Source organism: Rhodococcus sp. Q1, from assembly GCF_004153645.1.
In the GTDB taxonomy this organism is placed as follows: Bacteria; Actinomycetota; Actinomycetes; order Mycobacteriales; family Mycobacteriaceae; genus Rhodococcus; species Rhodococcus gordoniae.
In genome coordinates this window covers 458,689-515,888 of sequence record NZ_SDMJ01000003.1, presented here as the reverse complement: position 1 = coordinate 515,888, position 57,200 = coordinate 458,689, and the positions used below count along the sequence as shown (strand labels likewise).

The 57,200-nt window shown below is 68.4% G+C and carries 53 protein-coding genes, 1 tRNA gene and 1 riboswitch (1 of these 55 running past the window's edge); of the genes, 27 read left to right on the top strand and 27 right to left on the bottom strand.

Going from position 1 to position 57,200, the window contains the following annotated elements; translation table 11 throughout:
- Positions 1–358 precede the first annotated feature (358 nt).
- A tRNA-Leu gene (locus EQ874_RS10940) sits at positions 359–444 on the top strand.
- A gap of 65 nt (positions 445–509) precedes the next feature.
- Here EQ874_RS10940 and EQ874_RS10935 read toward each other — a convergent pair.
- A complete protein-coding gene (locus EQ874_RS10935; protein WP_064064859.1) occupies positions 510–743 on the bottom strand; it encodes a PLDc N-terminal domain-containing protein in 234 nt (77 codons plus the stop codon).
- A gap of 87 nt (positions 744–830) precedes the next feature.
- Between EQ874_RS10935 and EQ874_RS10930 the strand changes: the two genes are divergently transcribed.
- The 7 genes from EQ874_RS10930 (at position 831) to EQ874_RS10900 (ending at position 7,115) form a co-directional block, all read left to right on the top strand.
- Positions 831–2,300, top strand: coding sequence for an SDR family NAD(P)-dependent oxidoreductase (locus EQ874_RS10930; protein ID WP_129976745.1), 1,470 nt, complete (start codon positions 831–833; stop codon positions 2,298–2,300).
- A gap of 124 nt (positions 2,301–2,424) precedes the next feature.
- Entirely contained in the window at positions 2,425–2,793 is a 369-nt protein-coding gene (locus EQ874_RS10925; protein WP_064064861.1) for a universal stress protein, read from the top strand.
- 66 nt (positions 2,794–2,859) lie between these two features.
- On the top strand, positions 2,860–3,240 hold the full coding sequence (locus tag EQ874_RS10920; protein WP_129976744.1) for a DUF2784 domain-containing protein: 381 nt from the start codon (positions 2,860–2,862) through the stop codon (positions 3,238–3,240).
- Positions 3,241–3,253: 13 nt separating this feature from the next.
- Positions 3,254–4,489 carry a saccharopine dehydrogenase NADP-binding domain-containing protein gene (locus EQ874_RS10915; RefSeq protein ID WP_129976743.1) on the top strand — a complete coding sequence of 412 codons (1,236 nt, stop codon included), beginning with the start codon at positions 3,254–3,256 and terminating at the stop codon, positions 4,487–4,489.
- A gap of 291 nt (positions 4,490–4,780) precedes the next feature.
- Positions 4,781–5,818, top strand: coding sequence for a sulfite exporter TauE/SafE family protein (locus EQ874_RS10910; protein ID WP_129976742.1), 1,038 nt, complete (start codon positions 4,781–4,783; stop codon positions 5,816–5,818).
- Between the two features lie 19 nt (positions 5,819–5,837).
- On the top strand, positions 5,838–6,416 hold the full coding sequence (locus EQ874_RS10905) for a hypothetical protein (RefSeq protein WP_129976741.1): 579 nt from the start codon (positions 5,838–5,840) through the stop codon (positions 6,414–6,416).
- Positions 6,417–6,485: 69 nt separating this feature from the next.
- The gene (locus tag EQ874_RS10900) at positions 6,486–7,115 is read left to right on the top strand and encodes a hypothetical protein (RefSeq protein ID WP_129976740.1); all 630 of its coding nucleotides are present in this window, start codon (positions 6,486–6,488) and stop codon (positions 7,113–7,115) included.
- 149 nt (positions 7,116–7,264) lie between these two features.
- On the opposite strand, the gene meaB is transcribed toward EQ874_RS10900, so the two are convergent.
- The 3 genes from meaB to EQ874_RS10880 are packed head-to-tail and all read right to left on the bottom strand — an operon-like array spanning position 7,265 to position 12,434.
- Positions 7,265–8,314, bottom strand: coding sequence for a methylmalonyl Co-A mutase-associated GTPase MeaB (gene meaB, locus EQ874_RS10890; protein ID WP_016934943.1), 1,050 nt, complete (start codon positions 8,312–8,314; stop codon positions 7,265–7,267).
- 7 nt (positions 8,315–8,321) lie between these two features.
- On the bottom strand, positions 8,322–10,568 hold the full coding sequence (gene scpA / locus EQ874_RS10885) for a methylmalonyl-CoA mutase (RefSeq protein ID WP_129976739.1): 2,247 nt from the start codon (positions 10,566–10,568) through the stop codon (positions 8,322–8,324).
- Positions 10,569–12,434 carry a methylmalonyl-CoA mutase family protein gene (locus tag EQ874_RS10880; RefSeq protein ID WP_129976738.1) on the bottom strand — a complete coding sequence of 622 codons (1,866 nt, stop codon included), beginning with the start codon at positions 12,432–12,434 and terminating at the stop codon, positions 10,569–10,571. It abuts the gene before it with no gap.
- 275 nt (positions 12,435–12,709) lie between these two features.
- On the opposite strand from EQ874_RS10880, the gene EQ874_RS10875 reads away from it, so the two are divergent.
- From EQ874_RS10875 to EQ874_RS10865, 3 genes are read left to right on the top strand one after another with little or no spacing between them, the layout of a single operon-like run.
- Positions 12,710–13,390 carry a TVP38/TMEM64 family protein gene (locus tag EQ874_RS10875; protein WP_129976925.1) on the top strand — a complete coding sequence of 227 codons (681 nt, stop codon included), beginning with the start codon at positions 12,710–12,712 and terminating at the stop codon, positions 13,388–13,390.
- Positions 13,391–13,421: 31 nt separating this feature from the next.
- Positions 13,422–14,003: a helix-turn-helix domain-containing protein gene (locus tag EQ874_RS10870; protein ID WP_064064870.1), complete on the top strand. Its 582-nt coding sequence runs from the start codon at positions 13,422–13,424 to the stop codon at positions 14,001–14,003.
- Positions 14,000–14,515 (top strand): hypothetical protein, encoded by a 516-nt coding sequence (locus EQ874_RS10865; RefSeq protein WP_129976737.1) that lies wholly within the window; start codon positions 14,000–14,002, stop codon positions 14,513–14,515. The genes EQ874_RS10870 and EQ874_RS10865 overlap by 4 nt, the downstream gene beginning before the upstream one ends.
- Before the next feature lie 16 nt (positions 14,516–14,531).
- Here EQ874_RS10865 and EQ874_RS10860 read toward each other — a convergent pair whose 3' ends face one another.
- On the bottom strand, positions 14,532–14,741 hold the full coding sequence (locus EQ874_RS10860; RefSeq protein WP_064064872.1) for a DUF2945 domain-containing protein: 210 nt from the start codon (positions 14,739–14,741) through the stop codon (positions 14,532–14,534).
- A 76-nt stretch (positions 14,742–14,817) separates the two neighbouring features.
- Entirely contained in the window at positions 14,818–16,143 is a 1,326-nt protein-coding gene (locus tag EQ874_RS10855; RefSeq protein WP_242496710.1) for a DUF2254 domain-containing protein, read from the bottom strand.
- A gap of 111 nt (positions 16,144–16,254) precedes the next feature.
- A riboswitch (glycine riboswitch) is annotated at positions 16,255–16,344 on the top strand.
- A 143-nt stretch (positions 16,345–16,487) separates the two neighbouring features.
- On the opposite strand from EQ874_RS10855, the gene EQ874_RS10850 reads away from it, so the two are divergent.
- A complete protein-coding gene (locus EQ874_RS10850; RefSeq protein WP_129976736.1) occupies positions 16,488–17,498 on the top strand; it encodes a DMT family transporter in 1,011 nt (336 codons plus the stop codon).
- A gap of 51 nt (positions 17,499–17,549) precedes the next feature.
- Here the strand turns inward: EQ874_RS10850 and EQ874_RS10845 are convergent, their stop codons facing one another.
- The 3 genes from EQ874_RS10845 to EQ874_RS10835 form a co-directional block, all read right to left on the bottom strand.
- Positions 17,550–18,791 carry an SPFH domain-containing protein gene (locus tag EQ874_RS10845; RefSeq protein WP_064064874.1) on the bottom strand — a complete coding sequence of 414 codons (1,242 nt, stop codon included), beginning with the start codon at positions 18,789–18,791 and terminating at the stop codon, positions 17,550–17,552.
- Positions 18,792–18,793: 2 nt separating this feature from the next.
- Positions 18,794–19,234, bottom strand: coding sequence for an NfeD family protein (locus EQ874_RS10840; RefSeq protein WP_129976735.1), 441 nt, complete (start codon positions 19,232–19,234; stop codon positions 18,794–18,796).
- 192 nt (positions 19,235–19,426) lie between these two features.
- On the bottom strand, positions 19,427–20,260 hold the full coding sequence (locus EQ874_RS10835) for a DUF3097 domain-containing protein (protein ID WP_129976734.1): 834 nt from the start codon (positions 20,258–20,260) through the stop codon (positions 19,427–19,429).
- Between the two features lie 80 nt (positions 20,261–20,340).
- Here EQ874_RS10835 and EQ874_RS10830 point away from each other — a divergent pair, with 80 nt between their 5' ends.
- The 7 genes from EQ874_RS10830 to EQ874_RS10800 all read left to right on the top strand — a co-directional run bounded on the left by EQ874_RS10830 (position 20,341) and on the right by EQ874_RS10800 (position 28,239).
- Positions 20,341–21,150, top strand: coding sequence for a hypothetical protein (locus tag EQ874_RS10830; RefSeq protein WP_064064877.1), 810 nt, complete (start codon positions 20,341–20,343; stop codon positions 21,148–21,150).
- A gap of 170 nt (positions 21,151–21,320) precedes the next feature.
- Entirely contained in the window at positions 21,321–22,175 is an 855-nt protein-coding gene (locus EQ874_RS10825; RefSeq protein WP_064064878.1) for a MurR/RpiR family transcriptional regulator, read from the top strand.
- Positions 22,176–22,290: 115 nt separating this feature from the next.
- On the top strand, positions 22,291–23,784 hold the full coding sequence (locus EQ874_RS10820) for a tyrosine-protein phosphatase (protein ID WP_129976733.1): 1,494 nt from the start codon (positions 22,291–22,293) through the stop codon (positions 23,782–23,784).
- Between the two features lie 40 nt (positions 23,785–23,824).
- Positions 23,825–24,856 (top strand): ABC transporter substrate-binding protein, encoded by a 1,032-nt coding sequence (locus EQ874_RS10815; RefSeq protein ID WP_129976732.1) that lies wholly within the window; start codon positions 23,825–23,827, stop codon positions 24,854–24,856.
- 25 nt (positions 24,857–24,881) lie between these two features.
- On the top strand, positions 24,882–26,507 hold the full coding sequence (locus tag EQ874_RS10810) for an iron ABC transporter permease (protein ID WP_129976923.1): 1,626 nt from the start codon (positions 24,882–24,884) through the stop codon (positions 26,505–26,507).
- Positions 26,508–26,533: 26 nt separating this feature from the next.
- Positions 26,534–27,631 carry an ABC transporter ATP-binding protein gene (locus EQ874_RS10805; protein ID WP_129976731.1) on the top strand — a complete coding sequence of 366 codons (1,098 nt, stop codon included), beginning with the start codon at positions 26,534–26,536 and terminating at the stop codon, positions 27,629–27,631.
- Entirely contained in the window at positions 27,628–28,239 is a 612-nt protein-coding gene (locus tag EQ874_RS10800) for a histidine phosphatase family protein (protein ID WP_129976730.1), read from the top strand. Before EQ874_RS10805 ends, EQ874_RS10800 begins: the two co-directional genes overlap by 4 nt.
- On the opposite strand, the gene EQ874_RS10795 is transcribed toward EQ874_RS10800, so the two are convergent.
- Complete coding sequence (locus tag EQ874_RS10795) at positions 28,220–29,050, bottom strand: class I SAM-dependent methyltransferase (protein ID WP_129976729.1); 831 nt, start codon at positions 29,048–29,050, stop codon at positions 28,220–28,222. The two genes, EQ874_RS10800 and EQ874_RS10795, sit on opposite strands and share 20 nt — an antisense overlap.
- A 169-nt stretch (positions 29,051–29,219) precedes the next feature.
- Here EQ874_RS10795 and EQ874_RS10790 point away from each other — a divergent pair, with 169 nt between their 5' ends.
- Positions 29,220–29,900 carry a helix-turn-helix domain-containing protein gene (locus EQ874_RS10790; RefSeq protein WP_064064991.1) on the top strand — a complete coding sequence of 227 codons (681 nt, stop codon included), beginning with the start codon at positions 29,220–29,222 and terminating at the stop codon, positions 29,898–29,900.
- A 24-nt stretch (positions 29,901–29,924) separates the two neighbouring features.
- Here the strand turns inward: EQ874_RS10790 and EQ874_RS10785 are convergent, their stop codons facing one another.
- From EQ874_RS10785 to EQ874_RS10750, 8 genes are all read right to left on the bottom strand, one after another.
- Positions 29,925–30,995 (bottom strand): ferrochelatase, encoded by a 1,071-nt coding sequence (locus tag EQ874_RS10785; protein ID WP_129976728.1) that lies wholly within the window; start codon positions 30,993–30,995, stop codon positions 29,925–29,927.
- 22 nt (positions 30,996–31,017) lie between these two features.
- Positions 31,018–31,824 (bottom strand): NADH-dependent enoyl-ACP reductase InhA, encoded by an 807-nt coding sequence (gene inhA, locus EQ874_RS10780; RefSeq protein WP_016935267.1) that lies wholly within the window; start codon positions 31,822–31,824, stop codon positions 31,018–31,020.
- Positions 31,825–31,891: 67 nt separating this feature from the next.
- Positions 31,892–32,641, bottom strand: coding sequence for a 3-oxoacyl-ACP reductase FabG1 (gene fabG1, locus EQ874_RS10775; RefSeq protein WP_064064883.1), 750 nt, complete (start codon positions 32,639–32,641; stop codon positions 31,892–31,894).
- 65 nt (positions 32,642–32,706) lie between these two features.
- The gene (locus EQ874_RS10770; RefSeq protein ID WP_064064884.1) at positions 32,707–33,687 is read right to left on the bottom strand and encodes a VWA domain-containing protein; all 981 of its coding nucleotides are present in this window, start codon (positions 33,685–33,687) and stop codon (positions 32,707–32,709) included.
- Positions 33,684–34,643 (bottom strand): DUF58 domain-containing protein, encoded by a 960-nt coding sequence (locus EQ874_RS10765; RefSeq protein WP_016934892.1) that lies wholly within the window; start codon positions 34,641–34,643, stop codon positions 33,684–33,686. The genes EQ874_RS10770 and EQ874_RS10765 overlap by 4 nt, the downstream gene beginning before the upstream one ends.
- Positions 34,640–35,920 carry a MoxR family ATPase gene (locus EQ874_RS10760; RefSeq protein WP_129976727.1) on the bottom strand — a complete coding sequence of 427 codons (1,281 nt, stop codon included), beginning with the start codon at positions 35,918–35,920 and terminating at the stop codon, positions 34,640–34,642. Before EQ874_RS10760 ends, EQ874_RS10765 begins: the two co-directional genes overlap by 4 nt.
- Before the next feature lie 171 nt (positions 35,921–36,091).
- Positions 36,092–37,990, bottom strand: coding sequence for an NlpC/P60 family protein (locus EQ874_RS10755; RefSeq protein ID WP_129976726.1), 1,899 nt, complete (start codon positions 37,988–37,990; stop codon positions 36,092–36,094).
- Between the two features lie 332 nt (positions 37,991–38,322).
- Positions 38,323–38,871 carry a DUF6676 family protein gene (locus EQ874_RS10750; protein WP_242496709.1) on the bottom strand — a complete coding sequence of 183 codons (549 nt, stop codon included), beginning with the start codon at positions 38,869–38,871 and terminating at the stop codon, positions 38,323–38,325.
- Between the two features lie 342 nt (positions 38,872–39,213).
- Between EQ874_RS10750 and acnA the strand changes: the two genes are divergently transcribed.
- Positions 39,214–42,018 carry an aconitate hydratase AcnA gene (gene acnA / locus EQ874_RS10745; RefSeq protein WP_129976725.1) on the top strand — a complete coding sequence of 935 codons (2,805 nt, stop codon included), beginning with the start codon at positions 39,214–39,216 and terminating at the stop codon, positions 42,016–42,018.
- 105 nt (positions 42,019–42,123) lie between these two features.
- Positions 42,124–42,690: a TetR/AcrR family transcriptional regulator gene (locus EQ874_RS10740; protein WP_016934200.1), complete on the top strand. Its 567-nt coding sequence runs from the start codon at positions 42,124–42,126 to the stop codon at positions 42,688–42,690.
- A gap of 17 nt (positions 42,691–42,707) precedes the next feature.
- On the opposite strand, the gene EQ874_RS23140 is transcribed toward EQ874_RS10740, so the two are convergent.
- Positions 42,708–42,959 (bottom strand): helix-turn-helix domain-containing protein, encoded by a 252-nt coding sequence (locus tag EQ874_RS23140; RefSeq protein WP_026003301.1) that lies wholly within the window; start codon positions 42,957–42,959, stop codon positions 42,708–42,710.
- A gap of 90 nt (positions 42,960–43,049) precedes the next feature.
- Positions 43,050–44,681, bottom strand: a complete 1,632-nt coding sequence (locus tag EQ874_RS10730) for an ABC-F family ATP-binding cassette domain-containing protein (RefSeq protein WP_064064887.1) — start codon at positions 44,679–44,681, stop codon at positions 43,050–43,052.
- Between the two features lie 167 nt (positions 44,682–44,848).
- On the opposite strand from EQ874_RS10730, the gene EQ874_RS10725 reads away from it, so the two are divergent.
- Both EQ874_RS10725 and EQ874_RS10720 read left to right on the top strand, forming a co-directional pair.
- Positions 44,849–45,964 carry a lycopene cyclase family protein gene (locus EQ874_RS10725; protein ID WP_129976724.1) on the top strand — a complete coding sequence of 372 codons (1,116 nt, stop codon included), beginning with the start codon at positions 44,849–44,851 and terminating at the stop codon, positions 45,962–45,964.
- A gap of 98 nt (positions 45,965–46,062) precedes the next feature.
- Entirely contained in the window at positions 46,063–47,082 is a 1,020-nt protein-coding gene (locus tag EQ874_RS10720) for a Ku protein (protein ID WP_064064889.1), read from the top strand.
- A 56-nt stretch (positions 47,083–47,138) separates the two neighbouring features.
- Here the strand turns inward: EQ874_RS10720 and EQ874_RS10715 are convergent, their stop codons facing one another.
- The 7 genes from EQ874_RS10715 to EQ874_RS10685 all read right to left on the bottom strand — a co-directional run bounded on the left by EQ874_RS10715 (position 47,139) and on the right by EQ874_RS10685 (position 53,749).
- Complete coding sequence (locus EQ874_RS10715; protein ID WP_064064890.1) at positions 47,139–47,558, bottom strand: metal-sulfur cluster assembly factor; 420 nt, start codon at positions 47,556–47,558, stop codon at positions 47,139–47,141.
- Positions 47,555–48,049 carry a Fe-S cluster assembly sulfur transfer protein SufU gene (gene sufU / locus EQ874_RS10710; RefSeq protein WP_064064891.1) on the bottom strand — a complete coding sequence of 165 codons (495 nt, stop codon included), beginning with the start codon at positions 48,047–48,049 and terminating at the stop codon, positions 47,555–47,557. Before sufU ends, EQ874_RS10715 begins: the two co-directional genes overlap by 4 nt.
- A gap of 4 nt (positions 48,050–48,053) precedes the next feature.
- Positions 48,054–49,307, bottom strand: coding sequence for a cysteine desulfurase (locus EQ874_RS10705; RefSeq protein ID WP_129976723.1), 1,254 nt, complete (start codon positions 49,305–49,307; stop codon positions 48,054–48,056).
- Between the two features lie 4 nt (positions 49,308–49,311).
- On the bottom strand, positions 49,312–50,100 hold the full coding sequence (sufC, locus tag EQ874_RS10700) for a Fe-S cluster assembly ATPase SufC (protein ID WP_016934996.1): 789 nt from the start codon (positions 50,098–50,100) through the stop codon (positions 49,312–49,314).
- A gap of 51 nt (positions 50,101–50,151) precedes the next feature.
- Positions 50,152–51,381, bottom strand: a complete 1,230-nt coding sequence (gene sufD / locus EQ874_RS10695) for a Fe-S cluster assembly protein SufD (protein WP_129976722.1) — start codon at positions 51,379–51,381, stop codon at positions 50,152–50,154.
- Positions 51,382–52,827 (bottom strand): Fe-S cluster assembly protein SufB, encoded by a 1,446-nt coding sequence (sufB, locus tag EQ874_RS10690; RefSeq protein WP_016935404.1) that lies wholly within the window; start codon positions 52,825–52,827, stop codon positions 51,382–51,384.
- A 97-nt stretch (positions 52,828–52,924) separates the two neighbouring features.
- On the bottom strand, positions 52,925–53,749 hold the full coding sequence (locus EQ874_RS10685; RefSeq protein WP_129976721.1) for a helix-turn-helix domain-containing protein: 825 nt from the start codon (positions 53,747–53,749) through the stop codon (positions 52,925–52,927).
- Positions 53,750–53,898: 149 nt separating this feature from the next.
- Between EQ874_RS10685 and mptB the strand changes: the two genes are divergently transcribed.
- The 3 genes in view from mptB to EQ874_RS10670 are tightly spaced (at most 11 nt apart) and all read left to right on the top strand, a layout consistent with a single transcriptional unit that may run on beyond the window.
- The gene (gene mptB / locus EQ874_RS10680; RefSeq protein WP_165369241.1) at positions 53,899–55,551 is read left to right on the top strand and encodes a polyprenol phosphomannose-dependent alpha 1,6 mannosyltransferase MptB; all 1,653 of its coding nucleotides are present in this window, start codon (positions 53,899–53,901) and stop codon (positions 55,549–55,551) included.
- Positions 55,552–55,562: 11 nt separating this feature from the next.
- Positions 55,563–56,507, top strand: coding sequence for an ABC transporter ATP-binding protein (locus EQ874_RS10675; RefSeq protein ID WP_064064896.1), 945 nt, complete (start codon positions 55,563–55,565; stop codon positions 56,505–56,507).
- Positions 56,504–57,200: the 5' portion of an ABC transporter permease gene (locus EQ874_RS10670; RefSeq protein ID WP_064064897.1), read on the top strand. 101 nt of this gene lie beyond the right edge of the window; 697 of the gene's 798 nt are visible here — the first part of the coding sequence; the start codon lies at positions 56,504–56,506; its stop codon lies beyond the right edge, outside the window. The genes EQ874_RS10675 and EQ874_RS10670 overlap by 4 nt, the downstream gene beginning before the upstream one ends.

Sequence of the window (57,200 nt, the reverse complement as noted above, 5' to 3'; positions counted from 1 at the left end):
GAATGGCAGACGCGCTAGCTTGAGGTGCTAGTGTCCTATTAACGGACGTGGGGGTTCAAGTCCCCCCTCGGACACTCTGAGTCGAGACAGACGACGAAGGCCCCGAACATCATGTTCGGGGCCTTCGTCGTTGTCGGAGACACGATCGAACCGGCGGCAACCGCTACCACTTTCGTTATCCGCCGCAGCAATTGCCGGGGCGGATGACGAACAAGCGAGCGGATACCTGTGAGGCCCGGCCCGTCGAGTACCGCGAGAGCGTCTGAAGTGCCGTTTTGGGGATCGGACGCCCCATGCGCTACTGTTTCCTCAGCGCCCGCGGGAGCGGGTTCTACCGACATGCCCCGCGTGGGCGTCGGTCCGAGTGGCGGAATGGCAGACGCGCTAGCTTGAGGTGCTAGTGTCCTATTAACGGACGTGGGGGTTCAAGTCCCCCCTCGGACACTCCGAAACCCGAAGGCCCCGAACCGAAATCGGTTCGGGGCCTTCGGCTCGTCCGGGCAGACCGCTCAGTCCCGGCGGCCTTTGCGGAAGTAGCGGATCGGTCCGAAGAAGTTCACCGCGATCGTCAGCGCCCAACGCAGCTTGCTGCCGTTGACCTTCTCGGCCGGCCGAGTCGCCAGATCGGCCCAGGCCGCCACGGCGAGCGACAACTGCACCGCCGCGAGCAGGAGCACGAGCACCTGCTGGAAGCGGCCGAGTTCCGCGAACTTCTTCTTGGACAGGAGCGAGTTCGGACTCATCTTTCCTCCGGTACCTCCGTAGGGAATGCGGACACGATCATCCTGCCCGATACGATCGGGCCCACAGCAGCACACGGAAAAAGGCAGATGAACCTCCACAGCGACACCACGGCCGAACCAGAGACAGACGGCTTCGCCCGCATCGACCCCGACGACCTGGCCACCTGCCTGCGGGTGCTCGATCAAGCGGCCGCTCTTGCCGCCGAGCATCCCGATGCGATCACCGTGCAGCGGGCCGTGGGACACATGTTCAAGAAGTTCAAGCGGCGGCGCCGCAACGAGGTCCGTAAACAGCGCGCCGACGCCGACCGTCAGGTGCTGTCCGCAACCGCCACGGCCTCTCCCACCCGCATCGACGACGAGACCGCCGGCCTGCCGCTGGCCTCGGCGAGCCGCGGCACGAGCGCGGGCACGCTGCTGCGACCGCGGCCCTGCTACGTCTGCAAGGACAAGTACACCCGGGTGGACTCCTTCTACCACCAACTGTGCCCGACCTGCGCGGAGGAGAACCACGCGAAGCGGGACGCCCGCACCGATCTGCGGGGCCGGCGCGCCCTGCTCACCGGCGGACGGGCCAAGATCGGCATGTACATCGCGCTGCGGTTGCTCCGCGACGGCGCACACACCACCGTCACCACGAGGTTCCCCAACGACGCCATCCGCCGCTTCAGCGCGATGGAGGGCAGCGGCGACTGGCTGCACCGGCTACGCATCGTCGGCATCGACCTGCGTGATCCCGCCCAGGTGGTCGCCCTCGCCGACGACCTCGCCGCGCAGGGCCCGCTGGACATCCTCATCAACAACGCGGCGCAGACGGTGCGCCGCTCCCCCGGCGCCTATTCGGCACTGGCCCAGGCGGAGGCCGATCCGTTGCCCGCCGGCCCACGCCCCGAGGTCCTGACCTTCGGCAAGCCGTCGGATGCCCACCCGGCCGCACTGGCCGGATCGCTGCCCGTCGACCTGTCGGCGCACTCGCTGACCTCGCTGGCGTTGGTGGCCGGTTCGGCGACACCCGAGCGAGTCGCGGCCGGAGTCGCCGTCGACGCCGGCGGGTTGCTGCCGGATCTCGTGCACACCAACAGCTGGGTGCAGACCGTCGGCGAGGTCGAGCCGCTCGAACTGCTCGAGGTCCAGCTGTGCAACTCGGTGGCGCCGTTCATCCTGGTCAACCGTTTGCGTCCTGCGCTTGCCGCGTCGTCGGCCCGCCGTAAGTACATCGTGAACGTCTCCGCGATGGAAGGGCAGTTCGGCGGTCGCCGTTACAAGGGCGCCGGGCATCCGCACACCAACATGGCCAAGGCGGCGCTGAACATGCTCACCCGTACCAGCGCCGAGGAGATGCTCACCGACGGCATCCTCATGACCGCCGTCGACACCGGGTGGATCACCGACGAGCGGCCGCACCACACCAAGATGCGCCTCGCCGAGGAGGGCTTCCACGCCCCGCTCGACCTCGTGGACGGCGCGGCGCGCGTGTACGACCCGATCGTGCAGGGCGAGGCCGGTACGGATCTGTACGGATGTTTCCTCAAGGACTTCCGCCCGGCGCCCTGGTGATCCGGGGAGATCGGCGCGACACGACCGGGGCGGTGGAGACCGGTTCCACACCGACCCTCGTCGCCCGGATGCCGCGTCGCGGCGATAATGGAGGACGTCGCCCGGTGCCCGCACGAGGAGAGTCATGACTGTCGCCGTCGTTCACGCCGATACCCCCGAAGGCCGGATCGCTCTCGAGGCCGCGGTGCGGGAGGCCGCCGACCGGCAGCAGTCGCTGGTGGTGCTCCATCCGCTCGACGAACCCGACGAGGTGGAGGACGTGCGGGCACAGGTGAGCGAGGTGGCGGGAGCCGACGGCTGGGAACTGCTCTCGGCCGTCCACGACGGTGATCCCGTCGGCACGACCGTCGAGTTGCTCGCGCGCAGCGGCGCGGAGCGGGTGGTCATCGGCAGCCGCGGGCGCACCGCGACCGGCAAGTTCCTCGTCGAGCGGGCGGTGCAGCGTCTGATCACCGAGTCGTCGGTGCCGGTGCTCGTCATCAAGGCGGGCTGACGCCCATCCGACTCACCGCACTGCGGGCTCTGTCCGTTCCACGGCCGAGCGTTCTACTCTGGACACATGGCGTTCCGGGTGGTCGCCGACCTCACGGCCTTCGTGCATCTGATGTTCGTGCTCTACGTCGTGTTCGGTGGTTTCCTCGCGTGGCGGTGGCGCCGCACCATCGTCGCGCATGTCGTCGCCGTGGCATGGGGAGCCGCCTCGGTGGCCGTAGGGTTCGACTGTCCGTTGACGGCAATGGAGAACTGGGCGCGCCGCAACGCCGGCCGGGAGGGTCTGCCGCCGAGCGGATTCATCGATCACTACCTGACCGGCGTGATCTACCCGGAATCCGCACTCGGGGCCGTCCGTGCCCTCGCCGCGGCCGCTGTGGTGGTGTCGTGGGTGGTGCTGTGGCACCGGATTCGTGTGACGAAGGTCGCCCCCGTGACTTACTCCTGAGTAGGGTGGGGGCATGACTGTCTCCCGGGATCTCGACATCGTCGTCTACGGCGCCACCGGCTTCGTCGGGCGCCTCACCGCCGCCTATCTCGCCGAGAATCTCCCCACCGGCGTCGCCGTCGGACTCGCAGGGCGCTCACGCACCAAACTCGAGAAGCTCGCCGCCGACCTCGGAACAGACTGGCGCCTGATCGAGGCGAACGCCGACGACCCTGCCTCACTGACGGCGCTCGCCGAATCCACGCGCGTGGTGATCACCACCGTCGGCCCCTATGCCGCGTACGGACTGCCGCTCGTGCAGGCGTGCGCCGAGGCGGGCACCGACTATGTCGACCTCACCGGCGAGGTCCTCTTCCACCGCGAGAGCATCGACCGGTTCGACGACGTGGCCCGGCGCACCGGTGCCCGCATCGTCCACTCGTGCGGTTTCGACTCCGTGCCGTCCGATCTCGGCGTCCATGCTCTCTACCGCGCCGCGGAGGCCGACGGCAACCTGCCCCTCACCGACACCACCTTCGTGCTCGGCTCCTTGCGCGGCGGGGTGAGCGGTGGAACCATCGATTCGCTCCGCAGGCAGCTCGATGCGGTCCGCAAGGATTCCACCGCCCGGAAGATCGCCGCGCGACCGTATTCTCTGTCCCCCGACCTGTCGAAGGAGCCCGATCTCGGTCGCCAGAACGATTTTGCATTCGTCGACGGCAGATCCGTCGCCCCCGGCGTCTCGGGCCGGCTGGCCCCGTTCTTCATGGCCTCCTACAACACCCGAATCGTGCGCCGCAGCAACGCGCTGCGCGACTGGGCCTACGGACGCCGGTTCCGGTACCGGGAGACCATGAGCGTCGGCTCCTCGCCGCTGTCCCCCGTCCTCGCCGGGCTCGTCGGACTCGGTACAGGCGCTCTCGCCGCCGGCCTGTCGTTCGCACCCACGCGGTTCGTCCTCGACAAGATCCTGCCCGCCCCCGGGGAGGGGCCGTCGGAGAAGACACGGGAGAACGGCTACTTCACCGTCGATCTGTATGCCTCGACCGAGTCGGGCGCCCGATACACCGCCCGCTTCGCAGCGCAGGGCGACCCGGGTTACAAGGCCACGGCCGTGATGCTCGCCGAGTCCGCTCTGTCGCTCGCGCTCGGCGGTGAGGCACTGCACGCCGGAGGCGGCGTCCTGACTCCTGCGGTGGCGTTCGGTGACGTACTGACCGAACGCCTTCGCGCGGCCGGCTTCGAGATCACCGCCCGTCGCCTCGGCTGACATCGCGCCGCGGGCCCGGACCGGACGCGCCGGGCCCGCCGAGTGCGATTCCGTCGCGAGTACGGGCTATGCTCGACCGCACCGAACGATCCGCGCGCAACGAGACCTGAGGACGAGAACATGGAAGCGACGAGTACCGAGGTGGCTCCGGCCGCTCGTCTCGCGCTCATGTCGTTCTGGCCCACCCGCCGCGGCGCCTGCTTCGATTGTCTGTGTTGCACCCCGGAGTGTCGCTGAGCGCTCTGCCGCTCGTCCATCTTCTCGGGTTCTTCCAGCTTTCGGAGCAGACATATGTTCAATTTGCTCATTTTCACGCTCGTCGGTGTGGGCGCACAGCTCGTCGACGGCGCTCTCGGCATGGCCTTCGGCGTCACCGCGACGACCCTGCTGCTGTTCAGCGGTGTCGGTCCGGCACACGCGAGCGCCGCAGTGCACCTCGCCGAGGTGGGCACCACGCTCGTATCGGGCGCATCGCACTGGCGTTTCCGCAACATCGACTGGAAGGTCGTGTTGCGGCTCGGCGTTCCCGGAGCCATCGGGGCCTTCCTCGGCGCGACGGTCCTGTCGGGACTGTCGACCGAGGCCGCCGAACCGGTGACCGCCGGCATTCTGCTGGCCATCGGTGTGTACGTCGCGCTGCGCTTCTCGGTGCGGCCCCCGGCGGTCGCGCATGCCCGTACCTCTCCGCACACCGCGAAGTTCTTGTCGCCGCTGGGTTTCTTCGGCGGGTTCATCGACGCGAGCGGCGGTGGCGGATGGGGACCGATCACCACCAGCACCCTGCTCTCCCGCGGCAAGACGGCACCGCGCACCGTGATCGGATCGGTGAGCGCGTCGGAGTTCCTCGTCGCGGTCGCGGCGAGCCTGGGTTTCCTGTTCGGGCTCGGCCACGACTCGCTCGGCAATCTCGTGATCGTCGCCGGCCTCGCTCTCGGCGGTGCCCTCGCGGCGCCGATCGCGGCCTGGCTGGTCAGTCGTGTCCCCGCAACTCTGCTCGGTACCGGCGTCGGCGGGGTCATCGTGCTGACCAACGCGCACAAGCTCGCCGGGACGTTCGGGCTCTCCGGCGCGGCACTGGCCGCGCTCTACCTCTTCATCGTCGCCACGTGGCTCACGCTGCTGATCGTGTCGTGGAAGCGTTCGCGCCTCACTCCCGCGGAGAAGAGCGGATCGCTCGAACCGTTGACGCAACCGACCCCGGTGACCTTGCTCGAAGACACCGACCGGGCCCCCTTCGCGGGCGGTCGTCCGGAGCTTCGAAACATACCCGGGCACAACGACACTCGCTTGAATTCCACCCCGTCACCATGGTCTCCCGACGAGGCATGACAACCGCTATCATGCCCGCGTGCGACAAAAGCGAATACATAAGAGTGCCTTCGTCTTCTTCACTGCCGGTGTGGCTCTGACGGCCTGCTCCTCCGAGGATTCCACGGTCGACATCCGCAATGCAGCCGATATCGGTTCTCCGACGTCCGCCGCCGCCGAATCGCCGTATCTGGTGAAGATCACACAGAACTACCCGAGTTGCGAGGCCATCGGCGCACCCCTCGAGCGCTACATCGACGGGCTGACCCCCGCCCCCGGCGGCATCGTGAGCACCCGACGGGTGAACTGTGTATGGGAGGCCGAAGCCGGTGAACCGCCCTCCGGGCTCCGTTCCGTCGCGGTCGTCGTCGAACCCGAGACCGTCACCCCCGCCACCGCCGCGAAGACCGGCCTCGTGGTGCTTCCCGACACTGCCATCGAGGCGGCCGGGGGATTCGCGCACAGCATGCCGATCAACCTGGCCGGCACCGCCTTCACCGCGACCGGCGTCGAACTTCCGCAGGCGTCGGTGTCGATCACCGTCGGCGGCCGCGACGCCGCGTCGGTCCTCGATCCGGCGGGCGGCGTGGCGGTCGCCAAACAGCTTCTCGGGCTGTAGCACCCGGTGTCGCGGCCGTCGATCGCCCCTGTGGAACCAAGATCACATACAGCTCGTACGGACGCTACGATGCGCCGTGTGAATCCCACCCGTTACGCGGTCGCATCCGCGACCCTCGCCGGCGCCCTGCTCCTCGGCGCCTGCTCCTCCGGAGACGACGCCTCGTCCGACACCGCATCGGACACCACAGCCTCGGATACTGCAACCACCGACACCGCGCCCTTCGACGCCGACACCGTCGGCGAACCGACCGGACTCCGCAGCGACATCCTCGCCCGCTTCGGTTCGTGCGACGATGTCGCGCCCGCCGTGGCCACGTACATCGAAGGTCTGACCCTGCGTTCGTCGAGCGGTGTGGACGAGTACAGCGTCTACTGCTCGTGGGAGACCCCGGACAGCGCGACGAGCCTCGACGAGATCCGGTCGGTGGAGATCGTCCTGGCTCCGGGCTCGGGCACCGTCCCGTCGGCGAGCGACCTCGAAACCGGCGGTCTCGAACTGATTCCCGACGCCGACATCGAGGCCGCCGGGGGCATCGCCTACACCATGGGACAGGCCGTCTCCGTCGCCGCCGTCTCGGTCACGCAGATCCAGCTCCCCGAGGTGGAGGTGTCGATCACGGGCGGTCAGTGGGGCGACCATCCATCGCTCGACGCCCCGACATCCGTGACCGTCGCCAAGGAACTGCTCGACCTGTAGGCCCGTCCGCGCCGATCGTGCGCAATGAGCACACCGCGCACGATCAGGACCTGGACCGCGATGTACGTGAGCCGGGAGACGAGATGAGCCGCCGCGACGATCGCGAACGCACCGAGGACGGCGACGCGATCACGCGGCGGCTCATGCGGTCAGGAGCCCTCGCCCGAAGTTCCGGGGTCGTCCACCCCGTCGAACGCATCGAGCAACCGCCGGGCGGCGAGCGCGGCGGTGAGCGATCCGTCGCGCACCCCGGACTCGACATCCTTGCGGATCGCCCGCACGCGCGGCGACGTCTCGAGGCGACGCAACAGCTGGTCGTGCACCATCGTCCACGTCCAGTCCACCTGCTGCCGACGACGGTTCTCGTCGAACATGCCCGCCTCGGTGAGCACCTTCTTGTGGTCGAGCACCGTGTTCCAGAAGGTGTCCAGACCGTTGCCGGTCATGCCGCTCATGGTGATCACCGGCGGCTTCCAGATCGCGTCGTGCGGATGCACCATCCGCATCGCGCCGGCGAGTTCGCGGGCGGCGACCCGCGCGTCGCGTTCGAACTCTCCGTCGGCCTTGTTGACGGCGACGAGATCGGCGAGTTCGAGCACGCCCTTCTTGATGCCCTGCAGCTGGTCGCCGGTACGGGCCAAGGTCAGGAAGCAGAACGTGTCGACCATGTTCGCCACGGTGACCTCGGATTGCCCGACACCGACGGTCTCGACGAGGATCACGTCGAATCCGGCGGCCTCGAGCAGCACCATCGTCTCGCGGGTGGCCTTCGCGACCCCACCGAGGGTGCCGGCCGACGGCGACGGCCGGATGTAGGCGTCCCGCTGCACCGCGAGACGCGCCATTCGCGTCTTGTCGCCGAGAATCGATCCGCCCGTGCGAGTCGACGACGGGTCGACGGCCAGCACCGCGACGCGATGGCCCTGCTCGAGCAGATACATGCCCAGCGCGTCGATGAAGGTCGACTTGCCGACCCCGGGCACACCCGTGATCCCGACACGAATTGCGTTGCCCGCCTGCGGGAGCAGGCGCAACAGCAGCTGCTGCGCCTGCTCCCGATGGTCGTCGCGGTTCGATTCGATCAACGTGATCGCCCGGGCGAGGCCGGCCCGCTCGTTGGCGAGCACGGCCCCGGCCAGGGCGTCGACGTCGACCTGACGTCGGCGGGTCTGCGCGGCGCCGACCGAGGTGTCGCTCATGCCGACGTCAGCCTCCGAGGTGGTGGCCGAGCTGCGCGGCGAGCTTGGTCAGCAGACCGCTCGCCGCATCGGCGATCACCGTGCCGGGCGGGAAGATCGCCGCCGCACCCGCCGCGTAGAGCTCGTCGAAGTCACCCGGCGGGATGACACCACCGACGACGACCATGATGTCCTCGCGGCCCACCTCGGCCAGTGCCTGCTTGAGAGCAGGGACCAGCGTGAGGTGACCCGCGGCCAACGACGACACGCCGATGACGTGCACGTCGTTGTCGGCCGCCTGCTGGGCGACCTCTTCGGGGGTCTGGAACAGCGGTCCCACGTCGACGTCGAATCCGAGGTCGGCGAAGGCCGTGGCGATCACCTTCTGGCCGCGGTCGTGACCGTCCTGGCCCATCTTCGCGACGAGGATGCGCGGGCGGCGGCCCTCCTCCTCGGCGAACTTCTCGACCAGCTCGGTCGCGGCGGTGATGTTGGTGGCCTTGCCGGCCTCGTCGCGGTACACGCCGCTGATCGTACGGATCTCGGCCTGGTGGCGGCCGAAGACCTTCTCCAGGGCATCGGAGATCTCACCGACCGTGGCCTTCGCGCGCGCCGCGTCGATGGCCAGCGCGAGCAGGTTGTTCTCGAGACCCTGGCTGTGCGCACCGGCGGCGCGGGTGAGCGCCTCGAGTGCGGCGCGGGTGGCGTCCTCGTCGCGATCGGCGCGCAGCTGCTCGAGCTTGGCGAGCTGCTCCGCCCGTACACGCGAGTTCTCGACCTTGAGGACCTCGATCTCGTGATCTTCGGTCACCTGGTACTTGTTGACGCCGATCACCGGCTGGCGACCCGAGTCGATGCGCGCCTGGGTGCGGGCGGCCGCCTCCTCGATGCGCAGCTTCGGGATACCCTCCGAAATCGCCTGTGCCATACCGCCGGCGGCCTCGACCTCAGCGATATGAGCACGCGCCTTGTTGGCGAGTTCGTGGGTGAGCCATTCGACGTAGTGCGAGCCACCCCACGGATCGATCGGCCGCGTGGTGCCCGACTCCTGCTGCAGCAGCAGCTGGGTGTTACGGGCGATCCGTGCCGAGAAGTCGGTGGGCAGTGCCAGCGCCTCGTCGAGGGCGTTGGTATGCAGCGACTGGGTGTGGCCCTGGGTCGCAGCCATCGCCTCGACGCACGTGCGCGCGACGTTGTTGAAGACGTCCTGCGCGGTGAGCGACCAGCCGGAGGTCTGCGAGTGGGTACGCAGCGACTTCGACTTCGGGTTCTTCGCACCGAACTTCTCGACGAGCTCGCTCCACAGCAGCCGGCCCGCACGCAGCTTCGCGACCTCCATGAAGAAGTTCATGCCGATCGCCCAGAAGAACGACAGGCGCGGCGCGAACTTGTCGACATCCATACCCGCGTCGAGTCCGGCGCGGATGTACTCCATGCCGTCCGCGAGGGTGTAGGCGAGCTCGAGGTCGGCCGTCGCCCCGGCTTCCTGGATGTGGTAGCCGGAGATCGAGATCGAGTTGAAGCGCGGCATCTTCGTCGATGTGTACGCGAAGATGTCGGAGATGATCCGCATCGACGGCTTCGGCGGATAGATGTACGTGTTGCGGACCATGAACTCCTTCAGAATGTCGTTCTGAATGGTTCCGGCCAACTGCTCGGGCTTGACGCCCTGTTCCTCGGCCGCCACGACGTACAGCGCCAGGATCGGCAGCACCGCGCCGTTCATGGTCATCGACACCGACACCTGCGACAGATCGATGCCGTCGAACAGCTGACGCATGTCGAGGATCGAGTCGATCGCGACACCGGCCATACCGACGTCACCCTGCACACGCGGGTGATCGGAGTCGTAGCCGCGGTGCGTGGCCAGGTCGAAGGCCACCGACAGACCCTTCTGACCGGCGGCGAGGTTGCGCCGGTAGAAGGCGTTGGACTCGGCGGCGGTGGAGAAGCCGGCGTACTGACGGATGGTCCACGGCTGGTTCACATACATCGTCGGGTACGGCCCACGCACGAACGGCGCCAGACCCGGGTAGCTGCCGAGCGGGTACCCCTCGGCGACGACTGCGTCGCGGTCGGCCTTGGTGTAGACCGGCTTGACGTCGATGCCCTCGGGCGTCGACCACACGACGTCCTCGGTGCTGTAGTTGTTCGCCTCGGCGACGGACTCGACGAGCGCGGCGGCCTGCTCCGCGGTGGGAGCGGCGGGTGCCGGCGCGACCGGGTCCGTCAACGGGACGTCGGCGAAGCTGCCGATTTCGTGTTCGATGCTCACTTACGCTCCCAGAGTGTTCAGCAGGTCGGTGAGGGCGGCGACCGCGTCGATGCGCGCGGTGAGGAAGCCGTCCGGACGATCGTCGCCCTGTGCATCCCCCACGGCCTTCTCCGGTCCGGCCAACAGCACGGTCGTGATACCCGCCGCACGCAGCGCGGCGGTGGCCGTGCCGGCCTGCTCGCCGTAGCGGGCGTCGGTGCCGCACAGCACGGCGACGGACGTTCCGGCATCGCTCACCAGCGACGACAGATCGGCATCGAGATCCAGTGGACCGGGATTGACCGCTTCGACGCCACCGGCGGCGAGCAGGTTCGCCGCGAAGGTCGCCCGCACGTTGTGTTCGGCGATCGGTCCGAGCGGGGCGAGCAGCACCCGCGGCCGGACCCCGTGCGAAGCCAGGTAGGTGTCGGAGCGGTCGCGCAGCGCCTCGAACGGCGCGGCGTAACGCGCAGCGGACGCGCCGGCCTCGGCGACACCGACCGGCAGCGGCTTCTCGGCCAGGTTCGGGAACTCGTTGACACCGGTCACCGAGAACGTGCGGTGCGCGATGTCGGACTCGCGGCGGGCACGCGTCTGCGCGATACGCTCGGCGATCAGACCAGCATCGAGAGCGGCGCGGTATCCACCGGCCGCCTCGATCTCCTGGAAGAAGCCCCATGCCTTCTCCGCGATCTGCGCGGTCAGTTCCTCGACGTACCAGGAACCGGCGGCGGGATCGAGAACGCGACCGAGGTTGGATTCCTCGAGCAGCAGCAGCTGGGTGTTGCGGGCGATCCGGGCGGAGAACGCCTCGGACACCTCGAGCACACCGGCCGGCAGTGCGGAGTCGAACGGCAGGACCGTGACGGCGTCGGCGCCACCGACACCCGCGCCGAAGGCGGCGAGGGTGGTGCGCAGCATGTTCACCCACGGATCGCGCTGGGCCATCATCGCCGCGGAGGTCACGGCGTGCTGCGGGGCGTTGCCGGCCTCGGGGGCACCGGCGACCTGGGCGACGCGCGCCCACACCTGACGACCCGCGCGGAACTTGGCGATGGTCTGGAACTGGTCGTCGGTCGCGGCGAGGCGGAACTCGAGCTGTCCGAGCGCGGTGGCGACCGGGATCCCGGCACCGACGAGCTCGCGCACGTAGTCGAGTCCGGCGGCGATCGCGGCACCGATTTCCTCGGAGTCGGACGAACCGGCGTTGTGGAAGGCCGTGCCGTCCACGGTGAGGGCGCGCACCGACTCGGTACGATCGGCGGCGGCCCGGGCCAGCTCGATGGCCTCGGCCAGGGTGACATCGGGACGCTCGGAGAACGCGCTGGTGAGCGGCGCCGCACCGAGGGAGACGCGCACGGCGGCGCGATCCTCGATGTCGGTGCGGTTGTCGAGCACGCCGTAGACGGCCGTGCTCGCCGCGACCGCGTCGGCTCCCGCATCGAGACGGAGCGGCGCGAGATCGAGAAGTACACCGTTCAGTGCGGTGTCGAGTGCGTCGACGGGGACGGCGCCGGCGCCGACTCCGAGCCACACCGAGCTGACCCCGTTGTTCAGGGCGTCGAGAATGCGCTCGTTGACCGAGGCCGCATCGGCGCCGGTGAACCGGACATCGACAAGCCATCCGCTGTTGACGTCGCGGGTGGACGAGCCGCCGCGGACGAACGGGAACTCGCCGGGCAGGGGTGCTTCGTCGCGTTCGTCGCGGACGCCGTACAGGGGCGCGACGGTGATGTCGTCGTAGGTCGTGGTCGCGAGCAGACGCTGCGGCTCGGGGCCGAGTTCGGCCGGGTCGACGCGTCGGGACTTGGCCAACACCCCCGCCACCGCGTCCTGCCACTGCGCATATGCGCGCGCGGCATCCTCGGCTTCTGCAGCTAATGACACGGGCGATTCCTCCTACTGCGGGTTTGCAGGCTTTGTACGGACGGCGTTGTCGGCCGGAGGTGGGCAACCTCGAAAAGGGTAGGTTGCCGTCGGTGTGATGCTATCCCTACACACCGTGCGGTCGTTGTGGGGATCACCACAGTTTTCCTAGCGCTCGATAATGACGTCCTCGAATGAAACGGTATCGTGCGCACTTCCCGGCTCTGCTCCGGGGGAAGCGGACGCGGCGCCCGGTAGTGTGGGCGTCCGTGACGAGGCTTGCCGCAGACCGCAGAGTGCTCGGTATCCTGGGCCTGGTGGCGGCACTCGTCGTTGCAGCTCTCGTGGTGCCACATCCGTCGATCGCCCAGATCCGGCAGTGGTCCGAATCGGTGCACGGCCCCGCCCTGGTCCTGACGTTCTTCGCTGTCCACGCGCTCGTGACGATCGCCCCGGTGCCGCGCACGGTGTTCACCCTCAGTGCCGGCGTGCTGTTCGGCAGCACTGTCGGCATCGGCGTGACGGTCGCCGCCTCCACGGTCAGCGCCGTCCTCGCGTTCGTGCTCGTGCGGGCACTCGGGCGGAAGGCCGTGGAATCGCGTCTCACGCACCCGGCGGCGAAAGCGATCGACCTGCGGCTGGCACGCCGCGGATGGCTTGCGGTCGGCTCGCTACGGCTGATCGCCGCCGCCCCGTTCTTCGTCGTGAACTGTTGTTGCGCCGTCTCGGCGGTCCGCCTCGTGCCCTACACGCTCGCCACGGTCGTGGGCATCCTGCCGGGCACTGTAGCGGTCGTGCTCCTCGGCGACGCTCTCACCGGGCAGACCGATCCGCGGCTGATGGTGATCACGGGCGTATGCATCGCGCTCGGTGTGGCGGGATTGCTCCTCGAAGCGCGCCTACCCGTACCGGCGGGCTCCGCGCTCGATGCCGCCGGTACGGCAGCACCCACCACGAGGTCAAGCATGGAGGCTTGATTTTCAGAGGTCAAGGCTCCACGATTGACCAATGTTCGTGCTCACCGTCGATCAGCGCGGAAGCCGGCGAGACGTGGATCGGGTCGAGGACCTGCTCATGGCCCTCGACGACCTGCCGTTGGTCCGCCGGTTCGATCGCACCGCAGGCGACGAGGTCCAGGCCGTCGCCGATGATCCCGCCCTCGTCGTCGATCTCGTCCTCGAGCTGCTCCGCCGGGAACACTGGAGCATCGGGGTGGGGATCGGCGCGGTGGAGACCCCCCTGCCCGAACAGACCCGAGCGGGTCGCGGGCGCGCGTTCGAACACGCCCGCACCGCGGTCGAACGGGCCAAGAACGCCCCTGGGCAGGTCGCGGCCGAGGGCGACGACACCGCGGCCACCGCAGATGTCGATGCCGCGCTCACCCTGCTCGCCACCGTCGTCCTGCGCCGGTCCGAACAGGGGCATCAGGCGATCGTCCTGGCCCGAGAGGGCCTGTCGCAGGCACGGATAGCCGAACACCTCGGCATCAGCAAGCAAGCGGTATCCCAGCGCCTCGCCACCGCCGGATGGCAGGCCGAACTGGCCGGGCGCGAACTCGTGCGCCGACTCCTGGAAAGGGCCGACCGTTGACCGTCCTCTCACTGATGTGCCTGGCCGTCGCCGCCCTCGCACCCGCGCTCGCCCTGCGGCCGAGCCTGCCGGTGTGGCCGACCGCGTCGCTGAGCATTGCGGGTCTCGCCGGTTCCGCACTCGCCGCCACCGCGACCACACCGGTTCAGGGCGTCGCACTCGCGGCAACACTCGTTCTCACGGCGACGGCTGCGATCACCGGAGGTGGGCCCGCCGTCCTCGTCGCGTTCCGGATCGCTCGCCGGCAACCCGACGCCGGTCCCGCTCCCACTCCTCCCCCGGGTCCGCTGCGCGGCGGCCGCGTCATCGGAGTTCTCGAACGTGGGGCCGTCACCGCCTCGATCCTCGCCGGGTGGCCGGAGGGGATCGCCGTCGTCATGGCCGTCAAAGGCCTCGCCCGCTATCCCGAACTGCGCGAGCCGAACGCTTCGGAACAGTTCATCATCGGCACGTCCACGTCGGTGCTGTGGGCGGTCGCGGTGTGCGGCGTCGGTCAGGCACTGATCACCTGACCGTCGACTCTTCGCGTCAGATCTTCTGCAGCGCACTTCCCTTGTGCATCGCGACGTGATCCGTCTTGTCGCTCCGGATCTCGTACTGCGGCTCGTCTTCACTGCACCGCCGCATGCGTCCTTTGAATTCCACGTCTTTCGTGTGCTTGTCGATGATCACACCTTCGACATATCCGGCTTCCGAATTCCATCGGACGTGGTCACCGACGGAGAAGTGGGTCGTCATGTCTTCGTCCTCCCGATCGGCCGGTTCCTGTGACCGATGGATAGCCGCCGCCCACCGGTCCTACACGGCAGTCCGGTCAGACCGGACGGTGTTCTGCGGGATCCGTCGCTCCCTCTGCGACGGCGCGGAACCGTTCCAGGTCGTCCGGATGGAATTCCGGCCGGGCGACGACCGCGTCGACGAGCATGCGCAACTGGTGTTGCAATGCCGGCACGTACTCGGTGCGTCCCTGCTCCGAGACGGAGTCGACGAGCATGCGCAGCACCCGGGCGAGCGCTGTGGCGACGTGCAACTGCGCCGAACCGGCTTGTCGGATCTGCTCGAAGGCATGCTCGATGTACTCCTCGGGAGACAGGATCCACGGACGTAACAGAATCCGACCCTCCGCACCCGCGATCGCCGGCGCCGGATTGTCGGTGACCAGTAATGTGCGCAGGAGACTTCCGAGCCGCAGCACCACTTCGGTCGCGGTCGTCGGATCGTTGATCGCCTGGCTCAGCGCGCGCAGCGCGATGTCGACGAGTTGCCGCAGCGCGAAGTCCACGTCCTGCTGCATGGTACGTACATTCGAAATCTCCACGGCCGCCTCGAGTCGCCGTAGCGTCACAGCCCGCTCCGGCGTCGGATGGATCCGGAGAAGAGGTTCCCCTCGGTGGATGTACGCGCCGGGTCGTGTCTCCATTCGTACAACGGCCCTCGGTGGGACCACGGCGAGAACGAGCTCGGCCGGCGCCTGGGTCACCCAGCCCTCACGCGGGGCGTACACCGTCGCGCCTTCCGAGAAATCCGATTCCGGCACCCGCTCCGCGTGGAGCTCACGGTTCGCGCTGCGACCCGTGTGCGAGATGACATTCTCGGCTTCCGACGCGATGCTGCGCACGACCTCACCGACCTGCAGACCGTGAGCCAGCCGATTCAGATAGGCGATGATGAGAACCACGGTCGACACTGCGAGGGCCACCGCGAGAGTGGTCGACAGTGTCGGGGCCGGCGCCGCCTCGTCCGCGCCGATGTGGCGCAGCGTCAGTACGCAGTAGACGAACGTCGCGACCAGCATTCCGATGACCGTCTGGCTGACGCGGTCCCGGATGAAGGAGCGCATCACCCGCGGCGAGAACTGACTGCTGGCCAGCTGCAGGCTCACGACGGTCAACGAGAAGACGACACCGGCGGTGGTGATCGTGGCGCCCGCCACGGTGCTCAGCAGCCAGATCGCCGCATTGCTGTTCATCTTCATGCCCCAGGGGAAGGGGTCGACGCTCCGATCGATGTAGCCGCTCACCTCCGCCAGCACGGCTCCGGCGACGACGATGAGGGCGGGCAGAGCGAACAGACTCTCCCGAAATCGATACACCCCCGCAGCGATCCGTAGCTGCATCCACGATCTCGGCAGAGTGCTCATGCCCACCAAGCCAACCACCGAGTGCCGGTACTGCGGGTACTCGCATCGAACGTCCCTGCGGATCGGTCGTTGCCGATCCATGAGATACTCGACGGACAACTGAACAGCCACCGAACCGCGGCGGGAGAGTCCCGCACACAGCGGGCGCCGAAGGAGCAACCTCCCCGGGAATCTCTCAGGCCCCCAGACCGCCACGGCGAGGCTCCTCTGGAAAGCAACTCTTCCGGGTTCACCGAAGGTGTAAGCGGATCACGTCCGCGAAAGCTCTCAGGTCCGATGACAGAGCGGGGAACGACATCACCCGCTGGTGCTCTCTTCGAGCACCCTGGACCCGAGGAAGACGTGTGACCGTTTCCCTGGGCGCGCCGCCGCGCGCCGGTACTTCGCTGTCCGCGCCGCCGCGCGCTGTCGATTCGCTGTCCGAGCCGAGTGGCCCTGTTCTCCCTCCCTCCCCCACTCCGACGTCGCCGCCGCGTGCGAACCGGCGGCTCGGAATCGCCGCGATCGTGTTGTCCGCGACGGCGATGGGTGCCGCCGGCCTGTTCGGCCGCAAGGCCACACCCGACGGCGCGGTTCTCGGCGAGGCACTCACCCTCGGACGGATGGCGGTGGGGGCGATCGGCATGCTCGTCCTGATCGCGTTGTCCCGACGACTCGGGCAGGTGCGCCGAACCCGTTTGTCCTGGCCGGTCGTGGGAGGAGGCGTCTTCCTCGGACTGTCCCTCGCGACCTATCTGTCCGCCACGGTGTTGACCGACCTGTCCCGGGCCGTGGTGCTCCACTATCTCGGTCCCGTCGTCGCGACAATCCTCGCGCGGGTGTTCCTGAAGGAAGGGATCGGTCGCCTCGACGCGCTGTCGATCGGGACCGCGTTCGCCGGGATGCTCCTTGCCGCCGGTCTGGTGGGCGGTGATCCTTCCGGGGGCGAGCACGAGACGCTGGGCACGGTGCTGGGCGTGGCCTCGGGTCTCTTCTACGGTGCGGCTCTGCTGTGCTACCGCTGTCGCACCGACATGCCGTCCGACGTCCGGTCCCTGTGGAACTTCGTATTCGGTGCCGTCGCAACGGGCGCGATGGTCGTGGTGACCCGACCCGACATGTCGGGGATGACCGTGACGCAGTGGCTCTGGGCCGCCGGGTTCTTCGTCGTCTGCGGTCTGTTCGCCCTCGGCCTGCTCGTGGTCGCGGGGAAGCATCTTCGTGCTGCGGAGCTGTCCGGACTGTCCTACCTCGAAGTCGTGGTCGCACTGATGATCGGCATGGCGGCGTTCGGAGAGTCCGTGACGGTGCTCGCCGCGGGAGGCGCCGGGCTGATCCTGGTGGCCATGGCGCTACCGATGCTCGGACGCCGATAACGAGTGGGAGGGTGCGCCACTCGGCGCACCCTCCCACTCGGATCCGTTGGGCTACTGCTGTTGTCGCGGCGGTTCGGCCGCCTCTTCGGCCGCGTCGTTCGCCATCCAGCGTTGCGCCGGTGGCGGGGTGGGCAGAGCCGATCGGCCTCCGCCTGCGCCCTGCGCATCCTCTGTTGCGAGACCTGTCCGGACCGCAGGATCGACCGGCTTGCGCGCGACCGCCTCGGCTTCGGCGACAGCCTGGGCCACCTCCGGGTCGCGCTTGGTCGCGAACCAGTCCTCGACCTCGGCACTGTCGTCCTCGGGCCGCTGCAGCGCCTCTTCGACGGGACTCGGCTCGAACCGGAAGACACCGTCCTCACCGGGCGCGCCGAGGGTTCGCGCGAACCCTTCGAGCGCCTTACCGAAGTCGCTCGGCACCACCCACATCTTGTTGGCGTCGCCCTGCGCCATCTGCGGCAGCGTCTGCAGGTACTGGTAGGCGAGCAGTTCCGGAGTGGGCTTGCCGGCCTTGATCGCTGCGAACACCTTCTCGATGGACTTCGCCTCGCCCTGGGCCTCGAGATAGCGGGCCGCGCGATCACCCTGGGCGCGCAGAATCCGCGATTGCCGGTCGGCCTCGGCTTCGAGGATCGCGGCCTGTTTGGCGCCTTCGGCGGAGAGGATGCGCGATTGTTTGTCGCCCTCGGCGGTCTTGATCGCCGATTCGCGGTTGCCCTCGGCCGTGAGGATCATGGCACGCTTCTCACGATCGGCCTTCATCTGCTTCTCCATCGATTCCTGGATCGACGGCGGCGGATCGATGCTCTTGAGTTCGACTCGGGCCACCCTCAGTCCCCACCGTCCGGTGGCCTCGTCGAGCACACCCCGCAGCTGGCCGTTGATCGAATCGCGGGAGGTGAGGGTCTCTTCGAGGGTCATTCCGCCGACGACGTTGCGCAAGGTGGTGACGGTGAGCTGCTCGACGGCGGCGATGTAGTTGCTGATCTCGTAGACGGCGGCCTGCGGGTTCGTGACCTGGAAGTACACGACCGTATCGATGCTCAGCGTGAGGTTGTCCTGGGTGATGACCGGCTGCGGCGGGAACGAGACGACACGTTCGCGCAGATCGACCTTCGCCCGGATGCGATCGACGAAGGGCACCAGGAAGGTGAGCTGACCCGATGCCGTCCTGTAGTACCGGCCGAGACGCTCGATGACCGCGGCCTCCGCTTGAGGTACCAGCGATACCGATTTCGCCACGACCACCACGACCAGTGCCACCACCACGGCGAGCACGATCAATGCTTCCATCCTCAGACACCCCTCCATACGACGGCTGTCGCGCCGTTTATCTGCATCACTGTCACTGTCGTACCCGGCTCGTACACCTCGGTGGCATCCAGTGGTCGGGCGGTCCACACGTCGCCGTCGATCTTCACGCGCCCGGAATGCTCCCCTACCTGCTCCAGGACGAGGGCATGCTTTCCGGGGAGAGCGTCGATACCGGTCGGCAGAGCGGGCGGCAGGGAGTACCTCCGCCTCAGCATCGGCCGGACGCCGAGCAGCAGCACCACCGATGTCACCGCGAAGATCATCGCGTCGATCCAGACCGGAAGATCAGTCGCCGCGGAGACACCTCCGGTGACGAGCGCAGCGGCGCCGAGCATCAGCAGCGCGAAATCGCCCGTGAGCGCTTCGCCGGCCGCCAACGCCGCTCCGGCGATCAACCAAATCAATGCGGCCACGGTCACCATCGAACCACAAATCGGACATCCCGGCAGATGCCCTGGTGGAACAGCTGCCGCACGCGTCGTTCCTCCATGCTCCGTGACGCACGAGCGATTCCGGGGGTGGAATTCTTTATTTCTTCGACTTCCGTCCTGTCCGGATTACATCACCGAGTCATCACGTAACCGCTCGTGTACCGGTCCGAGGTGCGCCGGTCCTCAGCCCTCGTCGGGTTCGGTGACGAAGTCCACGAGACGCTCCACCGCGCCGATGAGATGTGATTCGAGGTCCCGGAACGAGTTCACGGCGCCGTACACTCGTTTCCACCCCTCCTGCGGTGTGCCCCAGCCGAGTTCACGGCACACCCCGGTCTTCCAATCCTCGCCGCGCGGGATGGTGGGCCAGGCGTCGATGCCCACGGCCTTCGGCTGCACCGCCTGCCACACGTCGATGTAGGGATGGCCGGTGACCATGACGTGCGGACCGAGGTTCGCGGTGAGGCGCTCCTCCTTGGACCCGGTGACCAGGTGGTCGGCGAGGACACCGACACGCCGGCCCGGTCCGGGCTCGAACTCGGCGAGGCGGGCACCGAGATTGTCGAGGCCCTCGAGCTGCTCGACGACCACTCCCTCGACCCGCAGATCGTGTCCCCACACCCGTTCGACGAGGGCGGCGTCGTGCACGCCCTCCACCCAGATCCGGCTGCCCCGCGCCACGCGTGCCCGCGCACCGTCGACACGGGTCGATCCCGAGGCCGACCGGGTCGACCGCGCCGCGGGACGGGCCTTCGGCCGGACGAGGGTGACGGGCGTTCCGTCGACGAGGAACGCCGCGGGCCGCATCGCGAACAGCCGGGTACGTCCCTGCGCGTCCTCGAGTCGCACGAAATTGCCGTCGTAGGTCTTCTCGATGCCTACGATCGCACCGCACCAACCGGATGCGGCGTCCTCGACGACGACACCGCGATCCGCTGCGAGTTCGGGAACGGCCTTCTTCTTCGTGCGGGCGTGACCGGCGTAGATGTCGCCGCCGTATATGTCGCGTGGGCTCACGCCGGTCGACCCTAGGACATCGCGCGGGGTGGCTCGCGCCGCCACGCCGACCACCGCCCGGGCCGCCGTATGCTTTCGGGGTGAGTTCTCCGAGCCTGACGCTGACCGTGTGGGCGGGGTCGTGGCTGTCCGGTCACACCTCCCCCGACGACGTGATCGACGCATTGCACGAATGGGCGCCGATGCATCTCGTGGGTGCCCACGATGCGGCGGCGGCCTCCGCAGCCGGCCTCCCCGACCGGGGGGTCGCCGACGGTGCCGCCCTGCTCCTCACCCTGATCCGCCGCGTCGACACCGCTGCCGGCGCGGGACTGCGTCTCGTCCTTCCCGCCCCGGGCGCCGTACACGCCCTGCCCGCCGGCACCGCGTTCGCATCGGCGGCACTCGCGGCAGGCGAAGGCGTCGTCGTGGGAGCGCCCGGTACCCCGGGACTGGGTCTGGTGCCCGTGATCGAGGGTCCGGACGTCCTGCGGTGGAATGTCTTCACCCTGCCCGCCGTCCTCGAGATCGCACTCGACGGTGGTCTGGGTGCGGCCGAGTACGCGATGAGGGAGGCGGTACGCGATGCCGCCTCCGCGCTGAGCGGTATCCCGACGGTCGGCACCGACGGTCGCCGTACCGACCCGCGAGCGGAGATCGCCGAGGAGGTCGCCGAACTCGCCCGGCACCGGTATCCCCCCTCACTGCCCGCACGTGCCGTGCGCATCCTCGACACCGCCGACCAGGTGGCGGCGATCCTCACCGTGGCGGGCCGCGGTGGGGGTCTGCGTGCCGGTTCGGTCTCGGGCACCGCCGGTCGCGAAGGCGCGCTGCAGCCGCTGTGGGCCGCGGTGCGCGAGGCCCGTGTCGGCGCGGTCGCGGCTGCTCTGCGGGCCGAGCATCATCGTTGACCGTTCCCGGGCCGCGCGGTGACCGATCGGTGAACGGCGCCCTCCCCCGTCGGTGACGCCGGGATGAACGGTGAGCACCCGCAGCCCGATCGGCCCGGAGCGTCGTTAACCTGACGATCCTGAGCTCGCCGGAGTCCGCCGGCGTGGGGACGAACAGGACAGTTCTCGATATGTCGCATCCTTCCGACCGATCCTGGCGTTCGAGCGCCACCCTCGCCCGTCTGCGCTCCGGACTCGCAACGCTCGGACCCGGCGAACAGCGCGTCGTGCGCACCGTGTTGACCGAGCCCGCCGCGGTGGTGGAGTTGTCCACCGCCGAGCTGGCGGCAGCATCGGGCACCTCCCCGGCGACCGTCGTACGCGCCTGCCAGAGTCTCGGTTTCCGCGGTTTCCACCATCTTCGTCTCGAACTGGCCCGGGCGGCACCGGATCCCGAGCACCCTCCTGCTACTCCTCTGGATTCGGCGTTCTCAGCCGCGACGGAAGCACTCACCGCGACCCGCGCAACCGTCGACGAGGCCGGTTTTGCACAGGTCGTCGACCTCGTCGTGAGAGCCCGTCGAATCCTGTTGGTAGGAAACGGTTTCTCGTCGCCGCCGATCCAGGACGCGGCCCTGCGCCTCACCACGGCCGGTCGCAGTGTCGAGGCTCCGGTCGACATTCTCGGTCAGCAGTTCTCGGCCCGGCTCCTGACCGCCGACGACCTGTGTCTCGCGGTCAGCTATTCGGGCGCGAACACACACACTCTCCGGGCATGTACCGCCGCACACGAGCGCGGTGCCACGATCGTGTCGGTGACGAGCTACCCCGGCACACCACTGACACGCATCTCGGATCATGTGCTGATCGCCGGTGCAGGTGCCCACGAGAACGAAGCGGACTCGTTCTCGGCACGCGTGTCGCAGAGCACGATCCTGTACGCGCTGCAACGAGCCGTGCTCGCCCACCCGGAGCATCCGGAGGTTCACACCGGCGCCCACGACGTGGTGGCGGCAGCGCTGACCGACACACTTCCCGATTGTTAACCCGTTCGACAACGCCCGTTCCGGACGAAGGGGCCGAACGTTCGATCCAACCGCCCACGATATGCCTTGCCGGAACGGTGTTCCGGAGGCAGTGGAACGGTGAGAGAGGCAAATCGTGGAGTCCATCGAGGTCGACGGTGTGTTCAATGTGCGCTCGGTGTCGGGGCCGTACCTGGCCCCCAGCCGACTGTTCCGTTCCGCCACGCTCGACCACCTGACGGACGAAGGGCGGAAGGTGCTCGAGCAGATCGGGATCCGAACGGTCATCGATCTGCGGGACAACCGCGAGCGACCGGGGAGCACGGCCACCGCATCGTGGAACGTCCTGCACCATCCGCTCTACGATCCGGCGACCGGCCCACCCCGAAGCGGTGAGATCACCGCGATCTACCGCACCCTGCTCGACGAGCGCGGCACCGCTCTCACCGACGCCGTCCGGACCCTCGCGTACTCTCCCGCCCCGGCGCTCGTGCACTGCACCGCAGGCAAGGACCGCACCGGACTCGTCGTCGCAGTGGCGGCGGCCGCGGTCGGAGTACCCGACTCGGCGATCCTCGACGACTACTCGTGCTCGGGGCCTCGGCTGCGACCGTACCGCGAGAATGCGGTGCGGATTCTGCTCTCCGATCTGACGCTCGACCCGGCACAGTACGCGGAATCCGTGGAACTGCACCTGGATTCCCCGGCCCCGGCCCTGCAGTCGGCACTCGACCACATTCGTCGGCGACACGGGTCGGTGACGGGATATCTCGATGCCCACGGCTTCACCGCGGACGATCTCGCTGCTCTGCGAACCCGCCTGCTCGGCGAACCGGAACTGACGGTGTTGCACCTGAGCGACGTCCATGCACGCGGTACCGAGGACCCCTCAGGGCGCGGTACCGAAGAATTCTTCTTCGGTGTCGACGGCGTGGGACGTCTCCGTGCGGTGATCGAGGGAGCCTCGACGTCGCGTCTACGGCCGGACATCGTGGTCGTCACAGGTGATCTCGCACATCGGCGGGCGGTCTCCACCTATCCGCGACTCGCTGCGGTCTTCGACGAGATCCGCACGCGTCTGCAGTGCCCGGTGCTCACGGTGCCGGGCAACCACGACGACCCGGTCGCCTTCGCGTCGGTGTTCGGCACGAATCCTGAGGAACACCTTCGAGGGTTCCGGGTGCTCGGTGTCGACACGAGTCCGGGGTCGCTCTCATCGGACGAGCTCGAGCGGTTGTCGCACGAACTCGCGACTCCGGCTCCGTACGGGACGGTGGTCGTGATGCATCATCCGCCGGTTCCGTCGCCTGCCGCCACGTTGACGGGCCGTGAACTCGCCCGCGCCGACGAATTCGCCGCGGTACTGCGTGGTTCCGATGTCACCGCGATCCTCGCCGGCCATTTCCATCACCCGATGGCCGGTGTGTTCGCGGGGGTCCCCGTCTGGGTCGGCGGCTCTCTGGCCTACCTGCAGGACATCGGAACGCCGGGGGACTCCCTCGTCGCCTTCGACGACCCTGCCTACTCGCTCGTGCAGTGTTCCCGTTCCGGTGTCCGTGCCCTACCCGTGGCACTGCGCACCCCTGAGGTGCTGTTCCGGTCGAGCCCTACGCTCACCGTCGCCTCCTGATCCTCATCTCCCTCCCCGTCGTCCCATCACAGGAGCACAAGTGACATCCCTTCCCCGTCTCGTGTCGGTTGCCGCGCTCGGCACGGTCGCCGCATTCGCCCTCGCGGCCTGCTCGGAGCCGGCCGCCTCCGATTCGGAGCAGACCGGTTCGTCCACCGGCGACGCGCAGACCATCACGGTCTACACCTCCGAACCACAGGCCAAGATCGACGAGATCGCCGCAGCATTCACCGATGAGACAGGTATCGGTGTCGAGATCTTCCGGGCCGGCACCGGTGACCTGACGGCTCGGATCGAGGCCGAACGCACCACCGGTGAGATCGGCGCGGACGTGCTGCTCGCCGCCGACGCCCCGACCTTCGAAGGCTACAAATCCGAAGGGCTCCTGCAGCAGTACACACCCACCGAGTCGAACGCGCTGAATCCCGATGTCGTCGACCCGGAGGGCTATTACGTCGGCACACGGATCATCCCGACCGTCATCGCCTACAACACGACGGCCATCGAGACGCCCCCGACCTCGTGGAAGGAGCTCACCGATCCGGGCTATCTCGGACGCATCACCCTGCCGAACCCGAACGTCTCGGGTGCTGCGGCGTTCAACACCGCCGTCTGGCTCGACACCTCCGAGCTCGGCGAGCAGTGGCTCGCCGGTCTTGCCGCGAACGAGCCCGTCGTCGCCGAGAGCAACGGCCCGGTCGGCCAGGCGGTCGCGGCCGGGACGCAACCGGTCGGCATCGTCGTCGACTATCTCGTCCGCGAACTCGCCGCGAAGGGATCTCCGATCGCGGTGTCCTATCCCACCGACGGTGTCCCGTACATCACCCAGCCCGCCGGCATCTTCACCGACTCCGACCGGACCGAAGCCGCCCAGAAGTTCGTCGATTTCCTCGTGAGCAGGAAGGGGCAGGAAATCGCGGTCTCACAGCAGTATCTTCCGGTGCGGGACGACGTGGGCACACCTGCCGGTGCTCCCGCCCTGTCCGAACTCACGCTGCTGACACCGGACCTCCAGACGATCACGGACACCCAGGACGAGGCTGTCCGGAAGTTCGATGACCTCGTCGGCTGACCTCCGCACTCGGCCCGCCGCCCGCATGCCCTCCGGGCGGCGGGCCGATCCCGTCCTCGGTGTGCGGGTCGCGGTGTGGGTGTTCGTCGCCGCCGCGATCATCGCCCCACTCGCGACCGTGGTGGCGCTCGGCGCGAACGGGCGGCACATCGGGCAACTCCTCGACGACGATATCGCCGGGGCCGCGATCAACAGCGTCGTCTCGGCGGGATGCTCGGCGTTGTTCGCCGTCGTCCTGGCCACCGCGATGGCGTTGTTCCTCGACCGTACCGATCTACCCGGCCGAGGCTCCCTCCGCCTGATCCTGCTGTCGCCCCTGTTGATTCCGCCGTTCGTCGGTGCCATCGCCTGGACGGGGCTGCTCGGCCCCAGCGGAATGGTCAACCGCTTCTGGACCGACCACGTCGGAGGCCCGCTCTGGAACATCTACGGGGGCGACGGGGTGGTGTTCCTCCTGACGGTGCACTCCTATCCGATGGCATATCTCATCATTTCGACCGCGCTACGCAGGATCCCCGGAGACCTCGAGCAGGTGGCGCGCATCGGCGGAGCCTCGCCCTGGCAGGCGATGCGCACCGTGACGATCCCCCTGCTGCGACCGGCACTTCTCGCCGCGTTCACCCTCACTGCGGTGGGCAACCTCGCCGACTTCGGCATTCCGGCCCTCGTCGGGCTGCCCGAGCGATACACGACCCTGTCGACGATGGTCTACCGGTACATCCAGTCGGGGACGGTCGATCGTCCCCTCGAGGTGGTGTCCACCATCGGCGTCGCCCTGCTGGCGCTCGCAGTGCTCGCCGTGGTGACGGACCGCGGATTGTCCCGCCGGCACCGGCAACTCGACGGAGCCGTCACCGCACGACGACAGATCCGGCTCGGGCGTGCGCGCGTCCCGGCCGGTGTCGCCGCGTGGGTCGTCGGCCTCGGCCTGACCGTCCTGCCGGTCCTGGCTCTCGCGACGCAGGCGCTGCTACCGGCGCCGGGCGTTCCGCTGACCTGGGACAACTTGACCCTGGACAGCATGGTTGCGGCCGTGACCGCGCCGGGAACCTCGGTCGGAGTGAAGAATTCGCTGATTCTGGCCGTCGGTGCAGGCGTCGTGTGCGCGGTGGCCGGCCTGGCGATCGGCGTGCTCACCACGCGCACCCGATCCCGCGACAATGCGGGGCTCGACCTGACGGTGATGCTCCCGCAGGCGGTGCCCGGCCTCGTCATCGCGGTCGGATGGCTCATTCTGGGCCGGTACACCGGATTGTTCGACACGCGGTGGGTGATCCTCTGCGCCTATGTGACGGCTTTCCTCGCAGTCGTCGTCCAGGCCGTACGCGCCCCGCTGTCGACCACGTCCGAGTCCCTGGAAGAGGTGGCCCGCACATCCGGCGCGTCGCGGCTTCGAGCGCTGCGGGACGTGCCGTGGGCGATGACCGTACCGGCCGCCGTGACCGGAGGCGTGCTGGTCGCCGTGACCGCGGTACGTGAACTGACGATGTCGGTGCTGCTCGTCGCGCCGGGCACCCAGACGCTGGGTGTGTCGATCTTCAATCTGCAGCAGGCCGGCGACTACAACGCCGCATCGGCGTTGTCCCTGCTCGTCGCGCTCGTGGGAATCGCCGGCCTCGGTGCGGTCACGGCTTCCCGTGCGGCTCGCTGAACTACTCACAGATCGGATAATTTTTCATGTCCGCGATCACCCTGACCGGTGTCGACCTGCGCTTCCCCGACGGCACCGCAGGACTGTCCGGCATCGACCTCGACGTTCGGGACGGCGAATTCGTAGCCCTCGTCGGTCCGTCCGGATCGGGGAAGACGACCCTGCTCCGCACGGTGGCCGGCTTTCTCGACCCCACCGAGGGCACGATCCGGCTCGGTGAAGACGTCGTTGCCGACGGCACTCGGAGTGTCCCCCCGGAGAAGCGCCGTCTGGGCATGGTGTTCCAGAACCACGCCATCTGGCCGCACCGGAATGTGGGCCGCAATGTCGCGTATCCGCTGGAGATCGCGAAGCTCCCGCGTGCCCACCGCGCGTCGCGGGTCGCCGAGGTGCTCGAGCTGGTGGGGCTTCCGGGTCTGGAGAAGCGGGATCCGGCGACCCTGTCCGGCGGGCAGCGACAACGGGTGGCGCTCGCGCGCGCACTTGCCGGCCGGCCCCGCGCTCTGTTGCTCGACGAGGCGTTGTCCGCCCTCGACGAGCCGCTCCGCGACCGGTTGCGTCTCGAATTGCGCACCCTCACCCGCTCCCAGCAACTCACGGTCGTCCACGTGACACACGATCGTGCCGAGGCGCTGGCGCTCGCCGACCGCGTCGTGGTGCTCGACCACGGCCGGATCCTGCAGATCGGCACACCCGAGGATCTCGTGCTCCGCCCGCGGTCCGCCTTCGTCGCCTCGTTCTTGTCGGATGCGAATCTGCTGACCGGAAGCGTGTCGGCGGACGGCTTCGTCAGCGACGACGGTGCCGTCCGGCTGCGACCGGATGCGATTCCGGACGATGCCTCCGGGCCGGGCACTCTCGCAGTTCTTCCCGGCGACATCACGTTGACGGCACCACAGGACGCGCCGAGGCAGGGCATCGTGATGTCGTCGCTGTTCGGACGCGATGCCAGCGACGTCGTCGTCTCGTGCCGCGGTATCGAATTTCGTTGTGCCGTCGCAGGGTTACGTCCGGCGGTCGGAGACCGCGTGGGAGTGTCCGTCCACCGCGCGCTGTTCTATTCGTCGACCGGCAGGGTGACGACCGACGAGGACGCGAACGTGTTGTCCGGGGCGGGTCGATGAACACCACCCGACTGGCTCTCGTACGGCACGGGCGTACCGACTGGAATCGGCGCGGCCTGCTGCAGGGCAGCACCGACGTCCCACTCGACGAGGTCGGCCGGGAGCAGGCACGGGGCGCCGCGCGCCTACTCGACCTCCTCGACCCCACCGGCTGGGACACCGTTGTGTCCTCGCCGCTGTCACGCGCGTACGACACCGGCCGAATCGTGGCCGCCCATCTGTGCATCGGGATGTCCGGAACGATTCCGGATCTGGCCGAACGTACCTACGGCGATGCCGAGGGCTCGACCCGGGAGGACGCCGAGGCGCGCTGGCCCGGCGGGAATTTCCCCGGACTCGAACCCCTGGGGGCAGTCGCCACGAGAGGCGTACGCGCACTCGACGTCGCTGCCGCGATGCACCCCGGCTGCCGGATCGTGGTCGTCTCGCACGGCGCACTGATCCGCGCTGTACTCGACCGGTTGTCACCGGAACCCGCGCCGCGCATCGTCAACGGCGCCGTGAGCGAACTCGAATGGTCCGGCCGGTGGGTGGTGCGATCGGTCAACCGCACCGCGCCACCGGACCCGCACGCCTGCGCGGGGCGGGTCAGCTCCGCTGCGCGGTGACCAGCAGGTATTCCCAGTCCATCGCTCCGCCACCGAGATCGTGACGCTGGGCGAGTTCGAGGAGCTCACGATCGAGGGACGTGACCCGCTCCTGATCGTCGGCGATGTTGCGGTACACCGCGATCGTGGGACCGTATGCGGCCTTGAAGAAGTCCCGGAAGTCCGCACCGGTCGCGAAGCACTCGACACGGAGATTCTCGGTGCGTGCCTGCAGGTCGGTGACGCGATCGCCGATCAGTTCTCGTACGTGCACCTCGTCGCCCCACAGCGGTGGCGGTTGCGCGCCCGGAGGAGGCGGCGGCGCATACGGTTTCATCGTCGCGAACATCTGTCCGATGAAGCCACCCGGTGTCCAGCTCAGCAGGCCGATTCGGCCACCCGGCCGTGTCACCCGGAGCAGCTGGTCGGCGGCGGCTCGGTGGTAGGGCGCGAACATCACTCCGACGCAGGAGATCACGGCGTCGAAGCTCGCATCGTCGAACGGGAGCGCTTCGGCGTCCGCCTCCTGCCAGTCGAGATCCGCACCGGCCGCCTCGGCGTCACGCCGACCGACCTCGAACAGTTCCGGTGTCAGGTCGGTGGCGACGACCGTCGCTCCGGTGAGCGCGGCCGGAATCGAGGCGTTGCCGGACCCCGCGGCGATGTCCAGGACGCGGTCGTCCGGACCGATTCCGGTTGCGGACACGAGTGCGGGTCCGAGTTCGGCGATGACCTGTGTCGCCACCGCCGGATAGTCGCCGAGTGCCCACATCGCCCGGTGCTTGGCCTTGAGGACGCGATCGGCGTCGTGTGTCGTGGAGATGTCGGTCATCAGAGGATTCCTCCTGTCGAGGGACCCGGCTTCGGCACCGTCGGGCGGCGGCCCCGGGTCACAGATCGACTGTAGGAAGGCCGGGACGGTGTCCTCCAGTACACAATCTGTACCGCATCGCCGTCCGTTCGTGCTGGTCGCGGCGGTCCGACCGGCCTACTATCCGATCATGGGCCCGCCCTACCAGCAGTTCTGTCCCGTCGCCAAGGCGATGGAACTGTTCGACGAGAGGTGGACGCTGCTCGTGGTGCGCGAACTCGTGCTCGGCAGCGAACGGTTCAACGACCTCCGACGGGGCCTGCCCCGCATGTCACCGACGCTGTTGTCGAAGCGGTTGCACGGGCTCGCGGCGGCGGGCATCGTGCAGCGCCTCGAGGACGGAACCGACGTCCGGTACGTGCTCACACCCGCAGGACGCGACCTCGAGACCGTCGTCGACGCGCTCGGCGCCTGGGGGACGCGCTGGACCGGCAGGCTCGGCGACGCCGATCTCGATCCGAGGCTGCTGATGTGGGACATGCACCGGCACGTCGACCGTGCCGCCGTGCCGGGATCACGGACGGTCGTCGAGTTCGTCTTCCCAGCGGTCACCCACGCGGCGCGCCGGTGGTGGCTCGTCATCGGTCCCCACGAGGTCGACGTATGCGACGAGAACCCGGGATTCGAGGTCTCGGTCCGGGTGACGGCCGGGTTGCGGGAGCTGACCGAGATCCGGCGCGGCGAAGCCACCTGGTCGGACGCCGTGCGTTCGGGCACCGTCGTCGTCGACGGGCCGAGCGTCCTGCGTCGGTCTCTGCCGCGCTGGTTCCGCTTTCCCCTCGCCGTACCGGCCGGACAACCCGCCGGATGAGGCGGTGCGACAGATCAGTCCAGATCAGTCGGCGGGCCGGGCCGGGCGTTTCGGCGGCTCGCAGCACCCGACGGCGCACAGGCTCCCGTTGCACCCGGCTCCGAGCAGCGGTTCGGTGCCGCAGCGGCGGGCGGTGACCCCGTCGCGCCGTTCGTCGACGAGTTCGCGGACGAGTCGAGCGAAGCGCGGGTCGGTTCCGGCCGTGGCCGCGCGCGAGAAGCCCATGCCCAGCTCGGCGGCGCGGTCGCGGGCTTCGGTGTCGAGATCCCACACGACCTCGAGGTGGTCGGAGACGAATCCGACCGGCACGACCACGACCGCAGTCACGCCGCGTTCGTGCAGGGCCTCGATATGGTCGACGATGTCGGGTTCGAGCCACGGCACCCGCGGCGGACCCGACCGCGACTGCCACACCAGGTCGTAGTCGTCCTCGCCGAGCGCCTCGGCCACCAGCCGCGCGGCCTCGGCGACCTGGCGACTGTAGAGATGTCCGCCTTCCTCCGGCGGACCACCCGTCGCGTCGAAGGAACTCGGGACGGAGTGGGCCGTGAAGACCACGCGTGCGGAGTCGCGCACCTCATCCGCGAGTTCGACGCGCGCTGCGCGCACCGCATCGGTGACGGCGTCGACGAACAGCGGGTGATCGTAGAAGTGCCGCAGCTTCGTCAGCTGCGGAGCGTTCTCGACGGCGTCCCGAGCCCGCGCGATGTCCTCGTGGTACTGCCGGCATCCCGAGTAACCGCCCCAGGCGGACGTCGCGAACACCAGCGCGTTGCGGATCCCGTCGTCGCGCATCCGGGTGACGGTGTCCTCGACCATGGGATGCCAGTTGCGGTTGCCGAAGTAGATCGGCAGTTCGATGCCGTGCGCGTCGAATTCGACGCGCACGGCATCGATGATCGCCCGGTTGAGGGCATTGATCGGCGAGACACCCCCGAAATGCAGGTAATGCTGCGCGACCTCGTCGAGCCGTTCCGGGGGGATACCTCGTCCGCGGGTGACGTTCTCGAGAAACGGCCGCACGTCGTCGGGACCTTCCGGTCCGCCGAACGACAACAGCATCAGCGCGTCGTACGCCTCGGGGGTGTTCGTCATCGAAATGCCTTCCGTGGTGCGGTCAGCCGCCGAAGCCGACCTGGGAGTGGAACCCGCCGTCGACGTAGACGATGGAACCCGTCGTCCCGGGTAGCCAGTCGGACAGCACCGCACACACGGTCTTCGCCACAGGCGTCGGATCATCGACGTCCCAGCCGATCGGGGACGCGGCCGACCAACCCTCGTTGAGCCGGTTCATCTCGGCGCCCGGACCGGTCGCGTCGCCGGCGATGGCCTTCGCGGCGAGCGTCTTGATCGGGCCGGCGGCGACGAGATTGGACCGGATACCGCGCGGGCCGACCTCCTTGGCCACGTAACGGTTCACCGACTCGAGCGTCGCCTTGGAGACACCCATCCAGTTGTAGAACGGCACGGCCCGGGACGGATCGAAATCCATTCCCACGATCGAACCGCCCTCGTTCATCACGGGAAGGACGGCCTTGGCGAGCGCACCGTACGAGTAGGCCGACACCTCGAGTGCCACCGCGACGTCCGTCCACGGCGCGTCGAGGAAGGGGCTGCCCAGGCACGATCGGGGCGCGAAACCGATGGAATGGACGACACCGTCGATTCCTTCCGGTGCGAGTTCGCGGATCTTGTCGGCGAGACCGTCGAGATCCTCCTGGTTCTGCACGTCGAGGCTGATCGCCGGCGGCACAGGCTGCGGGAGACGCTGCGCGATCCGGTCGATCAACCGGAGACGTTCGAAACCGGTGATGATCACCTTCGCGCCCTGTTCCTGCGCGACCTTCGCGGTGTGGAAGGCGATGGAGGCATCGGTGATGATGCCGGTGACGAGAATGGTCTTGCCCTCGAGCAGTCCGCCCATGAGTGTGTCGGTCCTCCAGTGAGATTCGGATGTGGTCGGTGCGACCGCGGTATGGTCCGCCGGACCGTCAGTGGCCCATGCCCATGCCGCCGTCGACCGGGATCACGGCGCCGGAGACGTAGGCGGAGTCGTCGGAAGCGAGGAAGCTGACGACGGCTGCAACATCCTCGGGCCTGCCCAGGCGCTGCAGCGGGATGAACTTCTTCGCGGTCTCACGCAGGTCGTCGGACAGATCAGCGGTCATGTCCGTCTCGATGAAACCGGGGGCGACGACATTGGCCGTGATCGAGCGCGAACCGAGTTCGCGAGTGACGGAGCGGGCGAGACCGATGACACCGGCCTTCGAGGATGCGTAGTTGATCTGACCGGCCTGGCCCGCGAGACCGACCACCGAGCCGAGGAAGATCATGCGGCCCCAGCGGCCACGCAGCATCGCGCGGTTCGCGCGCTTGGCACATCGGAAGGCGCCGGTGAGGTTCGCGTCGATGACCGAGGTGAACTGGTCCTCGGTCATGCGCATCAGCAGGGTGTCGTCGGTGATGCCGGCGTTCGCCACGAGCACCTCGACAGGACCCTGATGATCCTCGACCTCTGCGAACGCGGCATCGACCGAATCGGCGTCGGTGACATCGCACCGCACACCGAACAGGCCGTCGGGCGCACCCGAACCGCGATGGGTGACGGCGACCTTGTGGCCGTCCGCCTGCAGCCGACGGGCGACGGCGAGGCCGATCCCGCGGTTTCCACCCGTGACGAGCACGGATCGAGGGGTGGCACCCGCACGCGTGGACGCTGCGGCACTTTCTGCGTCAGTCATGCGTTCCAACCTATCTGGTGGCCGGTCCAGGACGGAAAACGCTCCGTGAAGGCGCACAATGCGGATCAGGGCAGCCGCTGGCGCAGCACCATCGCCGCGCCGAGTCCCGCGATCACCGAGAGCGCTCCGAGCATGAGCCAGGGACGGCTCGCGTCGCCGCGGGTCGTCTCGAAGCCGATCTGCTCCTCGAGCGTGTCGTAGGCATCTTCGAGTTCCTCGAGGCTCGCCGCGGTGAAGAAGCTGCCGCCCGAGAGATTGGCGATCTCCTTGAGCGACGGATCGTCGACGGGCACGGGGATCCGATCGTCCTCGATGGTGACGGTTCCCGTCTGCGTGCCGAACGAGATCGTCGAGACCGGGATGCCCTTCTCCGCGGCCTGTCGTGCCGCGGTGAACCCGCCGCGCGGATCGTCGGGACTCTCGGGCACGGTCTGCTTGCCGTCGGACAGGAGCACGATCCGCGCGGGTGGCGCCTGGTCGCTGCCGCCGAGTACCGCGGCGAGCGTGTCGATCGACTGCATCGCCGTGAAGATCGCCTCGCCGGTCGCGGTGCGTTCGCTCAGCTGCAGGTTGTCGATCGCGGACTTGGTCGCCTCGCGGTTGGTGGTCGGTGAGACCAGAACCGAGGCGGTACCCGAGAACGCGACGAGACCGAGGTTGATGCCGGGCGTCAGGTCGTCGGCGAACTGCTTGGCGGCTTCCTGCGCCGCCGCCAGGCGGGTGGGCGCGACATCGGTGGCCTCCATCGACAGCGACACGTCGATGACGAGCACGACCGTGGCCCGGTTGCGCGGTACCCGCTGCTCGGCGGTGGGACCGGCGAGCGCCACCGTGAGGAAGACCAGGCCCACGAGCAGCAGGGCGACCGGAATGTGCCGGGCGCGTCCGGGACGGGCGGGAGCGACCTTCTCGAGCAGTTCGAGATTCGTGAAGCGCAGCGTGTTCGCCTGGCGCCGACGCTGGACCAGCACGTACGCGCCCCCGAGGGCAGCGACGACGAGCAGCAGCAGCAACCACCACGGTGAGGTGAATCCGGACAGGCTCATCGTCCCCCCTGCCGTGCGGGTACGCCGTAGCTGTGCCGACGCGCCGCGACGAACCGCACGACATCGCCGATCCAGTCGCGGTCGGTGTGCAGGGTCAGGACGGGCGCACCACAGCTGCGCAGCGCCTGGTGCACGGCCGCCCGATGCTCGGCGGCCGCCTGCGCGTAGTCGGCCCGCAGTTCCGGAGTGGTCGTGAACTCGCGGGTGCGGCCCGTCTCCGGGTCGTGGAGGACCACATCGCCCAGATCGGGCAGTTCGAGGTCGCGGCGGTCGAGGATTTCCACGGCGAGGAGTTCGTGACGGCCGGACAGTGCCCGCAGGGACCTCTCCCAGTCGAGCGGACCGAGGAAGTCGCTCACCACGACGGCGAGCCCCCGGCGGCGCTGAGGGCGTCGCAGCGCCTCGACGACGCCTCGGAGATCACCACGGGTCCCGTCCGGCGGATGCGGGGTGGTCGCGACCGTCCGCAACAGCGACTGGGCATGCAGCCGTCCGCCACGCGCGGGGACGCGGACCGTCTCGCTGCCGGTGGAGACCACCGCCCCGATCCGGTTTCCGCCGCCGGTGGTCAGGTGCGCCAGCGCGGCCACCGCCGCGACCACCAGATCGCGCTTCTCGCACAGACCGGTACCGAAGTCCAGGCTGGCCGACAGGTCGATCGCGAGCCACGTCTCGAGTTCGCGATCGGCGACGGTCTGACGCACATGCGGATGCGTGGTGCGCGCGGTGACCGACCAGTCCATCTGCCGCACGTCGTCGCCCGGCTGGTACTCCCGGGCGTCGCCCGGTTCGGAACCCGGCCCCGGGATCAGACCGAGGTGATCGCCGTGCAGGACACCGTCGAGACGGCGCCGCACGGTCAGCTCGAGGGTGCGGAGCGCGGCGGTGAGCGCGGGATCGCGCAGTTCACCGGATCTGAACCGCGGTGGAGACCCGTCGTGAGGACGTGTGCTCACCGCGCGCCCGCACCTCCCTGCGGACCGGGCGCACCGACGGGTGTCTGCGGGCCGGCCGCGGACCGCGGATCGACGGGAGCCGGTGTCGCCGACGGCACGGGTGCGTTCGCCTGCGGCGCGACCTGCGGAAGGCCGACCGTCTGCAGGATTCGGGTGATGATCTGATCCGCGGAGACATCGTCCGCGAGCGCGTCGTAGGACAGCACCAGGCGGTGACGGAGCACATCGGGGATGACGTCGACGATGTCCTGCGGCACCACGTAGTCGCGGCCCCGCACGAGTGCGAGGGCACGTGCCGAGGAGATGATGCCCAGCGTCGCTCGGGGCGATGCGCCGTAGGCGATCCAGCCCTGCACGTCGTGCAGCCCGAGTTCGGTGGGCTGCCGCGTCGCGAAGATGACACGCACGACGTAGTCGACCAGCGCGTGGTGGACGAAGACACGTCCGGCGATCTTCTGCAGGCGCAGGAGCTGCTCGTTGTCGAGCACCTGCTTCGGCTCCGGAGCGGCGACGCCCATCCGGTAGACGATCTCGCGCTCCTCCTCCACCGTCGGATAGTCGACGAGGACCTTGAACAGGAAGCGGTCGCGCTGCGCTTCCGGCAGCGGATAGACACCCTCGTTCTCGATGGGGTTCTGGGTTGCCATCACGAGGAACGGCTCAGGCATCGGGAAGGTCTTCCCGCCGATGGTGACGTGCCGTTCGGCCATCACCTCGAGCAGAGCCGACTGCACCTTCGCCGGCGCGCGGTTGATCTCGTCGGCGAGCACGAAGTTCGCGACGACAGGGCCGAGTTCGGTGTCGAACTCCTCGCGTCCCTGACGGTAGATGCGAGTACCGACGAGGTCGGTCGGCACGAGGTCCGGAGTGAACTGCACCCGGGAGAAGGACCCGCCGACGACCTTCGCGAAAGTTTCGACGGCCAGCGTCTTCGCCACGCCCGGCACACCTTCGAGCAGCACGTGGCCGCGGGCGAGAACACCGACGAGCATCCGCTCCACCAGCAGGTCCTGGCCCACGATCACGCGTTTGACCTCGTAGACGGCCCGTTCGAGGAGACGGACGTCGTCGGCCGGGTCGTACGCCCTCGCAGGGGCGTCGCCGCCGGGCTCACGGGTATTCACACCGGACGCCCGCGGTGCCGGTGCGATGTTCACGCCGGTCGTCTTCGGCGCCGGCGCAGCACCCGCCGCAGCCTGGTTGTTCTTCCGTCCGTCGTTGCCACCCTGGTTGCCCGGCGTTGCCGAACCGGACGTTCCACCCTCGCGTGAGGTCACCGACAATCCACCGCTTTCGCCTACGTCGCTCCGTTGGAAACACCTGCTGCACCACTATTGCAGGTGCCGGCTCGGTGTGTCGTCACCCCTGCACCGACCGGGAGACGCACCCGGGATCGACCGGATGGGCGCCTGTCCTCGGCGGCACGAGGGCCGCGGCAAACCTCGCCCTCACGACACCATGCGCACCACGTACGGTGTCATGTCGCCCCAGCGTACCGGCGAGATCTTCACGTACGACCCCGACTGCGGCGCCTCGAGCATCTGTCCGTCACCGAGGTACAGCGCGACGTGCTGACTGGCGTTGGGTCCGTAGAAGATCATGTCGCCCCGTCTCATCTGCGACGACGGGATCTGTGAACCTGCCGTGTACTGGTAGCCGGTGTAGTGCGGTAGCGAGACGCCGATGCCCGCGAACGCATAGATCATCAGTCCGGAACAGTCGAAGCCGACCTTGGCGTAGTCGCCGTGGACATCGGCGACACCGCCGTCGCGGATACCGCGGGTCGGTCCGTTCTCGTTCCCGCCGCCCCAGGCGTAGGGCACGCCGATCTGGGACATCGCGCGGTCGATGACGACCTCCACCGCGGCAGGACCGGTGACGCTCGGACGGGACGGGGCGCGAGGCGGCGAATCAGATGTGGAAGGACGGGAGCCCGTTCCGCCGGTGCCGGATCCCGGGCTCTCCACGACGGGGTCGCCCGGATCCGGGTTGTCCCAGTCGATCCCACCGTCGTCGCTACCGGCGCCGTCGTCCACGTCGGGAACGGTGCCGCCGTCCGTGTCGTCCGGGACGGTCCCACCGTCCGTGTCGTCCGGGACGGTGCCACCACCCGTATCGTCCGGGACGGTCCCGCCGTCGGGGTCGTCGTCCGTGTAGTCCGGGACGGTCCCACCCTCGGTGTAGTCCGGCAAATCCGTACCCGTACCGGTGCCGCCGTCCTGGGGTGCCCCGGACTCGGTGGTGACGTCTTCCGGCAACGCGACGTCGCCGTCGGTCGCCGCGGGTGACTCCTCGACCAGGGTGTGGGGGCGGCGGCCGTTGGCGAGTTCCGCCGCACGTGCCCGGGCTGCGGCGTCGGCCGCGACACGCTCGGCCGCCCCCGCAGCCGCGACCCGCGCCGCCTCGGCCGCCGCCGCAGCAGCAGCTTCCTCGGCTGCACGGCGACGATCCCAGTCGAGATACTGCGCGCGTTGCCCCTCGAGTCCGGCGACGTTCACACGGGCCGTGTCGAGCTCGCTCTGGGCGCCCGCACGTTCCTGCTCGATGCGCGACTTCTCGGCGGCCTGCCGGCCGAGTTCGGCACGCGCGACCGCGATCGCGGCCTCCGCGTCGGCCTTGCGTTGTTCGGCCGCGTCCGCAGCCGCGTCGGCTTCGAGCTTGGCCGCCCGCGCCCGCGAGTGGGAGTTGGCCTCCGTGGCCCGGGCGCGCTGGAGCGCGTCGAGCACGGCGGTACGCCCGGCGGAGAGCACCCGCATCACCTGGGCACGGTCGAGCAGGTCGTCGGGACCGTCGACGTCGAGGAAGGCCGCGAGGGACACCGAATTGGCGCCGCGTGTGTAGCTGTCGCGGACGAACGCGTCGAAGTTCTGCTGCGCGGCGGCGATCCGATCGGCGGCGTCGTCGAGTGCACGACGGGAATCCGCGACCACCCGTTCGGCGAGATCTGCCGCATCGCGCGCGTTCTGCAGGTCGACAAGGGCCCGGTTGACATCCTCGCGTCGGATCGCGACCTGCGCGTCGAGCTCGGCGAGTTGCTGATCGGCGTCGGCGATCCGGACGATCAGTTGCCCGACCCGATCGATATTGGCCGCCACGGCCGCTCCTGCGCGATCGATCTCCGCGTCGGACGGGTTCGGCGGCGGGGGCGGCGCGGCAGAGGCTGTCGTGGAGACGGTGAGGAGTACGGCTGTGACCAGTCCTAAACCGGCGAGCAGCGTGCCGGTGCGCGCCCGCGGGGTACGGCGGGGCGTCGGACTGTCGGGCCGAGGGCCTGCAGTGAGCGCCCGGCCGGCACCGTCCGGCCCCGACCGTCGCGGAATCCCCCCGTGGATACCGAACCGTCTCACTTGCGTCTCCCTCGATCGCACCTGGTGGCCAAGGCATCCGGCCGGACGACCCGAGGAAGGCAGACAGCATCGGTCAGCCGTGGGTACCCCATGGCTCACACGCTGCAGTCGTACACCGGCTGTGGACAGCGTTCCCACGAACCGGGTTGTGACACACCTTCCCCAAGAGCGTCATGAGAACCGTACGACACCACAGGGGTATGTCGCATGACAGTCACGAAGATCGTTCGAAGAACACCGTGAGGACACCGAACGGCATCATCTACCGGATCTCGGCGGAATCGTCGGACGGGCGGCCCGGACAACCCCGCGGTGGTGACGGGAAAGAGACGTCAGGAGGCGTCGGGCGATGACATTCCGTTACCTCCGGCAACGGTCTGGTCACCATCCGTCCGGCGCCGCTTCGCCAGGAAGGTCGCACCGGCCGCAAGAGCGACGACGGCGACGATCAGCAATGTCATCAGTGTCCAGGGGGGCGACGGCTCGAGCACCGAATCGACGAAGTTGCGCGTGGACACCACCGGATCGCCGGTGTATGTGCGGTCCTGGGCCGCCTCGAGGGTGACCCGGTCGAGATCCGCGCTGAACGTCCCGACCCAGCCGGGGCTGAGGACCAACACGGTCCCGCCGTCCTCGGCCCCCACCTCCGTCGCGAGGTCGCGAAGCTGCGAATCCATACGCGGGTCCCGGTCGAGTACGACCACACTCAGGTCGATCCCGTTCTCGTGCGCGCGCTGCACCTCTGCGACGAGATCGTCGACGTACTGCGACGGTGCCGCAACCTGATCGTCGGCAAGATCGGCGAGCACTTTGTCGACGGAGACCCCGGCAGGCAGATCCGTGAGCGCAGGGCCCGGTATACGAAGCAGTGGCGCAGACATCTCTCTCCGGTGGTACTGAACAAAGTCCGGGCGACCGGCGGTCCGGCCGCTCGGAAACGACACGAAGCGCCACACCCGTGCGGCAGTGCAGAACACTACGCGATCGCGCGACGGCGGCTCGCAGCACTCGTCGCGAACAGGACCGATACCCGTGACGCCCCGCGACGGCACGACAAACCCCGGCTTCGGTTCAATACAGGACAAGCGTACTGTTAGAATCGAGTGCGAGACGCCACGACATTCTGCATCCGGGCCACGGGCCGTGGGTGGAAGTCGTGTGCCTCGCTTCAGCCGTCGACACAGCCCCGTCGGCGGCCAGCCGAAACGACGAGTGGAGCTGACGTGAGCACCAGTAGTGATTCGTTCGGCGCCAAGGGTTCGCTGCAGGTCGGAGACAACTCGTACGAGATCTTCCGCCTGTCGGCCGTCCCCGGCACCGAGAAACTTCCTTACTCTTTGAAGGTCCTGGCCGAGAACCTGCTGCGCACCGAGGACGGTGCCAACATCACGGCCGATCACATCCGGGCCATCGCCGACTGGGATCCCTCCGCCGACCCGAGCATCGAGATCCAGTTCACGCCTGCCCGCGTGATCATGCAGGACTTCACGGGCGTCCCCTGTGTCGTCGACCTCGCGACCATGCGTGAGGCCGTCACCACCCTGGGCGGCGACCCGAACAAGGTCAACCCCCTCTCCCCCGCCGACATGGTCATCGACCACTCGGTGATCCTCGACTACTTCGGTCGCGCCGACGCCCTCGAGCGCAACGTCGACCTCGAGTACGAGCGCAACGGCGAGCGCTACCAGTTCCTCCGCTGGGGCCAGGGCGCCTTCGACGACTTCCGCGTCGTCCCGCCGGGCATGGGCATCGTGCACCAGGTCAACATCGAGTACCTCGCCCCGACCGTCATGGTCCGCAACGGGCAGGCCTACCCCGACACCTGCGTCGGCACCGACTCGCACACCACGATGGTCAACGGTCTCGGCGTGCTCGGCTGGGGCGTCGGCGGCATCGAGGCCGAGGCCGCCATGCTCGGCCAGCCGGTCTCCATGCTGATCCCGCGCGTGGTCGGCTTCAAGCTCACCGGTGAGATCCGGCCCGGCGTGACCGCCACCGACGTCGTGCTCACCGTCACCGACATGCTCCGTAAGCACGGTGTCGTCGGCAAGTTCGTCGAGTTCTACGGCGCCGGCGTGGCCGAGGTCCCCCTCGCCAACCGCGCGACCCTCGGCAACATGAGCCCCGAGTTCGGTTCCACCGCAGCGATCTTCCCGATCGACGGCGAGACCATCAACTACCTGCGCCTGACCGGCCGCAGCGACGAGCAGCTCGCTCTCGTCGAGGCGTACGCCAAGGAACAGGGCCTGTGGCACGATCCGAGCCGCGAGCCCGAGTTCTCCGAGTACCTCGAGCTCGACCTGTCGACGGTCGTCCCGTCGATCGCCGGCCCGAAGCGCCCGCAGGACCGCATCCTGCTGTCCGAGTCGAAGGTCGCCTTCCGCAAGGACATCCACAACTACGTGGAGGAGAACCTCCCGGCCGAGCACAGCAAGCTCGACGAGGCCGTCGAAGAGTCCTTCCCGGCGTCCGACCCGGCCGTGCTGTCCTTCGCTGACGACGGTGCCGTCGACGTCCACTCGGCTGCCAACGGGGCCCACGGCCGTCCGTCGAAGCCGGTCGAGGTCGTCTCGGAGGAGCGCGGCGAGTTCGTCCTCGACCACGGCGCGGTCGTGGTTGCGGGCATCACCTCCTGCACCAACACCTCCAACCCGTCGGTCATGCTCGGTGCCGCACTGCTCGCCCGCAACGCGGTCGAGAAGGGCCTGTCCACCAAGCCGTGGGTCAAGACCAACATGGCTCCGGGTTCGCAGGTCGTCAACGACTACTACGAGAAGGCCGGTCTGTGGCCGTATCTCGAGAAGCTCGGCTTCTACCTCGGCGGTTTCGGTTGCACCACGTGCATCGGTAACACCGGCCCGCTGCCCGAGGAGATCTCGAAGGCCGTCAACGACAACGACCTCTCGGTCACCGCGGTGCTCTCCGGCAACCGCAACTTCGAGGGTCGCATCTCCCCCGACGTGAAGATGAACTACCTGGCCTCGCCGCCGCTGGTCATCGCGTACGCGCTCGCGGGCACGATGGACTTCGACTTCGAGACCGACGCCCTGGGCAAGGACACCGACGGCAACGACGTCCTCCTGAAGGACATCTGGCCCTCCGCCCAGGAGATCGACGACACCATCAAGTCGGCGATCAGCCAGGACATGTTCCGCAAGTCCTACGCCGACGTCTTCAAGGGCGACGAGCGCTGGCAGAACCTCGAGACCCCCGAGGGTGACACCTTCGCGTGGGACGAGAACTCGACGTACGTTCGCAAGGCTCCGTACTTCGACGGCATGACGATGGATCCGGATGCGGTCTCCGACATCAAGGGTGCGCGTGTGCTCGCGCTGCTCGGCGATTCGGTGACCACCGACCACATCAGCCCGGCCGGGCCCATCAAGCCGGGTACCCCGGCCGCGCAGTACCTCGACGCCCACGGTGTCGAGCGCAAGGACTACAACTCGCTCGGTTCGCGTCGCGGCAACCACGAGGTGATGGTCCGCGGTACCTTCGCGAACATCCGTCTGCAGAATCAGCTGCTCGACGGTGTCTCCGGTGGTTACACCCGCGACTTCACCCAGGACGGTGCTCCGCAGGCGTTCATCTACGACGCCTCGCAGAACTACCAGGAGGCCGGAATCCCGCTGGTCGTCCTCGGTGGCAAGGAGTACGGTTCGGGTTCCTCGCGTGACTGGGCCGCCAAGGGCACCCGCCTGCTCGGCGTCAAGGCCGTCATCACCGAGTCGTTCGAGCGCATCCACCGCTCGAACCTCATCGGCATGGGCGTCATCCCGCTGCAGTTCCCGGCGGGCGAGTCGGCCAAGTCCCTGGGCCTGACCGGCACCGAGGTCTTCGACATCGAGGGCATCGAGAAGCTCAACGAGGGCGTCACGCCGAAGACCGTCAAGGTCACGGCGACCAAGGAGGACGGCGAGAAGGTCACCTTCGACGCCGTGGTCCGCATCGACACCCCGGGCGAAGCGGATTACTACCGCAACGGCGGCATCCTGCAGTACGTGCTGCGGAACATGATCCGCGGCTAGAGAGCACTGCACGTGACCCGATCGGTCACACCTGTGTGAAGCGGCGGGCCCGGGACGAGACTCGTCTCGGGCCCGCCGTCTCCTCGAGCGGAAAGGAAGTGGCGCGTGCCCAAGGTCAGTGAGGACCATCTCGCCGCGCGGCGCAGGCAGATCCTCGACGGTGCCCGTCGCTGTTTCGCCGAATACGGTTACGAAGGCGCGACCGTGCGACTGCTCGAAGATGCCACGGGCCTGTCCCGCGGTGCGATCTTCCACCATTTCAAGGACAAGGACGGCCTGTTCCTCGCGCTCGCGCAGGAGGACGCACGGCGCATGGCGGACGTCGCCGCCAACGAGGGTCTCGTGCAGGTCATGCGCGACATGCTGTCCACGCCCGACCAGTTCGACTGGCTGGGAACCCGACTCGAGATCACCCGCCGCCTGCGTACCGATCCCGAGTTCGCGAAGGCATGGACGCAGCATTCCGCGGAACTGACCGAGGCCACCGTGGGTCGTCTCGAACGACAGCGCGAAGCGGGCAGGCTCCGCGACGATGTGCCGACCGAAGTTCTCCTCGGATATCTCGACCTCGTCCTCGACGGTCTCGTCGCCCGCCTCGCCTCAGGGCACGCCGAACAGGATCTCGTCGCGGTCCTCGATCTCGTCGAGGAATCGGTGCGCCGACGCGACTGACGCGCGGTGTCGCCTGCTCAGCCCGTCTCGTCGCCCGCTGCCGCCCTGCGGCGGTTCGGCCCGCCACGGCCCCGCAGCCGTACCTGCGACTCCACGAGAACGTTGTGGACGAAACCGTAGGATCGACCGGTTTCCTGCGCGAGCGTCCGAATGCTCGCACCCTCCTCATAGCGGCGCTTCAGATCCTCCTGCAAGCGGTCCCGCGATTCCCCCGTAACCCGGGCTCCCTTCGCGTAGGTCGTCTCTCCACCACCGGAATTTCGCGCCATCGGATCCTCCCTGCGCCCTCGCCAAAGGTCCCTTTCCCAGGCTAGAGGACCGCCCGGGTGCGCGGACGCAGATCGGACCAGCGAAGCCGATCAGGCGAGCTGGATGAGTTCGAGGTATTCCTGGGACCAGTGGTCCTCGGTTCCGTCGGGAAGCAGGATCACCCGTTCGGGATCGAGCGCCTCGGCCGCGCCCGGATCGTGGGTGACCAGCACGACGGCACCCTCGTAGCTGCGCAGAGCGTCGAGCACCTGCTCACGTGAGACCGGATCGAGGTTGTTGGTCGGCTCGTCGAGAAGCAGCACGTTCGCCGCCGACGACACGAGCCCCGCGAGCGCCAGCCGGGTCTTCTCACCGCCGGAGAGCGTTCCCGCGGGCTGCTCGAGCTGGGGGCCGGTGAACATGAACGCGCCGAGCAGTCCCCGCAGGTCCTGTTCGCCGGCGTCCGGCGCGGCGTGCCGGATGTTCTCCCATACCGACGCCGAGTCGTCGATGGTGTCGTGTTCCTGGGCGAAGTACCCGATCTTCAGACCGTGGCCCGGGACGAGCTCGCCGAGATCGGGGGTTTCCACTCCGGCGAGAAGACGCAACAGGGTGGTCTTACCGGCGCCGTTGAGGCCGAGGATGACCACGCGGCTGCCGCGGTCGATCGCGAGGTCGACACCGGTGAAGATCTCGAGCGAACCGTAGACCTTGGTCAGTTCCTTCGCCATCAGCGGGGTCTTGCCGCATGCAGCAGGCGTCGGGAACCGGATCTTCGCGACCTTGTCGGCCACCCGCACGTCGTCGAGGTCGTCGAGAAGTTTCTCGGCGCGCTTCGCCATGTTCTGGGCGGCCGTGGCCTTGGTGGCCTTGGCTCCGAGCTTGGCGGCCTGCTTCTGCAACGCGGACGCCTTCTTCTCTGCGTTCGCACGCTCGCGGCGACGACGCTGCTCGTCGGTGGCACGTGCGTCGAGGTACTTCTTCCAGCCCATGTTGTAGATGTCGGCCTCGCCACGCACCGCGTCGAGGAACCAGACCTTGTTCACCACGTCGGCGAGCAGGTCGACGTCGTGGCTGATGACGATGAGCCCGCCGTCGTGGTTCTGCAGGAAGCCACGGAGCCAGGTGATCGAGTCGGCGTCGAGGTGGTTGGTCGGTTCGTCGAGCAGCAGCGTGGTGTCGGACTTTCCGCCGGACCCGTCCGAGGCCGCGAACAGGATGCGGGCGAGTTCGACACGGCGGCGCTGACCACCCGACAGCGTGTGCAGGGGCTGGCCGAGGACGCGGTCGGGCAGACCGAGACTGTGGCAGATGGTCGCGGCCTCGGATTCGGCGACGTATCCACCGAGGGTCGCGAAGCGTTCCTCGAGTGACCCGTACTTGCGCACGGCGCGGTCGCGGATCTTCTCGTCCACGGCCTCTGCCATGAGCGCCTGCTGCTTCTCCATGCTGCGCATGATCTCGTCGAGGCCTCGCGCCGAGAGCACCCGGTCCTTGGCGAGGACGTCGAGATTGCCCTCCTTGGGGTCCTGGGGCAGGTACCCGATGTCGCCGGAGCGGATCACGGTGCCGGCGTAGGGCTCGCCTTCACCCGCGAGGATTCGCAGGGTCGTGGTCTTGCCGGCGCCGTTGCGTCCCACGAGGCCGATCCGGTCCCCGGCCTGCACCCGCAGCCCCGAGCCGGGGGCGGTGAGCAGCGTCCGCACGCCGGCGCGGACTTCGAGGTCGGTAGCGGTGATCACGCACGGGCTCCTAGGAAGAAAGACGGTGGATGGGTGCCATGGTGGCAAACAGCCGGGCACACGAACCACTCATTTTACCGTGGCGCGGCCCCACCCTCACGGTGAGATTCGCTACCCTCCCGCGGCGCACCCCTGCCCCCACCGGCGGGCGACCTAGGCTGGCGCCCGTGACGCACCGTCCCCCTACCGACCTCGTCGTGGCCGGGCTCGGCCCCGCCGGCCGGGCACTGGCGTTCCGCGCGGCCGCGGCCGGGTTGTCCGTGACGGCCGTCGACGTGCGCCCGCAGCGTCGGTGGACCGCGACCTACGCGGCGTGGGCCGACGAGCTGCCGGCCTGGTTACCTGCGGAGACGGTGGCGTCGCACATCGGCAGACCCGCCGTGTGGACGACCGGGCCCCGCCTCCTCGATCGCGTCTACCGGGTGCTGGATACGGCGCGGCTGCAGGACGTGCTCGACCTCGGCGCAGTCGCGGTGGTCCGGGGTCGCGTACGCGACGTCGGATCGGAGGGTGTCGTCCTCGAGGACGGGCGCCGAGTGTGTGCGCGCTACGTCGTCGACGCCCGCGGGGTTCCTGCCGATCCGCAGCGCGCCCAGCAGACGGCATTCGGCGTGATCGTGGACGACGCGACCGCGGCACCCGCCCTCGACGGGCACGACGCCTGGTTCATGGACTGGCGTCGCGACAACGGGACCGCTCCGGACGATGTCCCGTCCTTCCTCTACGCGGTGCCGGTCGGTGACGGCCGCACGATCCTCGAGGAGACCTGTCTCGTCGGGCGCCCGGCACTCGACCTCGGCGAACTCGAACGACGCCTCCGTGTCCGGCTCGCGGCACGAGGGGTGTGCACGACCGGCGACGAACGGGTCGAACGGGTGCGCTTCGCGGTGGAGGGCACACCGACGTCGCCCGGGGTGATCGGTTTCGGTGCCCGCGGCGGTCTCATGCATCCGGCCACGGGATACGCGGTGGCCACGGCGCTGTCCACCGCGGATGCGGTGGTGGACGCGATGCGCCGCGGCGACGACCCGCAGCATGTCCTGTGGTCTGCCCGCGCCCGTTCGGTGGCGGCGATGCGGCAGATGGGATTGCGGGTCCTGCTGCGACTCGACGCGCACGGTGCGATCGAGTTCTTCGACGCGTTCTTCGACCTGCCGGTCGCGCAGCAACGGGCGTATCTGTCGGGTCGTGACGATGCGTCGGGTGTGGCGAGCGCGATGTGGCGGCTGTTCCGGGTGCTACCCCGGCCCCGGCGCATGACGATCCTGCGGTCGCTCCGCTGATCTCCCGGCTACGACGGTGTGGCGAATGTCTCGACGAGCCGCCCGGTGAGTTTCGCAGCTTTCCAGCGTTCTCCCGGGGTGTCGATCATGATGGACACATGCGGTCGATCTGGAAAGGCTCACTCGCGTTCGGCCTCGTCAACGTGCCGGTGAAGGTGTACTCGGCCACCGAGTCACACGACATCACCTTCCACCAGGTGCATGCGAAGGACGGCGGGCGGATCAAGTACCAGCGCGTATGTACCGAGTGCGGTGAGGTTGTTCCCTACCAGGAGATCGACAAGGCCTACGACTCCGAGGACGGCGAGCGGGTCGTGCTCACCGACGAGGACTTCGAGAAGCTTCCCGCGGCGGAGAAGCACGAGATCCCGGTCCTGCAGTTCGTGCCCACCGAACAGATCGATCCGATCCTGTTCGAGAAGTCCTACTATCTCGAGCCCGATTCGTCGTCGCCGAAGGCCTACGGCCTGCTCGCCGCGACCCTCGAGCAGAGCGACCGGACGGCGCTGGTGCACTTCACGCTTCGTCAGCGCACGCGACTGGCGGCGCTGCGCACCCGCGACGGGTTGCTCATCCTGCAGACCCTGCTGTGGCCCGACGAGGTACGCGCGGCCGAGTTCGAGTCGCTCGACGACATCGAGAAGCCGAAACAACGCGAACTCGCGATGGCCGAGACCCTCGTCGAATCGATGTCCGACGATTTCGATCCCACCGAGTTCACCGACGAATACCAGGTGGAGCTGCGCACGCTGATCGACGAGGCCCTCGCGCGCGGTGGCGAGAAGGTCTTCCAGGTCGCCGAACCCGACACCGACGAGGAGGACGCCGAGGTGCTCGACCTCGTCGCTGCCCTGCAGCGCAGCGTCGACGCGGCGGGTAAGAAGGTTCCGTCCGGTTCGTCCTCGGACGGGAAGAAGTCCTCGAAGGACGACGAAGACGACGAGGGCGCGAAGAAGAAGGCTCCCGCGAAGAAGACCGCATCGAAGAGCACGGCGAAGAAGAGTCCCGCGAAGAAGAGCACCGCGAAGAAGACCGCGTCCACGAGTACGGCGGCCAGGAAGAGTCCTGCGAAGAAGACAGCTGCCAAGAAGACCTCCGGCGAACGCAAAGGCGCCTGACCCCCGACGAGAAGTCGGAGATCAGGCGCCGAGGCTCGGAGCCGGAGGCAGCCGGATCAGACGGTGAACCCGAGTGCGCGCAGCTGCTCGCGTCCGTCGTCGGTGATCTTGTCGGGACCCCACGGCGGCATCCACACCCAATTGATACGCAGTTCGTCGCACAGACCGCTGCGCACGAGTGCGCCCTTGGCCTGATCCTCGATGACATCGGTGAGAGGGCACGCCGCCGACGTGAGGGTCATGTCGACGGTCACGATCTCGTCGGCCTCGGAGATCCCGTAGACGAGACCGAGATCGACGACATTGATGCCGAGTTCGGGGTCGACGACGTCGCGCAGCGCTTCCTCGAGTTCGTCGAGGCGGCCCGGATCCAGCGGGGGGGCCGTGGCCGCGACGAGCGTCGAGGTCTCGTCCGCGCCGGCGTCGGCCGTCGGATCCTCGTCGGTGTTCACGGTGCCGGGTGCGGGTTCGGTCATCGGTTCTGTCCTTCGCTCGAAAGGGTGTGCGCGCCGTCCGTCAGGGTGTCGGAGGCGGCGTCCACGGTCTGCGCGACCGCGTCCTTGAAAGCCATCCAGCCCAGCAACGCGCACTTCACGCGCGCCGGGTACTTCGCCACGCCGGCGAACGCGATGCCGTCGCCGATCAACTCCTCGTCGCCGTCGACGGTGCCGCGACTGCTCACCATCTCGACGAACCCGTCGACCATCTTCAGCGCATCGCCCAGCGGAGCACCGATCACCTGGTCGGTGAGCACGGACGTCGACGCCTGGCTGATCGAGCACCCCTGGCCGTCGTAGGAGACGTCGGCAACGGTGTCGCCGTCGAGATGCACACGCAGCGTCACCTCGTCGCCGCAGGTCGGGTTGACGTGATGTACTTCGGCGCCGAACGGTTCGCGCAGCCCGCGGTGATGCGGGTGCTTGTAGTGATCCAGGATCACTTCCTGGTACATCTGCTCCATCCGCATCGGATCACGCCTCCCCGAAGAATTTCTGGGCGCGCCGGATCGCCGCGCCGAGTGCCTGCACCTCGTCCGGCGTGTTGTACACGGCGAACGACGCGCGGGCGGTCGCGGCCACCCCGAAGCGGCGGTGCAACGGCCAGGCACAGTGATGCCCGACCCGGATCTCGACGCCCTCGTCATCGAGGATCTGGCCGAGATCATGGGCGTGGATTCCGTCCACGACGAACGACACGGCCCCACCGCGCTGGTCGGCGGTGGTCGGACCGATGATGCGCACGCCCTCGATGCCGGCGAGTTCGGCGAGCGCCGCAGTGGTGAGTTCGTGCTCGTGCGCGGCCACCGCGTCCATGCCGATCTCCTGCAGATAACGCACGGCGGCACCGAGCCCCACGGCCTGCGAGGACATCGGGGAACCGGCTTCGAACCGCTGCGGCGGTGCGGCGAAGGTCGTCGCCTCCATGGTGACCGTCTCGATCATCGAGCCACCGGTGATGAACGGCGGCACGTCGGCGAGCAGGTCGCGTCGTCCGTAGAGGACACCCACACCCGAGGGACCGAACATCTTGTGGCCGGAGAAGGCGGCGAAGTCGACTCCGAGCGCGTGGAAGTCGACGGCCATGTGCGGCACCGACTGGCACGCGTCGAGCACGACGATCGCGCCGACCTCCTTCGCGCGCCGCACGATCTCCTCGACGGGGGCGACCGCGCCGGTGACGTTCGACTGGTGCGTGAACGCCACGACCTTCACGGACTCGGTCAGCGTCAGCGAGTCGAGGTCGATGCGGCCGTCGTCGGTGACGCCGTACCAGCGCAGGGTGGCACCCGTGCGCCGCGCGAGTTCCTGCCACGGAACGAGGTTCGCGTGGTGCTCGAGCTCGGTGACGACGATCTCGTCACCCGGTCCGAGCCGGTGCGGGAACCGGTCGTCGGCGAAGGCGTAGGCGACGAGGTTGAGCGACTCGGTGGCATTCTTGGTGAACACCACCTCGTCGACGTCGACCCCGACGAAGGCGGCGATGACAGCGCGGGCGTCCTCGTACGAGTCGGTCGCCTCCTCCGACAACGCATGCGCACCGCGGTGCACGGCCGCGTTCCGCGTCGCGAGGAACTCACGCTCGGCGTCCAGCACCTGCACCGGACGCTGGGAGGTGGCCCCCGAGTCGAGGTAGACCAGGGGTTTGCCGTCGCGCACCGTGCGCGCGAGGATCGGGAAATCCGCCCTGATCCGGGCGATGTCCAAGGTCCGCACCGGCACCGTCATCCGATCACGCTCCTTGCGTTGCTGCCTGGGTGAAACGAACGTAGCCGTTGGTCTCGAGCTCGTCGGCGAGCTCGGGGCCACCGGACTCGACGACGCGGCCACCCACGAAGACGTGCACGAACTGCGGCTTGATGTAGCGCAGGATACGGGTGTAGTGGGTGATGAGCAGAACGCCGCCGTTCTCGTTCTCCTGGTAGCGGTTCACGCCCTCGGAGACGACGCGCAACGCGTCCACGTCGAGGCCCGAGTCGGTCTCGTCGAGGATGGCGATCTTCGGCTTCAGCAGACCGAGCTGCAGGATCTCGTGGCGCTTCTTCTCGCCACCGGAGAAACCCTCGTTGACACTGCGCTCGCCGAAGGCCGGATCGATGTCCAACTCGGACATCGCCTGCTTGACCTCCTTGACCCAGTGGCGCAGCTTGGGAGCCTCGCCGCGCACGGCGGTCGCGGCGGTGCGGAGGAAGTTCGACATCGACACGCCGGGCACCTCGACCGGGTACTGCATCGCGAGGAACAGGCCGGCGCGGGCGCGCTCGTCGACACTCATCTCGAGCACGTCCTCACCGTTGAGGGTGATGCTGCCCGAGGTGATCTCGTACTTGGGGTGGCCGGCGATCGCGTACGACAGGGTGGACTTGCCGGAGCCGTTGGGGCCCATGATGGCGTGCGTCTCACCCGAGCGGACCGTGAGATCGACGCCCTTGAGAATGTCGATGGGTTCGGCGTTCTCGTCGGTCTGAGCGACACGGACGTGCAGGTCCTTGATCTCGAGGACGTTCGAAGGTGTGGACATCGAAATGCGTTTCCTTAGTGGAGAGGTATCGGGAGTACGGGGAGACGGCCGTCAGGCGCCGACGGCGGCGAGTTCCGCCTCGATGGCGGCCTCGAGCCGTTCGCGGACCTCGGCGACCGTGATGCGCTCGAGCAGCTCGTGGAAGAATCCGCGGACGACGAGGCGACGCGCTTCCTCTTCGGGGATACCGCGAGCACGCAGGTAGAACAGCTGCTCGTCGTCGAAGCGGCCGGTCGCCGACGCGTGACCGGCACCGACGATCTCACCGGTCTCGATCTCGAGGTTCGGCACCGAGTCGGCGCGCGCTCCGTCGGTGAGCACCAGGTTGCGGTTGAGCTCGAAGGTGTCGGTGCCCTCGGCCTCGGCGCGGATGAGCACGTCGCCGATCCACACGGTGCGCGCGTCGGGCTTGCCGGAGGCCGGATCGCCCTGCAGCGCACCCTTGTACACGACGTTCGACTTGCAGTTCGGCTGCGAGTGGTCGACGAGCAGGCGCTGTTCGAAGTGCTGACCGGCGTCGGCGAAGTACAGGCCGAGCAGTTCGGCGTCGCCGCCGGGACCGTCGTACTTGGTGGTCGCCGACACGCGCACAAGATCGCCGCCGAGCGCCACCGTGAAGTGACGGAGCACGGCATCGCGGCCGAGGCGGGCGTGGTGCGCGGCGACGTGCACGGCGTCGTCGGCCCAGTCCTGCACCGCGACGACCTTCAATTGCGCGCTGTCGCCGAGCACGAACTCGATGTTCTCGGCGTAGGTGCCGCTACCGCGCTGGTCGATGACGAGCGTGAGGTTGGCGAACTCCTCGAGCCGGATCTGCACGTGACCGTAGGCGACGGCTCCCTCGCCTGGTCCCGTGATCGTCACGGTGACGGGGTCGGCGACCTCGACCTCGCGGCCGACGGTGAGGACGGTCGCGGTCTCGAACGCCGAGTAGGCCTGCGCTGCGATCCGGTCGAACGGCACACCGGCCTGTCCGAGCCGCGCGTCGTCGCGCGCGACGGTCTCGACCTGCACGCCGTCGACCGGGGTGACCTCGACGGTCGCGGTGCCGGTCGCGGTGGCGGTGCCGTCGTGCAGACCGCGCAGGCGGCGCAGCGGGGTGAACCGCCAGACCTCGTCGCGTCCCGAGGGAACCTCGAAGGCGTTCACATCGAACGACGTGAAGACCTCGCCCTTGTTGACTGCCGGCTTGCCGGCGTTGTCGATCGCCGGGGCACGGTTCTCCCCGCGCACGGCTTCCTGCACTCCGGTAGCCGGAGCGTTCTTCGCTTCCGCAGTCATTTAGCCGACTGCCCCTTCCATCTGCAGTTCGATCAGGCGGTTGAGTTCGAGGGCGTACTCCATCGGCAGTTCCTTGGCGATGGGCTCGACGAACCCGCGCACCACCATGGCCATGGCCTCGTCCTCGTCGAGTCCGCGGCTCATGAGGTAGAACAGCTGGTCGTCGCTCACCTTCGAGACGGTCGCCTCGTGACCCATCGTGACGTCGTCCTCACGGATATCGACGTACGGGTAGGTGTCGGAGCGGCTGATCTGGTCGACGAGCAGCGCGTCGCACTTGACCGTCGACTTCGAGCCGTGGGCTCCCTTGTTGACCTGCACGAGGCCGCGGTAGGAGGCACGTCCACCGCCGCGCGCCACCGACTTCGACACGATGGTCGAGGAGGTGTGCGGAGCCAGGTGCAGCATCTTCGCGCCGGTGTCCTGGTGCTGACCCTCGCCGGCGAAGGCCACGGAGAGCACCTCACCGCGAGCGTGCTCGCCCATCATCCACACGGCCGGGTACTTCATCGTCACCTTGGAACCGATGTTGCCGTCGATCCATTCCATCGAGCCCCCGGCCTCGACCTTGGTGCGCTTGGTCACCAGGTTGTAGACGTTGTTCGACCAGTTCTGGATCGTCGTGTAGCGGCAGTGACCGCCCTTCTTGACGATGATCTCGACCACTGCGGAGTGCAGCGAGTCGGACTTGTAGATCGGCGCGGTGCAGCCCTCGACGTAGTGCACCGAGGCGCCCTCGTCGACGATGATCAGGGTCCGCTCGAACTGGCCCATGTTCTCCGTGTTGATGCGGAAGTAGGCCTGCAGCGGGATGTCGACGTGTACACCCGGCGGAACGTAGATGAACGAGCCTCCCGACCACACCGCGGTGTTCAGGGCGGAGAACTTGTTGTCGCCGGCCGGGATGACCGTGCCGAAGTACTCCTTGAACAGCTCGGGATGCTCACGCAGACCCGAGTCGGTGTCGAGGAAGATCACGCCCTGGCTCTCGAGGTCCTCGCGGATCTGGTGGTAGACCACCTCGGACTCGTACTGGGCGGCGACACCGGCGATCAGGCGCTGCTTCTCCGCCTCCGGGATGCCCAGCCGGTCGTAGGTGTTCTTGATGTCCTCGGGGAGCTCGTCCCAGCTCGCGGCCTGCTTCTCCGTCGAGCGCACGAAGTACTTGATGTTGTCGAAGTCGATCCCGTCGAGGTTCGAACCCCACACCGGCATCGGCTTCTTGTCGAAGGTGCGCAGCGCCTTGAGACGGATGTCGAGCATCCACTCGGGTTCGTTCTTCTTCGACGAGATGTCCCGCACGACTTCTTCGGACAGGCCGCGCTGCGCCGTGGCACCGGCGGTGTCGGGGTCCGCCCAGCCGTATTCGTAGTGTCCGAGAGAATCGATCGTCTCTTCCTGCGTCAGCGGCGCGGCGCCGGACGTCTGATCCGATGCGACGGTCATGCGAGCTCCTTCCGGAGTCTGGTGGGGTCGGCGGGGGCTGTACGCCGACGGTCAACAACTGGATGTTTCGAGGCCGAACAACGGCGGGCGGGGCGGCTCACCGTGACGGCGGCTCCCGCTGAGGTTTGTCCTGACGGGGCAGGACCGGCACGTGTGTGGTGCAGAACGCGTCGCCGTTCGCGATCGTGGCGAGCCGCTGGACGTGCGTGCCGAGGATCTTCACGAATGCGTCCTGCTCCGCTTCGCACAGCTCCGGGAACTGTTCGGCGACGTGCGAGACGGGGCAATGATGCTGACAGATCTGGACACCCGCGCCGACCTTGCGCGTGGACGCGGCAAATCCGGACGAGGTGAATGCCTCGGCGATCTCTTCCGCGAGTTCTTCGACGTCCGGTTCCTCGTCGGGATCGGCGGCGGCGATGTTGCCGAGGATGGAATCGACGCGCCGACGAGCGAAATCCTCGATGGCGGCCTCGCCACCGAGTTCGCGGAGGTGACGCATCGCGGCGGTGGCGAGATCGTCGTAGGAGTGGCCGAGCCGGGCGCGCCCGACGGCGGTGAGCTGGAAGCGACGTGCCGGCCGGCCGCGACCGCGGCCCTGCCTGCGCGGAGGTGCGGCGGCCTGCGCCTCGCCGGACTCGATGAGCGCGTCGAGATGGCGTCGCACACCGGCGGCACTCAGGCCGAGACGGTCGCCGATCTCCGGCGCGGTGATCGGGCCTTCTTCGAGCAGCAGCTGCACGACCGCGGCGCGCGTCTGCCCCTCCGGGATCTCGCGACCGGTCGACGGAGGATTCCTGCGTACGTCCTCGACGCGCGACGCCGCCGCGACAGGTACGTGACCTGCGCGTTCTGCGGCATCGGTGGTGTCGGACGGGTATTTCACAACACCAGTGTGACGGAATTCGGAAGCACGGTCCACCAAGGGTGCCCTTTGTTACACCCTCATCCCGGAGTCCGCGGAAACCACATCCACCCTCCCGTTACGCTTCTGACGTGCAGTCGACTCCTTCCCTGTCAGCCCCGCGCACGACTCCTCCGTCGTCGGGCCGATCGGGAGTCCGCGAACACCTGCACACGTGGGTCCGACGCGCCCTGGGGCTCGAGGCCCCCGGTCCCCATGCCGACGTCTCCGTCGTATTGCACGGCGACGAGGCCGAAGGGCGCGGACTCGACGCGACGGAGAACACGTATCTGCACCGTATCCGGCTGCTCGGCGCCACCGGTGCCGTGCTCATGGCGGTCGGCGCGCTCGGCGCCGGGGCGCAGCCGGTCCTGCAGAACCCTGTGCAGGGAGTACGAGCTCTCGGGCTGGCGGCGCGCATGCCGAGCGCCGCGCTCACCACGACCATGATCGGTACGGCGCTGGTGATCCTCGCCTGGCTGCTGCTCGGACGATTCGCCATCGGCCGGAGCGCGCCGGCCGGTCCCGTGCGCCGACTGTCCCGGTCGCAACTCGACCGCACCCTGCTGTTGTGGATTCTCCCGCTCGTCGTGGCACCACCGATGTTCAGCAAGGACGTGTACTCCTATCTCGCGCAGAGCGAGATCGCGGCACGCGGACTCGATCCCTACGCGATCGGACCGGCGGGAGCGCTGGGCGTCGACCACGTCCTGACCCGGACGGTGCCGAACATCTGGCGCGACACCTCGGCCCCCTACGGTCCGGCCTTCCTGTGGCTCGGCGAGAAGATCACCTACGTCACAGGCGAGAACATCGTGGCCGGCATATTCGTCCACCGACTGCTCGCGCTCGCCGGTGTGGCCCTGATCGTATGGGCGTTGCCTCGGCTGGCCCGCCGGTGCGGGGTGGCGTCGGTGAGCGCGTTGTGGCTCGGCGCAGCCAACCCGCTGTTGCTGTTCCACCTGGTCGCGGGCATCCACAACGAAGCCCTGATGCTCGGCCTCATGCTCGCCGGCGTCGAACTCTCGTTGCGGGCGGTCCACCCGGCCGACGAGTCCGTGTCGCGTCTGCGTCTCGCGGGATGGCTCGCTGCCGGCACGGCACTGATCGCCCTGTCGTCGATGATCAAGGTGCCCTCGCTGCTCGCGCTGGGATTCGTCGGCATGGCCCTGGCCCGCAAGTGGGGTGCCACCTTCCGCGCCGTGATCCTCGCCGCAGTGATCCTCGGTGTCGGGACCGGCGTCGTGATCGTGGCCGTGAGCTGGGGCAGCGGTCTGGGCTTCGGCTGGACGAAGACCCTCGGGACCGCCACCGAGGTCCGCAGCTGGATGTCGATCCCGACCCTCCTGGGCATGGGCACGGGTCTCGGGGGCGTGCTGCTCGGCCTGGGCGACCACACGACGGCCGTGCTGTCCATCACGCGCCCCATCGCCGCACTGGTGGCGGCCTTCATCACGGTGCGCATGCTGCTCGCGGTGCTGACAGGCCGGATCCATCCCGTGGGTGCGCTGGGCGTGTCGCTGGGCGCGATCGTGCTTCTCTTCCCGGTGGTACAACCCTGGTATCTGCTGTGGGCGGTGATCCCGCTCGCCGCCTGGGCGACGCGCCCGGTGTTCCGGATCCCCACCATCGCGTTCTCGTCCGTGGTCGGCATGATCCTCATGCCCAACGGCAGCGAGTACCAACCGTTCATCATCGTCCAGGCGTCGATAGCGACCATCGTCGTGGTCGGTCTGATCATCGTCGCGACACGCTCCCGACTGCCGTGGCGACTGCAGGAGCGCACACCACCGCGTCCGGCGGAAACAGCGGACGCCTAGGCTGGAACCCTGTGATCCCGAGTTCTCCCGCCGGTGCGGTACCGGCCGTGCGCCTGGACGGCGTCGTCAAGACCTACGGGGGCGTCACCGCCGTGAACGGTCTCGACCTGACCGTCGAACGCGCCCAGGTGCTCGCCCTTCTCGGTCCGAACGGCGCCGGTAAGACCACCACCGTGGAAATGTGCGAGGGGTTCGTCACTCCCGACGCCGGTATCGTCCGCGTCCTGGGTCTCGACCCCGTCGCCGATTCCGACGCTCTCCGCCCCAGGATCGGGGTGATGCTGCAGGGCGGAGGCGCCTATCCGGGTTCACGGGCCGGCGAGATGCTCGACCTGGTCGCGGCGTACTCGGCCGACCCCCTCGATCCGGACTGGCTGCTCCGGCGCCTCGGGCTCACGGACGCCCGCCGCACCCCCTACCGCCGACTGTCGGGCGGACAACAGCAACGTCTCGCGCTCGCGTGCGCGCTGGTCGGGCGCCCCGAACTGGTGTTCCTCGACGAACCGACGGCCGGCCTCGACGCTCAGGCCCGGCTGCTCGTCTGGGAGTTGATCGACGCCCTGCGCCGCGACGGCGTGAGCGTGCTGCTCACCACTCACCTCATGGACGAGGCCGAGGAACTCGCCGACGAGATCGTCATCATCGATCACGGCCGGGTGGTCGCTGCGGGCACGCCCGACGAGGTCACCCGCGACGGCGCCGAGGGCCAGCTGTGGCTGACCGCGCCTGCCGGCCTCGACCTGAGCGCACTGCAGTCGACCCTTGCCGGCACTCATCGGGTCCGTGAGGACAATCCCGGGCGGTATCTCGTGGAGGGCACGATCGAACCGTCGGTCGTGGCGGCGGCAGCGACCTGGTGCGCGAGCCTGGGAGCACTGGCAACCGAGATCCGGGTGGATCAGCGCAGCCTCGAGGACGTCTTCCTCGAATTGACCGGTCGGGAGTTGAGAGGGTGAGCGTGACCCACGATCGTCTGGCGAACAACCGGTTCGCGGAGGGGACGTTCACCCCGCGACCGCAGCCGAACTCGCCGTCGAAGATGCTCGCGGCGCAGACAGTCATGGAACTGAAGTTGTTGCTGCGCAACGGCGAGCAACTCTTGCTGACCATGTTCATCCCGATCACCCTGTTGATCGGGCTGTCCCTGCTGCCGATCGGCGATCTCGGCGACTCGCGGGTCGATCGCGTGCTGCCTGCGGTGATGATGGTGGCGGTGATGTCGACGGCGTTCACCGGGCAGGCGATCGCCGTGGGCTTCGACCGGCGCTACGGCGCCCTCAAGCGGATCGGCGCGACAGCGCTTCCCAAGTGGGGAATCATCGCCGGGAAGAGCGCGGCCGTGGGGATAGTCGTCGCCCTGCAGTCCGTGCTGCTCGGAACGATAGGACTGGCGCTGGGTTGGCGACCCTCCCCCGTCGATCTGCTCATCGGGGCGGTCGTCATCGCCCTCGGCACGGTGATGTTCGCGACACTGGGTCTGCTCCTCGGCGGAACGCTCCGTGCCGAGATCGTGCTCGCCCTCGCGAACATCGTGTGGTTCGTACTGCTCGGGATCGGCAGCATCGTGGTGCTCGGCGACGTGATCCCGGAAGCGGTGGCCCACCTGCTGCGGATCGTCCCGTCCGGGGCGCTGACCCTTGCGCTCGAGA

Coding starts and splice junctions, on each gene's coding strand:
- EQ874_RS10935 (WP_064064859.1), bottom strand. CDS start 743: ATGAGTCCGAACTCGCTCCTGTCCAAGAAGAAGTTCGCGGAACTCGGC.
- EQ874_RS10930 (WP_129976745.1), top strand. CDS start 831: ATGAACCTCCACAGCGACACCACGGCCGAACCAGAGACAGACGGCTTC.
- EQ874_RS10925 (WP_064064861.1), top strand. CDS start 2,425: ATGACTGTCGCCGTCGTTCACGCCGATACCCCCGAAGGCCGGATCGCT.
- EQ874_RS10920 (WP_129976744.1), top strand. CDS start 2,860: ATGGCGTTCCGGGTGGTCGCCGACCTCACGGCCTTCGTGCATCTGATG.
- EQ874_RS10915 (WP_129976743.1), top strand. CDS start 3,254: ATGACTGTCTCCCGGGATCTCGACATCGTCGTCTACGGCGCCACCGGC.
- EQ874_RS10910 (WP_129976742.1), top strand. CDS start 4,781: ATGTTCAATTTGCTCATTTTCACGCTCGTCGGTGTGGGCGCACAGCTC.
- EQ874_RS10900 (WP_129976740.1), top strand. CDS start 6,486: ATGCGCCGTGTGAATCCCACCCGTTACGCGGTCGCATCCGCGACCCTC.
- meaB (WP_016934943.1), bottom strand. CDS start 8,314: ATGAGCGACACCTCGGTCGGCGCCGCGCAGACCCGCCGACGTCAGGTC.
- EQ874_RS10870 (WP_064064870.1), top strand. CDS start 13,422: ATGTTCGTGCTCACCGTCGATCAGCGCGGAAGCCGGCGAGACGTGGAT.
- EQ874_RS10860 (WP_064064872.1), bottom strand. CDS start 14,741: ATGACGACCCACTTCTCCGTCGGTGACCACGTCCGATGGAATTCGGAA.
- EQ874_RS10855 (WP_242496710.1), bottom strand. CDS start 16,143: ATGAGCACTCTGCCGAGATCGTGGATGCAGCTACGGATCGCTGCGGGG.
- EQ874_RS10845 (WP_064064874.1), bottom strand. CDS start 18,791: ATGGAAGCATTGATCGTGCTCGCCGTGGTGGTGGCACTGGTCGTGGTG.
- EQ874_RS10840 (WP_129976735.1), bottom strand. CDS start 19,234: ATGGTGACCGTGGCCGCATTGATTTGGTTGATCGCCGGAGCGGCGTTG.
- EQ874_RS10825 (WP_064064878.1), top strand. CDS start 21,321: ATGTCGCATCCTTCCGACCGATCCTGGCGTTCGAGCGCCACCCTCGCC.
- EQ874_RS10810 (WP_129976923.1), top strand. CDS start 24,882: ATGCCCTCCGGGCGGCGGGCCGATCCCGTCCTCGGTGTGCGGGTCGCG.
- EQ874_RS10805 (WP_129976731.1), top strand. CDS start 26,534: ATGTCCGCGATCACCCTGACCGGTGTCGACCTGCGCTTCCCCGACGGC.
- EQ874_RS10800 (WP_129976730.1), top strand. CDS start 27,628: ATGAACACCACCCGACTGGCTCTCGTACGGCACGGGCGTACCGACTGG.
- EQ874_RS10795 (WP_129976729.1), bottom strand. CDS start 29,050: ATGACCGACATCTCCACGACACACGACGCCGATCGCGTCCTCAAGGCC.
- EQ874_RS10790 (WP_064064991.1), top strand. CDS start 29,220: ATGGGCCCGCCCTACCAGCAGTTCTGTCCCGTCGCCAAGGCGATGGAA.
- EQ874_RS10785 (WP_129976728.1), bottom strand. CDS start 30,995: ATGACGAACACCCCCGAGGCGTACGACGCGCTGATGCTGTTGTCGTTC.
- inhA (WP_016935267.1), bottom strand. CDS start 31,824: ATGGGCGGACTGCTCGAGGGCAAGACCATTCTCGTCACCGGCATCATC.
- fabG1 (WP_064064883.1), bottom strand. CDS start 32,641: ATGACTGACGCAGAAAGTGCCGCAGCGTCCACGCGTGCGGGTGCCACC.
- EQ874_RS10770 (WP_064064884.1), bottom strand. CDS start 33,687: ATGAGCCTGTCCGGATTCACCTCACCGTGGTGGTTGCTGCTGCTGCTC.
- EQ874_RS10750 (WP_242496709.1), bottom strand. CDS start 38,871: ATGTCTGCGCCACTGCTTCGTATACCGGGCCCTGCGCTCACGGATCTG.
- EQ874_RS23140 (WP_026003301.1), bottom strand. CDS start 42,959: ATGGCGCGAAATTCCGGTGGTGGAGAGACGACCTACGCGAAGGGAGCC.
- EQ874_RS10720 (WP_064064889.1), top strand. CDS start 46,063: ATGCGGTCGATCTGGAAAGGCTCACTCGCGTTCGGCCTCGTCAACGTG.
- EQ874_RS10715 (WP_064064890.1), bottom strand. CDS start 47,558: ATGACCGAACCCGCACCCGGCACCGTGAACACCGACGAGGATCCGACG.
- sufU (WP_064064891.1), bottom strand. CDS start 48,049: ATGCGGATGGAGCAGATGTACCAGGAAGTGATCCTGGATCACTACAAG.
- EQ874_RS10705 (WP_129976723.1), bottom strand. CDS start 49,307: ATGACGGTGCCGGTGCGGACCTTGGACATCGCCCGGATCAGGGCGGAT.
- sufC (WP_016934996.1), bottom strand. CDS start 50,100: ATGTCCACACCTTCGAACGTCCTCGAGATCAAGGACCTGCACGTCCGT.
- sufD (WP_129976722.1), bottom strand. CDS start 51,381: ATGACTGCGGAAGCGAAGAACGCTCCGGCTACCGGAGTGCAGGAAGCC.
- sufB (WP_016935404.1), bottom strand. CDS start 52,827: ATGACCGTCGCATCGGATCAGACGTCCGGCGCCGCGCCGCTGACGCAG.